Origin of the sequence: Pseudoxanthomonas sp. PXM01, from assembly GCF_014851815.1 — a bacterium.
Classification (GTDB): Bacteria; Pseudomonadota; Gammaproteobacteria; order Xanthomonadales; family Xanthomonadaceae; genus Pseudoxanthomonas_A.
Window position 1 is genome coordinate 1,877,058 of record NZ_JACVAJ010000001.1, and the last position, 56,502, is coordinate 1,933,559.

Here is a 56,502-nt window from a genome sequence, read left to right on the forward strand (position 1 = left end):
CGTCGGCAACTTCTGCTTCGCGCCGCTGCACGCCGACACGCGCACCGGTGAGCTGATCTATACACCGAGCTACTACTACATCGGCCACTTCTCCAAGTTCATCCGGCCGGAAGCTCGCCGCGTCAGCACCGCCACCAGCCGCAGCACGCTGCTGGCCACCGCCTTCGTCAATCCGGACGGCCGTCTGGCGACGGTGGTGATGAATCCGACCGACAAGGAGATCGCCTACAACTTCTACGTCGGCCAGGCCTCGGCGGTGGTGACGATCCCGGCACGCGCCATCCAGACGCTGGTGCAGTAGGCATGCGCGGCGCGCGGCGGTTCGCGCTGCTGGTACTGGCGACCGTCGCCGCGACGGCGCAGGCCGCCGAGCCGTTTCCGTGGCCCGGCGGCAGGAAGGCGGCCGTCAGCCTGGCGTACGACGATGCCGCGCCGTCGCAACTCGACAACGCGATTCCCGCGCTCGACCGCCATGGCCTGAAGGGCAGCTTCTACCTGACGCTGGCGGCCGACACCCTGCGCACGCGCCAGCGCGAATGGGCCGCTGCCGCGCGCAACGGCCACGAACTCGGCAACCACACGCTGTTCCATGCCTGCTCTTCATCGCTTCCCGACAGGCAATGGGTTCCTGCACATCGCGACCTGGATACCACGACCGTGGCGCAATTGCGCGACCAGGTGCTGCTGGCGAACGTGATGCTGACGGCGATCGACGGCAGACTCGAGCGGACAATGACGGTGCCCTGCGGCGATACCCAGGCGCGTGATGGCAACTACATCGATGCCATCGCCGGGGAATTCGTGGCCATCAAACTGGGCCAAGGCGGCGTGATCGCCGACATGGCCACGCTCGATCCCGCGGCCGTGCCGGTCGACGTGCCGGTGGACGTCACCGGCGAGCAGTTGATCGCACGCGTGGAAGAGGCCGCCCGCTGCGGCACACTGGTCAGCTTCACCTTCCACGGCATCGGCGGCGACCACCTTGCGGTGTCCAACGAGGCGCACGAACAGTTGCTGCGCCATCTCGCCGCGCATCCGGATGTCTACTGGGTGGCGCCCTTCATCGACATCATGCGGCACGTCGCCTCGCAACGCCCCGCAAAAGACTCGTTGACACCCTGACGCGCGTGCGCCTCAGCCGTCCGCCCACAGCCAGCGCAGGCCGACGGTGAACGTCCGGTCCGCGCCCGGCTCGTAGAAGCGTCCGTTGCCTTCGTTGACGATGACGGAACCGATGTGGAAGCGGTCCAACGCGTTGTCGATGCGCGCGAAGCCCTGCAGGCGCCCGCTGCTCGTCGACCAGTCGCGCACCACTTCCAGATTGAGCAGGCCATAGCCGGGCGCCCGCTCGCTGCCGGTATCGTTCACGGTGACATCGCTGACGCCCAGCAGCTGCGCCGCGGCGTTCCAGTGCTCGCCCTGCCAGCGCAGCCGCAGCGACGCCTGCTGCCGTGCGACACCGGGAATGCGCGTACCGGCCGCCACCTGCACGACCGGCGAGGTGCAGCCGCTCGCGGTGCAGATCGGAAAGCTGTCGCGGAAGGTCGCATCCAGCCAGGTATAGGCCGCCTGCAATTGCCAGGCGTCCGACAGCGGCAGGTCCGCCTGCATCTCCACGCCCTGCCGCCGTGCGGCGCCGACATTGCGGAAGCTGCTGCGGCCGCCGACATTGCGTGCGACCGCCAGTTCGTCATCGGTATCGGCGCGGAACAGCGCGGCTTCGATGCGCGCACCATGCTCACCGCGCCACTTCAAGCCCAGTTCGGCATTGCGTGTCGTCGCCGGTCGCAGGTCGAAAGCCAGGCCGGCGCCGCCGTCGGCGCGGTAACCGACTTCATTGAACGTCGGCGTCTCGAAGCCGCGTCCGACCGATGCATAGACGCGCCACGCGTCCGCCGGCGCAAAAACAACGCCGGCCACCGGCGTCGTGCGCTCGTAGACCACGCGGCCGCTGTCGTCGGGATTGCCGGTCGCGATGTAGTCGTCGTCCGAGCGGAAGCCGACCCGGCTGTGGCGCGCGCCCATCAGCAGCGACCAGCGTGGCGCGACACGCCACCATGCCTGCGCGTACTGGTCCACGTTCCAGACCTGGTTGCGCTCATCGCGACGCAGCGCACCGCGCACGCCCAACGTCGTGCCGACGAAGTTCTCGTAGCCGCGACGATGCTGGCGCTGGCGGTCCGCATTGGCGCCCGCACTGACTTCGAACGGCCGCCCGGCGACATCGCCGTTCCACGACCAGCGCAGGTCGGCGCCGCCGTAGTCGTTGTCGAGATCGATCACGCCACCGGAATTGAGCCGGTTGGCCTGCGCCGCGATCGGCAATGCCAGATACTGCTCCACCTCGCGTCGTCCGCCGTAGGCCATCGCACGCAGGCGATGACCTTGCGCGAACGGCCATTCGTAGACCGCACCCAGCTGGTCCTGGCGGACCGACTTGCGGGTGTCGTACTGGGTTGCGACCGGCGATGCCTGGCCCGGATCCTCCCAGGCCTGGGCCCGTGTCAGGCCCAACGGGTCCTTGGCATCGGGCGCATTGAAATGGTTGAGCAGCAGGTCGAGCGTGCCGGTGCCCGGACGGAACCGCAGCTTGGCGTTCAGCGACTCGCGCCGCGCCGCACTATGGTCGCGGTAGCCCTGCGTATCCAGCACGGAGGCCGCCACGCTGTAACCCAGCACGTCCCCTGCGCCTCGGAGGCGCGCGCCGATCACGGTGCTGTCGTGGCTGGCCACGCTGGCCTGCACGCGCGCTTCGTGTCCCTCGTCGGGGATATCGCTCCACACCTGGATCACGCCACCGGAGGAGTTGCCGTGCAGCGCGGAGAACGGACCCCGCAGCACTTCGACACGGTCCGCCGCGAGCATGGTGACGTGCGAGACCTGTCCCTGCCCGTCCGGCATGGTCGCGGGTACGCCGTCGGCGTACAGCCGCAGTCCGCGCACGCCGAAGGTCGAACGTGCGCCGAAGCCGCGGATCGACAGCTGCGTGTCCTGTGCAAGATTCTGTCGCTCGCGCGCCAGTACGCCGGGAATTCCGTCCAGCATTTCCGACAAGGCCGCCTGTGGACGCGCGCCGCCATCGCCGAGCGCGACCGCGCTGGTCGATGCCGGTGCGTCGAAGGCGGTAACGGTGTCCAGTCGGGTCGCGGTGACGACCACCCGATCGAGCGTTTCCATCGGCGCCGCCGGCTCGCCGGCAGGTGCCGCCATCGCAGCCGGTGCCAGCAACGCAGCACCCAGCAACGGCGATACTCGCGACCTCATGCGCATGCGTCGATCATCCGAACACCAACTTGCCTTTCATCATCATCCAGTGGCCCGGGACCGAGCAGAAGAACGTGTAGTCGCCGCCCTTGCGCAGCGCCGACGTGGAGAAGGTGAAGGTGGTCGACTGGCCACCGCCCACCACCTTGCTGGCCGCCAGTACGCGGGCGTCGCCCTTGGGCACGTGATCGCTGCTGGCGGGAAGCTTGCCGGCGGCGGTGGCGAGCGCCTCGAGGTTGGCGGTGGTCGTCAACACCCAGTTGTGGCCCATCACCTCGGCGGGAAGGGCGCCAGTATGCCGCAGCGTCAGTTTCACCTGCGTGCAGTCGGCGGCGATGCGGATTTCCTGCTTGTCGAACTGCATCGCATCGTTGCTGCCGATGGCGACGTTGCAGGTCTTGGCCGCTGCATGCAGCGGGACCAGGGCCAGCACAGAGAAGACGAGGCAGGGAAGTACGGATTTCGGTGACATGGGGGAGTTCCTGTGAATCGGGTGGTTGCCCTGCGCGACCCCGTCACCGGGGCCGCGCAGGCAAGGATCGACGGTTGCGCGGGTCAGTCGCCGAGTGCGAACACCCACACCGAGCCGCCTTCCGGCACCGCCTTCTCCCATCCCGCCAGGCCGTGCATCTTGCCCTGGATCCATTGCGCGTCCACGCCCCAGCCCGACACCACGGCGATGTACTGCTTGCCATCGACGGTAAAGGTGCTGGGCGGCGCGATGATGCCGGACGGCGTGGGGAACTCCCACAGCAGCTTGCCCGTCTTGGCGTCGTACGCACGGAACATGCGGTCGTTGGTGCCGCCCGCGAACAGCACGCCGCCGGCGGTGGTCATGATCGAGCCCCAGTTCCACGAGTGCGGGTACTTCTCGCGCCATACTTCCTTGCCGCCGTCCACGCTCCACGCCTGGATGCCGCCGATGTGGTCGAAGTCCTTCTTCAGCGACAGGTCGAGGCGGTTGATGTCCACGCCGGCCGACCACTGGCCGGGGATGCGTGGCTGGATCAGGCCGGTCAGCGTGAGGCAGTGGTTGTCGTTGTAAGGGATGTACAGCATGCCGGTCTTCGGGTTGTACGCCTCGTACGGCCAGTCCTTGCCGCCCCACAGGCTCGGGCAGTAGGTGCGCGTCTTGCCGGTCGCCGGCTTCGCTTCTTCGTTGTAGGTCGGGCGGCCGGTCCTCGGATCGATGCTGGTGAACACCGTGTTGTGCACGTACGGCTCGGACTTGTTGTAGGTGATCTGGCCCTTGGCGTCGCGGTCCAGCCAGTACAACCGGCCATTGCGCTGCGCACTGATCAGGCCGGACACCTTCTTTCCGTTGCGGTTGAACTCGACCAGCGTCGGTGCATTCATGCCCGCCCAGTCCCATGAATCGTTCCAGTGGTACTGGAAGTGGCTGACGATGTCGCCGCTCTCCGGATCGAGCGCGAGCACCGACGCGAGATACAGGTTGTCGCCCGGGCGCTGGTCGCCCAGCCACGGCGCGCCGTTGCCGACGCCCCAGTAGATGACGTTGTTGGCCGCGTCGTAGTTGCCCGGCATCCACATGGTGCCGCCGCCGTTCTTCCACGCGTCCTTCCACTCGCCGTCCTGCGGCCACGTCTCGAACCCTTTCTCGCCCGGCGCCGGCACGCTGTAGCGCGTCCATGCCAGCTTGCCGGTTTCGGCATCGAAGGCCTTGAGGAAGCCGCGTACACCGAACTCGCCGCCGGACGGCCCGATCAGCACCTTGCCCTTGACCACGAGCGGTGCGGACGTGATGTAGGCGCTGTCCTGCTCCCAGTCGCAGACCTGCGCTTCCCACACCAGCGTGCCGGTCTTGGCGTCCAGCGCGCTGAGCATGCAGTCGATGCTGCCGACGTACACCTTGTCGCCGTACAGCGACACGCCGCGGTTGGTGCGATGGAGCGCGCCCAGGCCTTCCGGTACTTCGCGCACGAACTTCCAGCGGACCTTGCCGGTGCGCGTGTCGTAGGCGATCACCTGGTTGTGCGGCGTGGCCACGAACATGTAGTCGCCATTGACGATGGCGGGCGCTTCATGGCCGGAGTTCACGCCGGTGGCCGCGGACCACACCGGCCGCAGCTTGGCGACGTTGGCGGTGGTGACCTGGTCCAGTTCGCTGTAGCTCCAGCCGGCATAGTTGCCCTTGGTCAGCAGCCAGTTCGCCGGCTCCTGCTTGGCCAGGCGCGCGTCGGTGACGGGTTGGTAATCGGCCGCGGCGAGCGGGGCCGAAGCGAGGGACGCGACGAGCGCGGCCGTGATCAGTTTCAGGTGCATGGGTCTCCTCCCGGATGAAGCGTTGGTGTGTGTGGTGAAAAGCAGAAAGTGGACGTGGACGTGTGCGCGGATCAGGTGGTCGGCGGACCGAGCGGTCCGTCGAACTTGCCGCTGACCACCAGCGCGCCGTCCTTGATCGTCACCGGCAGCATGGCGAGCCGGCGCGTGGCCGGCCCCGTCGTGACGGCGCCGCGGTTGGCCGCGTCGAACACCGAGCCATGGCAGTTGCAGACGATCTGCGTTTGGCTCGGGTGCAGCGTGGTGATGGGACAGCCGTAGTGCGTGCACAGCGACGAGAACGCGACGATGCCGTCGGCGGCGTTGCGGGCGCTGGTCGGTTTCAGGTCGGCCGGCTTCAGCCGCACCACCGTCAGCAGGTTGGCCTTCGAGATCAGCACCTTGCCGGTCGCCGGATCCATCGGGTACGCGAGCACCGGCGGCTTGCCGACTTCGATATCGGCAGGCTTCACTTCCTTGCCCGCCTTGGGCCCGATCATGAAAGCCAGCTTGTCGCCCGGCTCCGGCTTCTGGCTGCGCGTGGCAGCCGGCGCCGGTGCGGCCGCCTGTGCCTGCGCACCACCGCTGACCGCGGCCAACGGCGCCAGTGCGGCCAGCGCGAGTGCGCCGGTCAGCATGCTGCGTCGCCCGCTGTCCTCGGGATGTCCGGCGCATGCGCACGCGCAACCGCCCTGTTCTTTCGCTTCGCTCATCGTGGCTACTCTCTTCTTCAGGGCGTCTGCAGGTAGACCACGTGGGTCTCGGTGAACTCGAGCAGGCCGTGCTTGCCGTCGGCACCGCCGATGCCGGACTTGCGCCGGCCCGCGTGGAAGCCCTGCATGGCTTCGAAATGCTCGCGGTTGATGTAGGTCTCGCCGAAGCGCAGCTCGCGCGCCGCCTTCATCGCCGCGTTGATGTCGCGGGTGAAGATCGACGACGTCAGTCCGTACTCGGAATCGTTGGCCAGCGCGATCGCTTCGTCGAGGCTGTCGACCACCTGGATCGGCAGCACGGGCCCGAACGTCTCCTCGCGCATGATCGCCATGTCGGCACGCGCATCGACGATCAGCGTCGGCTCGTAATGGAAGCCCTTGCCCAGCTCGGCCGGCTTGCCGCCGGTGACGATGGTGGCGCCGTCGCGCTTGGCCTGCTCCACCGCCGCCGCCACCTTGTCCAGGCCCGCCTGGTTCACCAGCGGCCCCATCTGCAGGTCGTCGCGTTCGGACGGATCGCCGTACTTCGTATCGCGGAACAGCTTCACCAGCCGCTCGACCAGCGCTTCATGCGCACCGCGTTCGACGTAGACGCGCTCGGCGCAGTTGCAGACCTGTCCGGTGTTGATCACGCGCGAGTCGTAGATCGCCTTGGCCGCGAGGTCGAGGTCGGCATCGGCCAGCACGATGGCCGGCGCCTTGCCGCCCAGTTCCAGGTTCACGCGGGTCAGGTTGCGGCCCGCCGTTTGCATGATGCGGCTGCCGGTGGCCACGCTGCCGGTGAAGGTGATCAGGTCGACCTGCGGATGTTCGACCAGCGCCTGGCCGGTGCTGCGGCCGAGGCCGCCGACCAGGTTGAACACGCCCTTGGGCAGGTCGGTCTCGGCGACCAGCTTGGCGAATTCGTACGCGTTGATCGGCGTCTCTTCGCTCGGCTTGATCACGATGGTGTTGCCGGTGATCAGCGCGGGCGCCAGCTTGCGGGCGATCAGGAAGAACGGAAAGTTCCACGGCAGGATGCCGGCGACCACGCCGATCGGCTTGCGGAACAGGAAGATGTTCTCGTTGGCGCGGTCGCTGGTGAGGATCTCGCCTTCCAGGCGGCGCGCCCACTCGGCCATGTAGTCGATGTAGTCGGCGGTGAAGTCGACCTCGACCTGCGCCAGCTGCTGGATCTTGCCCTGCTCGCGGACGATCACGCCGGCGAGCTCCTTGCGGTGCTCGCGCAGCTTGGCGGAGATCTTGCGCAGGTAGCCGGCGCGTTCGATCGGCGCAAGCTTCTCCCACGCCGGTTGTGCGCGGCGCGCGGCGGACACGGCGGCGTCCACGGTCGCGGCATCGCTGTCGGGGATCCGCGCGAGCAATGCGCCGTCGGCGGGGTTGGTCACGTCGATGGTCGCGCCGCCGCCGGCGACGAACGCGCCATCGATGTAGTTCTGGTAGGTCTGTGTCATGGGGTTTCCTTTGCTTGTGTTGTCCTTGCAGGCGCGCCATCCATGGGGAACGGCGCACCACCGGCGGTGATCACCACACGTAGGCGTACTTCAGGTTGAGGCTGTCGTTGACGCTGTGGTTCTTGCCGTCGAGCGAAGTCGAGTAGCGCAACGTGATGGACTGGTTGTCGAAGGTATGGACCATCAGGCCCGCGCCGGCATCGACGGCCCAACCGGTCGGCAGGCCATCGTTCGATTCGGTGTGCTCGGCATCCAGCGCCAGGAACGGCTCGAGCCGCTGCGACGCGCGGTAGGCGAAGCGGTTGTTGGTGTGCAGCGTCAGGCCGGGCTGGATGCCGCTATCGCGCCGGCTCTGCCAGACGAAGCCGGCGTCGCCGGTCCAGCCGAACTTGTCGCCCATCCGCCAGTCCCAGAAGAAGCTCGAGAGGTTCTTCCAGTTGGTGTCGCTGACGCGCTCGGTGCCCACCGGCACCTGCACGAACGACTGGAAGCCGAGCGTGGCCTTCTCGCTGGGCTTGTACCAGATGGCGAAGCCCGTCATCGGGTCGCCGATGCCGCTGATGTGGCGGTCGCCTTCCGGAGCGCGCGTGTTGCGGATGGCAACCTCGGGCACGATCACTTCCCAGGCCACGCCGATCTTCTTGTTCGATTCGGGCGTCCAGAAGCGCACGTACTTGGACAGGCCGGTCAATGCCTTGCTGCCCGAGCCGTCGACGCGGTCGCCATCGGCATTGAAGATGCGTCCGTTGTCCTGGTACGTGGCGTACTGCACGAACACGTTGAACGGTTCGAAACCGACCGGCAGCTCGTACTCGCGCGGACCGATCACGTCGAACGTGGTCTGCGCGCTGGCCGTGCCCGCGATCGCCAGCAGCGGCAACAAGGCCAACGGCAACAGGCGCGGCAGCGACGGCATCGTCTCTCTCTTCATGGTGGTGCTTCCCTCCCGAGTGAATGGACCGGCCGGTCCACGGAACGTTGTCCGTGCGGCGGTGGTTCCGGGACTGCTGCGCACGCGCATCAGGTCCACGCAGGAGGTAGCGCAAGCCGCGTGCCACGTTGCAGTGCAACGGAGCCATCGACATGCCTTCCTGTCGAATCAATGACTTGTCGCCGGCTCCTTCGGTGAAAGCCATCAGATCCATGCGGCAGTGCAATGCACATGCGACACGTGCATGCGACCACCTGTCGCAGCTACCTGCGACAGGTGTCGCACCCTCTGGATACGGCGGCGCGATGGCGGCGCAAACGAAGACGGCCCGTCGCAAGGACGGGCCGTCGGGTCGCAGGGTCACGCCCTGCGCGCTGCAGGTGGACGGTGCTAGTCGGTCTGCGTCGGCGACACGATGTCCAGCCGCTTCATCCGCCGGTAGACAGTGGCGCGGCATGCGCCCAGATCGCGCGCGGCTTCGCTGATGTTCCAGCGGTTACGGCGCAGTACCTCCAGCAGCTCGCCGCGTTCATCGGTACCGGCCGCAGGTTCGCGCGGGAACGGGATGACCGTCGCCGTCGCGGGCACGGCGGAGCCGTCGGTCTCGAAGACCTCCTGGGGCAAATGGTCTACACGGACCGTGGCGCCATCGGCGATCGACAGGGCGTAGCACAGGGCATTGCGCAGCTCGCGGATGTTGCCGGGCCAGTCGTGGCGCAGCAGCACCGCCACGGCACCCGGGTCGATCTCGGCCCGCACGCCCATCGCCTGCGCCTCCATCTCCAGGATGCGCTCGATGAGGAATGCCTTGTCGCCGCGTTCGCGCAGCGCCGGCAACGCCAGCGTGGCGCCGCACAGCCGGTAGTACAGGTCTTCGCGGAACGTGCCCGCGACGATCTGGCGGCGCAGGTCGCGGTGGGAGGCGGCGACCACGTTGAGATCCACGCGCACCGGCTCGTCGGCACCCAACGGCAGCACCTCCCGCTCCGCCAGCACACGCAGCAGGCGCGTCTGCAGCGGCAGCGGCATGTCGCCGATCTCGTCGAGGAACAGCGTGCCACCGTCGGAGCGCTGGATCAGTCCCTTCATGCCCTTGCTGCGCGCACCAGTAAACGTGCCCGGCGCATAGCCGAACAGCTCGCTCTCGATCAGCGACTCCGGGATCGCCGCGCAGTTGACCGCCACGAACGGTCGCTCCGCACGACGGCTGGCATCGTGCAACGCGCGGGCCAGGACTTCCTTGCCGGTACCGGTCTCGCCCTGCAGGAAGATGCTGACCGGCTTGTCGACCAGGCGTGCCGCACGTTCCAACAGCTGGTCCATGCGCGGATCGCCACCGGACAGGCGCGACAGCACGCTGTCCTGCACGGGATTCCGCTGCGTCTCGCCCGCCTCCGGCACCTGCAGGCGCGGTGCGGTCTTCGGCGCGATCATCGACGCGTGGTAGCCCTGTCCGTCCCACGTGGTCACCACGCCGCGCGAATCGTGCGACGTTCCCTTGGTCAGCCGCCAGATGTCGTCGATGCGCGTGCCGAACACGCCGGTCAGGTGATGGCCGACCAGTTGCGCGCGCGCGGCGTCGCGCGTGTGCAGCGATTCCAGCAGGCGAAGCTGCTGGCGTGCGCCGCTGTTGGCGCCGACGATGCGGCCGTCGCGGTCCACCGCCAGCATCAGTTCGCCGCAGACATCGACCAGCGGTCCGACCGTACCGAGGCGCAGGATCCAGTGCGCGCGGAACTGGCGGATGAAGTTGGCGTCCTCGATCATCCGCGCATGCAGCACGGTCAGATGGCGCGCCAGGTGCAGGCTCTCGCGCCGGTCCGGCGACGACAGCGCGGACACGTCCAGCGCGCCCATGAAGGCGCCATCGGGATCGTACAGCGGCGTGCTGGTGCAGCTGAGGCCGATGTGGCCGATGTAGAAGTGGTCCTCGCGGTCGCAGATCACCGTCGACTGCTCGGCGATGCAGGTGCCGATGCCGTTGGTGCCGGCGTGGACCTCGTTCCAGTTCGCGCCCAGCGCCAGGCCCGCGCGGCGCAACGGCGCATCCCAGGTGTCGTTGCCGATGAAATCCAGAGTGACGCCTTCCGCATCGGTCAGCAGCAGCACGTAACCGAGATCGGAGACGTGCTTGTAGAGCTGCTCCATGCCGGCGCGCGCGACGTGCAAGTGTTCTTCCACCTGCTGCCGGCATTCGCGCAGGCGCGAGTGGGTTTCGATGCGCACGTCCGGGCGCATCGCCGGATCGAGGGCGTGCTCGTTGGCGCAACGGCGCCACGAGCGGTGGATCAGATCGGTATTGGCGTTGCTTCCGGTGCTGGGCGATCCCGAATGGATCACCCGCAACACCGTTTCGACGTGTTGTTGGACAGTTGCCATGCCACCCCTCCCAAGGCCGGCCGAAGACATTCCCGCTTGCGTGCCGTTCGTGTGTATGGACTGCGGATGCTCCCGGTCCGCGGTCGTTTCCAGCGTGTTCCCTACGTCTCCTGCGTGCTGCGCGTATCGGTGGTGATGCGGGTGCGCGACGTCCGCCATCGCTCGCGCAGCGAGCGCGGCGCTGGCGTCAGCGGCGTACGGGATCGGGTCCAACCGCCCTGGTGCGCAGGCGTGAGGCCGCGCAGCCGGGAAGCGATCCAGGTGAACAGGCGATACCGCACTCCACTGGAATACAGCAGTCGCCACGCCTTCCAGGCGAGGACCTCCGGGATGCTACGCACTGCTCCCTGCCCCTTCAATGCGTCGCGCTGCTGCAGTGCGGGACGATGGTGCCGTCCTGCCTCGCGCAGATGCATCAGCAGCTCGGGGATGGGAATGCCGACCGGGCAGACATCGCCGCAGGCGCCGCACAGGCTGGAAGCGGTCGGCAGGTCGCGGGTCGATTCCAGCCCCAGCAGATGTGGCGAGATGATCGCGCCGATCGGTCCCGGGTAGGTCGTGCCGTACGACAGGCCGCCGATGCGCGCGTAGACGGGACAGTGGTTCATGCATGCGCCGCAGCGGATGCATTGCAGCGTCGCGCGGAAGCGTTCCTCGGCGAAGGCCTGGCTGCGGCCGTTGTCCAGCAGCACCAGATGTACTTCGCGCGGCCCGTCCTTCTCGCCCTCGCGGCGCGGACCGCTGATGACGTTGAGGTAGGTGGTCACCGCCTGGCCGGTGGCCGAGCGCGTCAGCAGGGTGAACAGCGGCGGCACGTGCTCGAGCTTCTCGATGACCTTCTCGATACCGGTGATGGCGATGTGCACGTCCGGCACCGTGGTCGAGAGCCGTCCGTTGCCTTCGTTCTCCACCAGCACCAGCGAACCGGTCTCGGCGACCATGAAGTTGACGCCCGATACCCCGATCTTCGCCTGGCGGAACTTGTCGCGCAGCGCCACGCGGCCGATCGCGATCAGTTCGTCCACGTCCTCGGTGTAGCCGGCGCCGGGGATGTGCTCGGCGAAGATCTTCGCCACGTCCTCTTTGGTCTTGTGGATCGCCGGCATGATGATGTGGCTGGGCCGGTCGTGGTCGAGCTGCAGGATGTACTCGCCCATGTCGGTCTCGACACAGGCGATGCCGTGCTCCTGCATGCGATGGTTCAGTTCGATCTCCTCGCTGACCATTGACTTGCCCTTGACCATCATGCGGGCGTCGTGGCGCGCGGCGATCTCCTGGAAGATCCGGTTCGCATCGGCCGCGTCCTCGGCCCAGTGCACCTGCACGCCGCGTGCGTGCAGCGCGTGCTCCAGCTGTTCCAGCAGGTCCGGCAGCCGCGACAGCGCGCGCTTGCGCAGGTGTTCGCCCAGCGTGCGCAGCCGTTCGAACGCATCCTGTTCGGGGAACTGCGCGGCGCGCTTGTCGGCCAGGTAGTCCATCGCACCGCGGAACCCTCGACGCAATACCGGATCGGCCAGCACGAGGCGCGCGTTGTCCTTGAACGCGACCGGATCGGCGGTGGGCCGTACCGCGCTCATGCCGTGGCCTCGGCGCGCAGCAGCAGGATGACGAGTTCGCGCGGACCGTGCGCGCCGTAGACCAGCAGGCGTTGGATGTCGGCGGTCTTGGACGGTCCGGTGACCAGTAGCGCGTTGGTGGGCAGGCCTGCCGCCCATTGCCGATGCCGCATGGCCGCGTACAGCGTGGGCTGCAGGTCGGTTTCACGCAGCACCGCGATATGCAGCGGCGGCAACAGCGACAGCGTGCGCGGCTCGCGCGCATCCGGCCACAGGATCAGGCTGCCGGTTTCCGCGATGCCACCCAGCGTGGTGGTGATGCCGGCATCGACGGTGTCGAACAGCACCGGCTTGAGCGTTTCGATGGGCGCGTCGTACCAGTCCAGCGTCACTGCCTTCGTGGCGGCGTAAAGGCCCTCGACCAGCACCGTGTCGCGACCGGCCATCAGCCGGCGCACGCCCTTGTCCGCCAGCACCGCGGCGAGCGCGCTCGGCCATGTGGCGTCGTCGGTCTCGATCACCTCGGCACGCCAGCCGCGCGCCTGCACGATGAAGCGCTCGCGCATCGCGGCGACGGATGGCATGCCGGCGTCGGCGTAGTACGCAGCCACGTCGGGTACCGGCAGTTCGACCGGAGCGGCCGCACGCAGCCGCGACAGGATCGCCGAGCGCGCGCGGGTGGAGGCGGCGGGCAGGCTCATGCGCTTGCATCCGGTGCGGGCAGGCCCCAGCGCTCGCGCAGGAAGCTGGCGATATGCCGGCCCTGCAGCGGCGCCTCGCGACGCGCCAGCGTGCCGTTGAGGTTGAGCAGGCAGCCGCAGTCGCCGCTGACGAAGGCAGCGCAGCCGCTTTCCTGCAGGGCATCGGCCTTGTCGCCCGCCATCGCGGCGGAGATCTCGGGCTGCTTGACCGCGAAGGTGCCGCCGAAGCCGCAGCATTCGGATTCGTAGGCCTGGATCTTCAGCTCGACGCCGGGCAGCGCCTCCAGCAGTCGGCGCCCGCTGGCCAGTGCGCCGGTCTCGCGGCGTGCACTGCACGAGGTGTGCAGGCAGATGGACACCGGATCGGCGGTGGCGGGCACGGGCATCGGCAGGTCGGTCGCCGCGAGGAAGTCGGAGAACTCGACCACCCGCGCGCCGATGTCGCGCACGCGTGCCAGCAGCACGGGATCGTCCGCGAACAGCCGCGGCCAGTGGTGCCGCATCATCCCCGCGCAGGAGCCCGATGGCACCACGATCGGCCAACGCTGCGGGAACAGGTCCAGCTGTGCGCTCGCGACCTTGCGCGACTCCTCGGGAAAGCCGCTGGTGTAGGCCGGCTGTCCACAGCAGGTCTGCGCCTCGGGCAGGTGCACGCGGCAACCGATCCGTTCCAGCACGGCGATCGCGTCCAGGCCGGCGTCGGGCATGAACAGGTCCACCACGCAGGTGGCGAACACGTACACGTCCCGAAGGGGGGAGGAGCCGGCAGGATCTGGCGAGCGCATGGCGGGCGGGTCTGTCTTGTCCGGCACCGAGTCTGTGACGCCTTCCCGAGGGCGGTATATTGGTCCGACCAATCCGAGTGCAGGCCGTCATGTCCTCCCAGGTCTCCCAGGTCACCCGCCACCTCGAACAGGCCATCGCCGACGGGCGCTACGTCGCCGGCCGCCGACTACCCGCCGAACGCACGCTCGCCGAGCGCCTGCAGGTCTCGCGAGCGACGGCGCGCGAGGCGATCGGCCTGCTGGTCGCGCGAGGCGTGCTGGAGCGCCGTCAGGGCGACGGTACCTATGTGGTCGCGGCCACCGAGCGCGGGATGGCGGAGATCTGGCAGGACATGGCGCGCAACCATCCGATGCTGCAGGCCGACCTGGTGGAGTTCCGCGCGATGCTGGAAGGCCGCACCGCGGAACTGGCGGCGCTGCGGCACGACGACCGGGATCGCGAGCGACTCCGTTCGGCGCACGTCGCGGTCGATGCGGCCTACAACGGCAGCGACCGGCAGGCGCAGATCCGCAGCGACGTGGCCTTCCACCGCGCCATCGCCGATGCGACGCACAATCCGGTGTTCTCGTATCTCATCGCCTCCCTGCTGGCGCTGCTGCACGACCACGTGCAGGTCAGCCTCGCCGGCCTGTCGCCGCAATCGCCGGTCTCGCAGCAGTTGCGCCGGCAGCACGACGCCCTGCTCGCCGCGATCCTGCAGCGCGACCCCGACCGTGCACGCCTCGCCGCCGGCGGCCACATGGACTACGTCGCCGTCCAGCTCAACGCCCTGCCGCGCGTCTCGCGAACGGCGGAGGCGTCTGCGTAGCCCGCGACCTTCGTCCGCGTCGGCTCAGGGAGAGGCGACACGCGACGGAGATCCGGTATCGGTCAGGCACAGCGCGATGAGGCCTCGCCATCGTCCGCGCGCGGTCACAACGGGTGCGCAGCCTTCCCCGCACCAACGCGGACCCGCCCCCAGCCGGAAGCGGGCACTGTTTCCACGTCGGCTGATCGCGGTACGAAAGGCAGTGGCGTGAGCCAACGGTAGGCTACCGTCGCGCCACCTGCCGCCACGCAGCCGTTTGACCACTACTCCCGGGAAACGGCTTCTCCCGGCTCTCGCTTGACCTTGGAGGCATGTGTCGACAACACCATGCCGTACACCGCGCTCGGCAGCGCCACGAAGGCGAGTACCTGAATCGTCATGGCGTTGTGAACCACGAAATGACCATGTGCCAGCAGCCATTGCGTGGCGACCATGAGCGCAGCATGGAAACCGATGGGCCAGCCGAGATTTCCACCCATCAGCCGCAAGCCACCCAGGATCAGCGCGAAGCCTGGCAAGAACGACCACTGCCCGGGTGCGGCCGTCGCGCCTATCGCCCACGCAAACAACAGGAAGAACGCGGCCTGCGCAACCACGGCCAGCCAAGGCGACAGCCACCGCGCCGCCGAGCCCTGCACGTAGCCCCGGAAGACCAGTTCTTCCGGGATCGCCTCGATCAGCAGCACGACGGGAATCAGGATGGCCAGCGTCGCCAAAGCGGCAAACCCGTCACCGATCATCCGGACTTCCGCAACACCAAGCCATAGCAACAAGGCAGTCACCGGCGCCGCGGTCAGCAGCCACAGCACCGCTCCGCCAAGCACGCCGCGAAGCACGTCGCGCATGCGTGCGAGCCCGAGTACGGAGGGATCAAGTCGATCCCGGCGCAGCGCCAGGACAACCAGAACCAGGGCAAGGGCAGAGATCACGCAGCCCGCCAGGAGTCGCTGCGCCGGCGACGTCGCATCTGGCACCAGCGACAAGCCAGCCTTCCAGATGCCCATGCACGCCAATGTCGCGACACTGCATCGGAGCAGCAGCCCCAAGGCGAATGAACGCCTTGGCACACGGATTCGGGTCACGGTCAGACGGCCTCTCAACTTTCAGGAGCCGGCAGGCCGAGCTCCTTCTGGCCTTACCTGCACCCATGATGGCTTGCCGCAACGACGAATTCAAAGTTGCTGAGGCCGGCTTGAGCCGGCAGGCGCGCATTCGTCGTGACCAACGTAGCGCACATAGAAGTGCCACCTTGGGTAATGACCGGCACACGGTCCGTGATGTTCGCTTGCGGCCAGAAGCGGACATCAGAAAAGTCAGATAAAAACGCTCGAAGCCTTGCGCTGACTAGCCTTGCAAGTGAATCGTCGCCTGTAAACCTCCGCCTTCACGATTCGCCAGGCGTAGTACTCCGCCCAACGCTGAGGTCAACTGCTGGGCAATAGCCAAGCCGAGCCCCGTTCCGCCCGTGGATCGGCAGCGTGAGGGCTCCAAGCGCTGGAAGGGCTTCATGACGGCTTCCAGTTGGTCAGGCGGAATACCGGGGCCACGATCCAACACATCAATGCAGGCGCGCCCAGCATCATCTATACGCAGCCGAGTTTCGACATTCCCCGCATAGTTAAGCGCGTTGTCGATCAGGTTCTGTAGGATCCTGCGCAACACTTGGGGATGGGTGTCCCGGGACGCAGCTGCACTGGAAGCGAGCTCTACGGCTCGTCCCGCGTCCTGATAGTCAGCCACGACACTTTCCAGAAATGCCGCCATATCCAGTCGAACCGCCGGGCCCAATGTGACTGACGCGCTGCGGGCGTAGCTCAGGCCTTCGCGCACCAACAGGCTGAGTTGGTCGATATCGCCGAGCATTCTCTCCTGCTCGGCGGTGGCGTCCAGCGCCTCTGCCCGCAGCCTCAGCCGAGTGATGGGTGTCTGCAGATCATGCGAAATGGCGGCAAGAATCTGGGTCCGCTCGGCAACATGGGTCGCGACGCGCGTCTGGAGTAGATTGAGTGCGCTCGCTGCCTGAGCAACCTCCCATGGGCCATCCTGGGGCAGTGGCGCACCATTGCCGGCGGGGTCCATGCGCTCGGCCGCCTTCGCGAGCTGAGCCAGAGGGCGCGTAGCCAGTCGAACGGCAACGCCCACGCAGATCAAGAGCAATGCGCCCTGCGCGGCCAGCACCCATGGCAACCAGCGTGCCAGGGGCATCAGTGAGGGCGTCACCTCGATGGTCAGAAGCTGGCCGTCGTGGAGCGTCAGCTCTACCTCGTAGCGTTCCGGCTCGGTGGACACCGCTCGTGGCCGTAGCGCGTACTCATGCCCGAGCGCGTCATCGATCAATCCTGTGACTTGGCGTGAGCGTGACGTGGACAACGGCGTACCGGCCTGCGCTGGCCGCAGGAGATAGCGATACGTCCGGCGCTCAAGGCGGGGAATCCACTCGCTCCGTTGATCCGCGTGCAGGTTCTCCAATAGCGCGACGCTGACAGGAATGTCCTCATAGAGGTTCCTGAGCATCATCGAACGAGTTGCATCCGCCCGTTCCTCGAACAGCAGCGCGAAGGACAGCGCGTGCGCGAGCAGCAAGCCCGCTCCTAAGATCAGTAGTAGGCGCGCCCTAAGCGTTCTGGGCAGCCATCGGGTGAAGGCACGGCGCTGCAGGTTCACGGCTCTTCGCCTTCCAGAACGACGGTCTGGCTGAACACGTAGCCCTCGCTTCGAACGGTCTTGATGTACGTCTGCTCACGTGCACCGTCGCCGAGGCGCTGTCGAAGCCTGCTGACAAGAAGATCGATCGAGCGATCGAAAACTTCCGCATCGCGTCCCTGCGTCAGGTTGAGCAGCTGATCGCGGCTCAGGACGCGTCGCGGATGGTCGATGAATACCCGCAGCAGGCGGAACTCGGCTCCACTCAAAGGGTACGCCGTCCCGGCCTTGTCCATCAGATGGCGGGCGGTGGTGTCCAGGCGCCAGTCCCCGAACCCGATCCACCGGCTGGCCTCGGAGACCTGCAGGTTCGGAGGAAGCATGCGCGCTCGACGTATCACGGCGTTGATGCGTGCCAGCAGCTCCCGCGATGAAAAGGGTTTGCTGACGTAGTCGTCAGCGCCCATCTCCAATCCAATGATCCGGTCGGTCTCGTCATCGCGGGCGGTGAGCAGGACCACTGGTACCGCGCGGTGCTTGCCTGCACGGAGATTCCTGCAGAGTGACAGGCCGTCTTCACCGGGCATCATCACATCGAGCACGACCAGATCCACGTCACTGGTATCCAGGACGCCACGCATCTCGCGCCCGTCGGCTGCCAAGCTTACGCGCAGACCATTCCGCTTCAGGTAGTCGCCCACCATTTGACGGATGTCGCGGTCATCGTCGACGACGAGGATGTGATCGGTGTGGGACGACATGTGTCGGAGCTCCGGAAGTGCGGCCACGCGTGGCCATGGATCTTTCGCAGGGGATGGTAGCGCCAGTGGACCGCCCGCCAAGCGGGCGGATGTCGCTTGTTTGTATCAGAACGTATCCACGGGCCGGTTTCGGGAAAAGGGCGACAAATCTCCCTTCATCCAGACACGTCCCGGATACCGGGCGAGCGCGGAATGTGTCCATCGCCGCGGAGCCCCCGTCGGCCACACCCGAAGGAAACGACCATGAACACCTCTGAATCCCCCTCCCCCAAGGCTGCCCTGGTTTTCGGCGGTTCCCGCGGCATCGGTGCGGCCATTGCACGCCGCCTGGCTCGTGAGGGTTACGCCGTTGCCCTGACCTACGCATCGCGCGCCGACAAGGCGGCCGAAGTGGTCGCCGCTATCCAGGCGGATGGCGGCCAAGCCATTGCCCTGCAAGCCGACGCAGCTGATCAGCATGCCATCACGGCAGCTGTCGCCGACGCCACCGCCAGCTTGGGCACTCTGCACGTCGCCGTCGTCAATGCCGGCGTCTATCAAGGCGGTCCTTTGGAGCAGTTTCCGGTGGACACGCTTGATCTGATGCTGTCGGTCAACGTTCGCGGCGTCTTCCTGGCAATCCAGGCTGCAGCCGCCAAGATGGCCGAGGGCGGTCGAATCATCACGATCGGCAGCAACACCGCACAGCGTAGTGGATCGGTCGGTGGCAGCGTCTACGTCATGACAAAGGCCGCCGTCGCCGCGCTGGTGCGTGAACTGGCGCTGGATCTGGCGCCGCGCAAGATCACGATCAACAACATCCAGCCGGGTCCGATCGAGACCGACATCACCGCAGGCTTCCTCGACCATCTTGCTGAGCGCAGCCCGTTGCAGCGCGTGGGACGCCCGGAAGAGGTCGCGTCGCTGGCGGCCTATCTGGTCAGTGCCGAGGCGAGCTACATGACAGGCGCCAGCCTGACGATGGATGGCGGCTACTCCATCTGAATAGACCGCGGCGCGTACACGCGCGCCGTGCCTCCCGATCCATCCCTTCATCCACCCTGCTGGAGGATCCACCATGTTCGCGATCTTTGCCTCGAACCCCCGCCGCCCGCGCACCCTGTCATGGCTGGCGGGCACCTTCCTGATGTTCAGCGGAACCGCATTCGCGCAGTCAGCGACGGAGGTAGTATCTCCAACGCTGCCCCCCGAGCTGGTAGCCGACAAGCATGTCGACGCAGGAGACCTGCGTATCGGCTACGCCGACCTCGGCCCTGCCAAGGGTGAAGTCATCATTCTGCTGCATGGCTGGCCGTACGACATCAACAGCTACGCGCAAGTCGCTCCGCAGTTGGCCGCTCGCGGATACCGCGTGATCGTTCCGCATCTGCGGGGCTATGGCACCACCACGTTCCTCTCCGCGGACACGCCACGGAATGGGCAGCCGGCAGCGCTCGCGTCGGATGTCATCGCATTGATGGACGCCCTCAAGATCCGTCGCGCTACGCTGGCCGGCTACGACTGGGGTGCGCGCTCGGCAGATATCGTGGCGGCCGTATGGCCGGAACGGGTCAAGGCACTGGTGTCGGTGAGTGGCTACCTGATCGGCAGCCAAGAGGCCAGCCGCAAGCCTCTCCCACCGTCGAGCGAGCTGCAGTGGTGGTACCAGTTCTACTTCGCTACCGATCGCGGCCAAGCGGGGTACACGCAGTACACCCACGACTTCGCGAAGAAGATCTGGGAACTGGCATCTCCGCAGTGGAAGTTCGATGACGCCACGTTCCATCGCAGCGCCGCCGCATTGGACAACCCGGACCATGTGGCCATCGTCATCCACAACTATCGCTGGCGGCTGAGCCTGGCCGAAGGCGAGCGGAAGTATGACGCGCTGGAACAGCGCTTGGCACAGGCGCCGGTCATCAAGGTGCCGACCATCACCATCGAAGGTGATGCCAATGGCGCCCCGCATCCGAAACCCGAGGTGTACGCGACCAAGTTCGTCGGAAAGTACGAACATCGCGCCTTCACCGGCGGCATCGGCCACAACCCCCCACAGGAGTCGCCCACCGAATTCGTCCAGGCGGTTGTCGACGCTACTCGCCTTTAAGCCATAGGAGGAGACGCCATGAAAACTGCCTTCAAGTTCCTACTTGCTTCGCTGGCTGTCGGTATGGCCCTGGGCTTGGTGAGTGCAGTACAGGCGTACGACAGCTCACGCCCTGCCGCGCCGATCTATGGTGTGCAACTTCCCGAGGGCTATCGCGACTGGCCCTTCATCGCACCGGCACAGGAGGCCGCGCCGCTGGACGAGTTGCGAGTCGTGGTCGGGAATCCCAAAGCGATGCGCGCGTATCGCGAGAACCAGCGCCCGTTTCCCGACGGAACAGTGCTGGTGAAGTTGGCCTGGAAGCATGAGCAGTCGCCCGACTTCGCCCCCGCATCCATTCCCGGTGCCGCCACCACGGTGCAGGTGATGGTCAAGGACTCAAGCAAGTACGCCGGTACCGGTGGGTGGGGATACGGACGCTTCATCGATGGGAAGCCCGTCGATGAAGCCCAGCACAAGACCTGCCATGCATGCCACGCAGCCCGCGTGAAAGACCGCGACTACGTCTTTACACAGTACGCCCGCTAGCTGTTTCGCTTTTCAACTTCCTCTCACTGGAGATATCCCATGAACGCAATCGATACCGTGCTGTACACCGGCAAGACTCATACCGTCGGCGGGCGTGAAGGCCACACCCGAAGCGACGATGGTCAGCTCGACGTTGATCTCTCGCCTCCCGGTAGCCGTCGTCCCGGCACCAACCCGGAACAGTTGTTTGCGGCAGGCTGGTCGGCCTGCTTCGAAGGCGCGATGGGCATCGCGGCCCGCAAGCTTCGCGTTGCCTTGCCGGCTGAAACCGCCATTGATGCGGAAGTCGACCTTGGGAAGGTGGGTGAGGAGTATCAGCTCCAGGCTCGCCTGGCTATCTCATTGCCTGGAATCGCACCGGAACAGGCTCAGGCCATCATCGACGAAGCGCATCGCACCTGCCCTTACTCCAAGCTCTCGCGCGGCAACATCGACGTGCAGATTCGCTTGGTCTGATGTAACAGCGTGTGTCCCGAGGCACTCTAAGACGATCCGGATACAAACATCCGGGTCGGCGGACACAAGGCGCTGACACAGTCGCGATGCAATGGATACCTCCACCGCGCCGAGTGTTCTCCCATGATCCAATACGTACTGGCTGCCCTTGCAGGCATGGCCACCATCCTCTCTCCCTGCATCCTGCCCATCCTTCCCATCATCCTGGCGACAGGTATCGGAAAGGATCGGGGAACGCCCTTGTGGATCATTGCTGGCTTCGTCGGCAGTTTTGGGGCAAGCGGCATCCTCCTGGGCGCCCTTGCGGCTTCGTCCGGAGAGCTTCAAGCCAGCATTCGTACTAGCTCGATCGTGGTGCTGATGCTGGCCGGCCTGGCTTGCTTCTGGCCAGCTCCCTTCGAGCGATCGGTGGCCTGGGTGCAGTCGCAATGGAATCAGGTGAGGCCGGCCGGCCCTGGCTTGCTACAAGCCAGCGGCAGGTCTGGTGCCCTGCTTGTTGGCGCCTCGCTTGGACTGGCGTGGACCCCATGTGCCGGCCCCGTGCTGGCTTCCGTACTCGCGCTGGCTGCAAGCTCGCAGTCACCCGCGAAAGCCAGCGGGATGCTTGGACTCTATGCAGTCGGCGCCGGCATTCCGATGTTGCTGATTGCCTACGGCGGACGCTGGATCAATTCACGCCTCTCGTTCTTTCAGAAGCATGCCGATCTGCTGAGGAAGGTCTTCGGTCTGATCGCCATAGGCGTCGCCATTCTTCAGCTGCTCCAGTACGACGTATTCGTGTCCGCTTGGGCCACTCAGTGGCTTCCCCCCCTCTCCCAAGGACTCTGATCTCATGAAAAAACTCTCTTCTCTCGCGACCATGCTGGCCGCATGCGTATTCGCTGCCGCGTGCTCCCCTAACGTCCAGGCGGACCCTGTTCATCCCACCCAGACCAGGCCTGCACCGATGGCGCCTGAGTTCAAGGGCATCGACAACTGGATTAACTCCTCACCCCAGAGTATCCAGGACCTTCGTGGGAAGGTCGTTCTGGTCGAGTTCTGGACCTACTCGTGCATCAACTGTGTTCGTGTCATGCCTCACGTCAAGCAATGGCACGCGAAGTACAAGGATCAGGGTCTCGTCGTCATCGGCGTGCACACTCCCGAGTACGGGTATGAGAAGAAGCTGAGCAACGTCCGGGCTGCCGTGCAGCGCTTTGGGATCACCTATCCGGTCGCCCAGGACAATGGCTATGAGACCTGGAATGCCTATGGCAACCGCTACTGGCCTGCCATGTACCTGATCGACCAACAGGGGCGAATCGTGTACCAGCACTTCGGTGAAGGGCAGTATCAAGAAACCGAAGCCAAGATCCGCGCCCTGCTAAGCATGGATCAGAAGGCCCAGTAGTGCAGTGACGGCAACGCAGGATTGAGCTGACATTAGCTAGTCCTGCGTGGCCGTTCTTGTGAATACTTATGTCCGCTTTGGGTCGAAAGCGGCCGGTCTAAGGCCGCTTTCGGAGGCGCGCTACGCCTCGGTCTGCTCTGCTAGCGAGATGGCATCATCCACCTCAACCCCCAAGTAGCGGACGGTGCTCTCAATCTTGGTGTGTCCCAGCAGCAGCTGGACGGCTCGCAGATTCTTGGTCCGTTGATAGATTAGAGATGCCTTGGTGCGACGCATGGAATGCGTCCCGTAGCTCACTGGATCCAGGCCGATGCTAAGCACCCAAGCCTTCACCAAGCGGGCGTATTGGCGTGTAGAAAGGTGGGAAGAGCCTCCTCGCCTGCCGGGAAAGAGGTGATCGTCGAGGCCAAGCTTCTGACTATCGATCCAAGCGACCAACGCATCTCTAGTCTGCGGCGTGATCTCGAACTGCACAGGACGCTTCGTCTTGCGTTGGATGACGCATCCTCGTGAGCCAATATGCGCGCCATGTGCAACATCACGGACTCGCAGCCCGACCCGATCGCATGCCCGCAACTTGCTGTCGATTGCGAGGTCAAAGAGCGCCAACTGCCGGCTATCGCCCTTGAGCTGAAGCCTGACTCGAATCGACCAGATTTCCTTGAGCTTTAGGGGCGCCTTCTGCCCGACCAGCTTACCGAGATTCCAGGCAGGGCGTGCCGCTGAGCGGCCTGAACTTCGCTTCATAGCTTTCTCCAATCCCGAGATGGGATGGAGAGGCTCTAGTTGCCTCCGTGTCGCCCTAGTTAAAAGATGCTAGGCCGCCAGCTTGTCCGCTTTCGACCCAAAGCGGACATCCGCGTTCGGCAATCCACATTAGGCAAATGCGGAACCATGGCTCCATTTCGCGCAGCGCGGCCGTCCGAGTTTGCGCCGGATTGCCTGCCGGACAGTCGCAGCCTAAACTCGCAAAGAAGTTTCGATCTGCGGGCGGCTGCCGAAATACCAATCAGAACTATAGGCGGGCAGATCTGTCCGTATATTCGGTAGTTTGGCGCCATGGTCCACCCATCTCAACTCGCCTGCTTCTGCCATCGGAAACGAGGATCACGTGGAGCCTGAGTGCACGGAGCCAAACTGGAAGACCATTCTGACTCATGAGGCAGGTCATGCTGTTGCTGCGTTGGCTTTGCATGCCGAAGTTGCCGACATAAAGTTGCGGAGTTCAGTTCCAAGAGGCCCTGCGAGTCGTGCGTCGTACAGCCTTCCAGATGTTGAGAGCGGATACGCTCCAAACCCTCGACCACCAATAGAACGAGTCATCGTCTACGCTGCTGGAGCGAAGGCTGAGGAAGTATTGCTAGGAACTACTAACTCCAATGGATTTGGGTCCGACCTGAGAAAGATCGAGCGGGTCCGCGATAGGTTGATGAGAGACGCCGATGTAGGCCATCTGCGAAGCCTTGGACTTCCTAGCGAAAGCCTGAGGACAGCTATTGCGAATGTGCCACAAGCCAAAGCCAATCTCGCAGCCGTAGAGTTAGAGATCGGCTCAAATTATCCAAGAACCAGGGAGATACTTAGCCGCCACCGGAACGCAGTCGAACTGATTGCAAAGGCAGCTCTTGAACGCCTCCAAGAGGTGGAACTTGTAGATGAAATCATCTTGCTGCCTGCCAATCAGGTGCAGTCGCTGTGGGATGAATGTCAGCGGGTATTGCAAGAGTGACGCCTTACCGCTCGTTCAAGCTGACCCGCTACGGCAGGCGCTGGTCTGGCGAAACATCGAATGTCCGCTTCTGGCCGATAGCCGCCATCCTGAGGATGACGTCCGCTTCCGGCCAGGAGCGGACATGCTGGACTGGGACAGGAAGCGCAACTTCGATGTGGCGGCCGCCCGACTGCTAACGTCGGCTGCCTATGAAGGGATGTGGCTGGCCACCAACAGGCTCACCTACCCATACCTGCATTTCCAACGTCTGCAGCCACCCGTAGTTGGTCAGGAACGCGACGTCGGCAGCGTCGCGGCCGTAGGCGACCACGATCCGACCGCCACGGGGCGCAGATTGCGTCGGGTCGAAGGTATACCAGCGGCCGTCCAGGTAGGCCTCGAACCAGGCATGCAGATCCATGGGTTCCAGTCCGTACAGATATCCCACCACCATGCGGGCGGGAATGCGCAAACTCCTGCATAGCGTGATGCCGACATGAGCATAGTCGCGACAGACGCCGGCACGCGTTTCCATCGTGCCGAGCGCATCCGTGGTGGCATCGCTCGCGCCATACCGGTACACGATATGCGAGCGAATCCACTCCACGATCGCGCCTACCTGGCCATTGCGAGGGTCGGCCTCGTTCACGATGGCCTGCGCTTGGTCGAAAGCACGATCGCTGGGACAGAAGCGACTCGGCAGCAGATACTGGAGTGTGTGATCGGGAAGGAGAGCGGCCGGCACCGGCGCGACCCAAGGTGCGATGGCAATATCACGCTCGGTCTCGACCTCCAACTCGGCCCGGATTCTCATACGACCGCGTTGCACCACGAAGCGCTGGCAAAGATTGCCGAATACGTCGACGAACTCGGTCGGCCGAACGTGGGGGTGGAATGCGTACGTTTCGCTGATCAGCCACTGCGCTTCGCCACTGCGTGGTCGCAGCATGGCGACCACCGCACAGTCCTCGATCGATTCCACGACCATTTCGCATCCGGCTAGCAGGCGCATGCTCGCCCCGATGGGGGTGGAGTTACAGACCAAGCGTACCGTTGCTTAGAGGTGCTACTGATACCTCGTCGAGAGTTCTCGCGCATTTCGTGTAGATCTCGCGTTATGCGTCAAAGAACGACCAAGGCTGGGGGCAACGCATACCCGCCAGTGTTGCCGAAAGGATCCGCTGTGATCCGGCCTACCACTGGCCTCCTGAAGATAGGCCGCCGACCAGATGCCGATCATGTCGCGCAGCCTGCGTGACCGCGCTCCCAAGCAAGATTACGCGCTTTCGCAAACCAGGACGCCCGGAGCAGCACTGGAGTTCATCCCGGAGATGCCTGCTCATGCGCGAAGCGACACGCGACGCGACACAAGTCTGCGCTACCGCCGGCAGCCGCTCTGACGGCTCATCCGGAATGGGCCAGCCTTCGTTCTCGGCGCACTGCACGGCTTGGTCCTCAAGGCGATTGGCGATGCCCTGGAAGGGTGGCTGCTTCGAGACGATGCGATGTCGCGTGATGCGCATGAGGCGGCTCCAGCGATTGTGCGGGCCGGCACACTGCGGGCGCGGAAGCTAACCGACATCGGAATTCCGCGTCCCACGACGCTACCACGTAACGCACCACCGCAATCGACAATCGGAAAGGCGGGCGTCACGCCACACTAACAGCGCAACGCGCACCGTTGAGTGGTTACGGTGCAACACCGCATCGGCTGCTCAGCCGCGCAAGACTTCCCCCATCCTACGCATTGAGCCGAACTTGGCACCCGCCAAGTCGCGGCTGCGGCCGTTCATTCGACCTCCCGCAGGTCCTTCGCAGGAACACCCATGGAAATGCAGCACAAGGAAATTCCCGCGCAACGAAACCTGCTTGGCACGCTGAGGAGCAACAGCACGTTCGGCACGTTCATCAATGCGATCGACAAGGCCGGTCTCGCGGCCTCCTTGACGGGTACGGAGCAGTACACACTGTTCGCTCCGACCGATGAAGCGTTCGCGGCACTGCCGGCCGGTACGCTGGAGCGACTGCTTGAGCCAGCCAACAAGGATGAACTGGCCTCGCTGATCAACTATCACCTCGTCAGCGGCCACAGGACCACAAAGGATGTTGGCCAGTGGAAGGCAGCGCGTACCCTGCAAGGACAGCATGCACCGGTTGAAGTCGCCGAAGGGACGCTGAGTATCGGCGGCGCACAGATCACGGAGTCGGACATCATGGCCAAGAACGGCGTGATCCATGTCATCGACAAGGTGAACATACCCGAAGCCAGGCCTCAGTGAGAGAGCTGCAACGGAATGCAAGCGGCGGAGAGCCATCCCGCCATTCTTGTGCGCACTCAGCCCTAGTCGACGCGGCCCTCGTCGACCATGCCTGCCCCTATACGACACGGATACGCCACCATGGATAGTCTGAGTGCGGCCAGCGCCCTTATGGCAAGAATTTCCCACCAACTGAGACCTCCCGCTACAACGACGATGTCTCCCTGCAGTCGTTGCTGCAGACCCAGCCCTGGCGGCCAGCCCTGCGCACGTTGCTTGACCGACGAGCTGGGAGGGTCGATCAAGAACCAAGGAGCAGCGCTGAGGTGGCTCGAATCGACAAAGCAGGTGATCCAGGACGAACAGACGGTGCTGCGCTACGCCGCTCAGGCCTAGCGAGCATTCGCGATCCGGCTGCGTCCGTGCCGTTACCTTTGTGGGCGATCCTGACTCGCTGTGCCTGCGAGTACGACCTCGGTGACACCGGCCATGAGCGCATCCGTCGCGATGAGGCACCTACCACTGGCGTAGCAGAGCCATGACTGACGCGAAGGGGCGCTACCCACTCGACGATACGTCACCTCACGTCATTGCCACTGTTGGAGCAACGGCGTATACGTATCGTTGCTGACGGGTAGTTTCCTCCGCCCCCTACGGGCCGACCGCTCTCCCTCTCGGCTTACTTCGCGATCACCCGCGTGCCGACGAGGTTCGAATGCTAAAGCAGCAGCAAACCCAGGTTTTCATCCTGCATCTTGGCGCACAGCAGTCCATCGGGCCCACCGATCTGCGTACCATGTGGGCCACGGCGTGCTCCTCATTGGACATCGCGGTATCGCGTCGTGTCAGCGGTGTTCGCACTCAGGGGCGGCCGTGTTACACGCTTTGGGCCGGACGGGACTTCCATCGAGCGGCTGCGGAGCAACGCCTGCGAGCGCTTCTGGAGGCGCGAGGGTATCGCTTCACGCTTACCTGCACGGCTCTCTAGCGCCAGCATACGACTGTAGTCCTATGCCGGGTTATCCCGTCCTGCATGGCGATCCAGGTCACCGCTCCCCCGCGCACATCGTGCACATCACTAAAGAATCCCCGGTTCTCGAGCGCTGTGGATCGTCACGCCAACGGCACATCCAGCATGAGATCGTGCCTCGCATCCTCTGGGGTACGTCATGGGCATACGCACCACTGCACTTCCCGAAGGATTCAGATGGCAAGCCGATGCGCAGCGAAGGACGCTGCTATGTCGAGGCCACCCCATCATCGAGATCGGTCCGGAACGCCGCGGCTGGATCGCAAGGATCCTCGTTACGGGCAAGGGAGCCGGCCTTGAGGAGATCGCCGTGCGATCCCTCGACTCTGGCGAGGGCTGGGCTACGCGTTGGGCGCTGGAACGACAAACAGCGCTGCTGCGCGCCGTCGCCGCCATGACCGATTCATCCGGATAGAGCGCCCTGCTCCGCATCTCTGGATCCACTTCTTCGCCTGAAGAACAACGCCCGGCGCTTTCGGCATCTGGCTACTGCAAGGAACACGCAATGCCATCGCGCCCGCAGGTTCTATTCGTCGACGATGCCCTGCTCCTCAGCGAGCTGATGGTGGAGATTCTCGAGGACGAGGGCTTCGCGGTGACCTATGCCGCAAACGGCCCAGAGGCTTTGAGAATTCTGAGGTCAGGCACCTCGTTCAACTGTGTCATCTCCGATTTCTCCCTGCCTGGCTGCTCTGGATCGGAGGTGATCACCGCGACGGTAAGCGTCCTCCCTAACGCATGCGTCATCTTGGCGTCCGCGCATCCTCGCAGCGAGGTCGGGCGCATACCGGACAAGGTTCACTACATGAGCAAGCCGTATCGCATGGAGGACCTGCTCGCGCTGATGAGGCGGTGAACCAACGCCAGACAGCTCGGTGCCGCAACCATTTTTCTCAGTCTTGGCGTTCACGTTCGTCACTAACATCCGATGCTGGCGAAGCACCCTCCTGACTCGCGCTTCGCCGCGCCAGCGTCGTACCAAGCACTTCGATAACGCCACCACTTAGCCGAAAATTCGCCAGATCCTCCGCGAGGCTATCGTGGGTCACCATGGCTCGATCACCGATTTTCCGTCGTGCGAATGTTCGACTTGCCGTGTCCCGAGGATGGGAGGGCGATGCCCCCTTGGACTCTGGGAGCTTGCGTGTACGTTCCATGCTCATCTCCTCTCATCAGAGCGCCAGCGGATGCAGCGCCCAGTGCGGTCTACATAGTCCTCGCGCATGTCGCGGCAGCAGGATCCTGCCAGTACGAAGCGGCGACATACCTCGGGGCGCGCCTCGTGGATGAAACAGCACATGAGAGCGACGTGGATCTCCACGCGCCAGCCTCCGGTGTCGCGCGCCATAACCGTCAAGCCTGCTTTCGTCTGCTCGTTCGGGCGCTGTGGAATCCGGGCCTCCGGCTGCACCGCTAACGTCAACGGCAACACGCGGCATCACCGTTCGCGCACAAGGGCACAGCAACAAGAGGGAGGCCGCTCATACCGACATCCCCCGGCGGTAGTGCAGCAACCGCCCGCGATGGGGTGGCAAGTCTCGGTCATCCATCGGACAAGGGGTCGAATCCACGGCGAAACCCTGCATCGCGAGCAGGCGGCTGAAGCGCGCACTGTTGCCACGCCCGGGATCGGTGATCAGCACCTCGGCACGGACTTCCGCGTGACGTTCGATCACTGCGCTGAGCACGTCCGCGCTGTCGCATTCGTAGAGAACGTCGCTGGCCACGATCGCGTCGAAGCGACCCAGCGACAGCAACGGGATGTCCCAGCGCAGCTGACGATAATGTAAGGCCGGCAATCCGTTGAGAGCGGCGTTGTAGGCGAGGAACACTTCCGCCAGCGGATGGACATCGGAAGCGACCACGTGGGCGCCGCGCTTTTGCAAGACGAGGCTGGCCAGGCCGATCCCGCACCCGATTTCCAGGATGCGCTTGCCGAAGATGTCGAAGCGCTGCATCGCTTGGGCCAGCAAGCGTCCGGCAGGCCACACCTGCCCGAAAAGGCTCCATTGCGCAGGCGATATCCCGATGCGTGCGCCATGGCCGTCGGGGTCGGCGAACTGCTGCTTGTCGCTCAACACGCGTAGGCGATAAACGTACCCACCAACAGCGTGGCGGGTCTCGCGGACCTGATAGCCCGTCATGGGCGCTCCCGGGAATGTGTCGACCGACGCAGCGGGACACGTGAAGGAAAGCGCAGCGAGCGACGGTGTCGGCGGTCGGACGGGACGCGAGAGTGCTACGGCGTCATCCTACGCGATAACTCCTCAGTTTGGGCGGCGGGGCTCCTGCTCCTCTGACAGAGCCGCGAAGCTCCGTCGAACTGACGCCGCATTGATGTCCCCTCGGGTCGGAAGCGGACATAGCTGAATGCCCCTCCATCGCCAGCCGCCGTCGCACAGGGGCCGTACTTCAGCCGTCGCTGCGCGGCCTCGCACGCGGCGCGACGCCCCCTTTGGAGCTGGCCTTCGTCCCCGCACGTACCGGATACACCCGCGATGGCAAGGGCGAACTCATGACGCGGGGACGCGGACCAACCCGCACGATGAATCCGTTCGCGGTCTCTTCCAACACTTCCACCCAGTGCTGCCCCTCCGGCAGGGTCCAGCGCTCACCCGGCTTCAGCATCGAACCCTCGTTGGACGCATGATCGGCAGGCGGCACATCGGCATCCAAGCTGTAGGCGATGCCGTAGTCGTTCACCCGATGGATGATGACCGCGTCGCCTGCGAGCCTGGACTCGTAGCTGCCCGTCCGCCTGCGCGCCTCGACGGTGTAGACGACGGTAGCGAAGGGGTCCGGTTGCGAAGGCATCGCCAGAACGAGCAACTGCACACCTGCCGCATCATGCAGGCTGGCGGCATCCAGCACGACGTCGTAGGTACCCATGTCCTCTGCCGGGATGGTCAGCGCGCGCGCCGCCGTCACCCAGCCCAACCGCCTCCTCTGATACATGTTGATGTGCTTGGGTAGCAGACCATAGGTCGCATCGCTATTGGCCATGCGCCACGCGTCGCTCATCAAGTCCCAGGGATTGTCGAAGGTATCGCCGTCGCCATCGCTGTTGTTGGAGTGCGGCAGGCCGTAGCCATGTCCCATCTCGTGCGCCATCGCGGAGAGATTGGAGAAGGACCACGGCGGGTTCCATGTCGAGCGTGGACAGACGTACACCCCATCCAAGGTCGCGCAGGCGCCCCCGCCCCATGCATATCCATCCAGTTCGCCATTGAACATGAGGTTGATGCCATGTGTGCCGGAGAAGTCGACATCGGGATCCGCCTGTGCCGTGCAGTCGGCGAACAGCAGCGACAGATCGACCTTCGGCTTGCCGCCCGTGGTATCCACGTAGGCAGACCTCGGCCTCGGCAGCGTGTACCAGCCGTGCGCGTCGCTTCCAGCGAGGTCGATGTTGCCGTACGAGACCTCCCACCAGAAATGACCCAACTGGCCCGGCGCATTGCCGTACTGGGACTGGAAGAACTCGCGCGGCTTCTGCTCTGCGTCGATGTCGGCGAACTTGCACATCAGGGTGATCCATCGCGTATTGCCGTGCAGCGGCAAGGACAGCACTGCCCCGCCGTCCACACCTATTGCTGGCATGCGCGACAAGAGGCGGTCGGCAGGCACGATCGCATCGATCCTCCTGGCAGCGCGCTCGATGCGTCCTTCCCGGTGCTGCGCAACGCCTGGCCCCGGCGCGTAGGACACCGCGACGCGGCGATTGGCCAGGGCATAGAGATCGCCCGCTGCGCGCCTGGCCTGGTCCACGTCCAACCGGTAGCGCTGTCTGGGCCCTGCATCCAGCCAGACCTCCAGTTGGGGCGGCAAAGACGCTCTCCCCGCTATCGCAGGTCCTGCATCGCCCCAGCGAAGTTGCAGTACACCCTGGCGTATCTCACGCGCAGACACCTGCCAAGGCGCGAGGAAAAGCACCATGAGCAACACGGAAGCAGCGCAAACCCATGCACGCCGATGACGGCGCACGTCGCTATTCGGGAACATGTGAAATCCTCCGCCTGTCTTTCCTGACGTTGCGAGAGAAATCTGCAGCTTCGAAAGAGCGCGCCCCCGTATCGGTGGGCGCACGACATGATCAACTCATCCTGTCACGGGACAGACTCTGCCCGGCACGTTCCAATGCCTGCAGACCTCATGCGCCGCGGCATACCATCAGTCAGTGGCGCATCGCGTTGTCTTGCGCCTGGCGCAATCGACATCCGCATCGCCGCATTGCGAACAGTCTGCGCTCATACACGCGTGTCGCGGCGAAATCCGGTGCCCCGCTGGTCGGATACATCCATGAACCAAGCGAACGCGCGATGAAATCAACAACCTTGGATGAGGGCGGAAGTCGTTCTTCCCTGCATGTCTGACAGCCGCACTAACGCCAGCATGCGAATGGTCGGCTCCTGGAGCCGACATCGATCATTCCCTTCTCGCCGCCTAGTAGACGACCGCTCCCGGATCCGGTTCTCCGTCCATGACATCCAAGACAAGAAGGCTTCTTTGCAATGGCTGGCCCTCGGCGGCGCGCTCCGTGAAGTAGGCTCCCACGACCTTGAGCTTTTGCCCCATCTCGAATGTGCAGATGTCCTTGCCATGAGGGGTCATGCAGCTGTCGCCCAGGACCCGAAGACTGCTTGAATTCTTGTCGGGTTCTGCGCTTACCGTGAGCGACTTTCCGTCGCGCTGGATGTAGCCAAGGACCTCGATCATTTCTGCCGGCTTTACGGCATACACAAGATCCTCGATCTTCCTCCTGCAGATCAGGCTATGGCTGTTCATGCCTCCCCGGCAGTTCTTCGTGCGATCCAGGCATTGCTCGCGCTCCATCCCGTAGAAGTGCGGGTTGGCGCACTCGTAGGCATGCACTGAATCCATATCCTTGTCGCCTGTATCCACCCGTGTTGGCGCTGCCGCAGCCGGCGGTTCGACGTCAGCACGGGAGTGATTCGAGCAAGCGCCTGCCACAAGGAACGCCAGGAGAGCGCCGGCGAAGCTTCGGAAGTCGAATTTCATGTTGGCCGCCCTCACGGGTTGAGCGTAGTTGTTGTGATAGCTGCATCAATGCCTTGCGCCCGTGGATCTTAAGGTTGCCCAGTTCGGCCAACAACCGACGGATAGCCGGACCCAGTAGCTCGACCACGAAGCTTCTTATGTCCGTAAGCGGACATGCGATGGGTACCCCGGTGGATGCACCCGGGTTACGTGGGCTCTCAAGCACGCTTGCGCGACGTCGATCTTGAAGGAACCAGGAGCTCGACATCGGTCCCGCCTCCCGGACTGCTGGAGATCCGCAGCTCCGCGCCGATGTCGATGGCCCGTTCGCGCATGCCACGCAAGCCCCAATGGCCGTCGCGACCGCCGGAACGCAGAACGTCTTCGGTGACGCCCCTTCCGTCATCGCGGAAACGGAACCGGATGTTGCCGTTCGCCATGGATACCGCGACACCGATCCTGCCGGCCTCCGAGTGCCGGAAAGCGTTGCTGAGTGCTTCGCGCCCGATCCAGTAGATTTCGTCCCGCATGACAGCTTCCAACGGCGGCAGTTCGCCTTCCGATACCACGTTGAAGTCGACAGCATCCTCGTGATTCAGTTCGCGGCCGATGCTGGCGAAGGCTTGCGGCAGGTCTTCGGGCACGGAAGCCTCCGCCAGTCGCAGGGACTGCACGCGCTCGCGACCCTCGACGATGGCCTGCTCGCCGCGGTCCATGACCTGCTCCAGCGATGCACGGACGGGATCCTCCCTGGCCAGCAGGTTGGCGACGGCCTGGAATCTCAGGAGCAGGCCATGAAAACTCTGCAGCAGGGTGTCGTGCAGCTCTCTTGCGATGCGCTCCCTTTCGCGATGCCGTTCTTCGAACCGCATGCGCATGCGCCGGGAAATGCGCCTCAGCCGCAGCTTGTGGATGAAGTACATGAAGGCCGCAGCCGCCGTCGTGCAAAGACCGAAGAACCACCCTGTCTGGGTGAAGCGTGGCGCGATGGAAAACGCCATTGAGGCATTCCCGGCACTCCATACGCCGCTTTCATTGGCCGCCTGGACACGGAAAACGTACTTCCCCGGCCCAAGATTGGTGTAGTAGGCGACCCGACGATGTCCCGCATCCTGCCAATCCGCATCCAGGCCCTCCAGGCGGTAACGGAAACGCACTCGCTCGGGGTAGGCGAGACTGCTCGCCGCATAGCGGATGCGCATGTCGCGGGTGCCGGCCTGGAACTCCTTCCCATCGACCCGCCCGTACTCGACCTCACCCACCGCAAGCCCGCGGATGCTGACCGTCGGCACGACGGGATTGTGGAGGGGCCTTGCCGGATCGATCATCGCCAAGCCCTGGTTGGTCGAAAACCAGAGCCGTCCCGCACCATCGGTGACGATCGTCGACATCAGCGTCGATTGCTGGGCGATTCCGGGCATGCCATCGGCCGTGTCATAGAGACGACCGTCCAGGCTTCCGCGTTCGAGGCCCTTCCCGAGTTCCTCGACCGAAACGTGGAAGACGCCATTGACGCCATTCATCCAGAGGTCGCCACCCGGCCTCCGATGGAGCCCCGTGATGCCGCTCAAGCGATTCCGATCCGCGCTACGCAAGGGCCGGACCTGCCCATTGCGAAGCAGGGCGACACCGCTCTCGCCACCTGCCAGCACACCCTCACCCACTTTTTCCAGGGCGGACACAGTGCCGATGTCGAGCCCCTCCTTCGACCCGAAGATCCGGGCTTCACCGCTGCGCCAGTGGACGATTCGACTGCCGTTGTAGCCAATCCACACGGACCCGTCGGGATCGCGGAGAAGCGAGGTCGCACCATGCGGAGGAATGGCGCCCATCCCGATGTGTGTCCAAGTCTGCCCGTCATACTGGAACAACCCTTGCCCTTCGCGCATGACAAGAAAGCCGCCGGTGCCGTCGCTCGCTACGGCACCCAGCGTGCCTGTGCCGGGCATGTCCAGCGGGAGCAGTCCCCTGGCGGAGTACTCGTAGGCGCCGTCCCATGCGAAGACGTACGTCCTGGGACCCGCGGCATGTATCGCATAGATGCCCCTGCCGACCGAGCTGGCCAGCAACGTCAGGTCGTTGTCGTCAACGCGATACAGCTGCCGGCCACTTGAGACCAGCAGTCCATGGGATGGAGAGAACGCCATGCCATAGACGCCGCTCTGGCTCAGCCGTTCGTCCTGCAACACCTGCATGCTGCTCGGCCGAAAGCGGTGCAGGCCCATGTTGGTGCCTACCCAGACGTTGCCCTCGCGGTCGGTCAATACGGGGACGGCCCGATCCGACGCCAGACCGTTGCGCCGCTGGATGGTCTCCGCCACGTCTCTTTCGCTGAGCGCATACCCCGCGGGCAGCCGATCCAGACCGGCGATGCGGGCAAGGCCACCTCGACGACGGTCGGTTCCCCACAACGCACCGTTCCTGTCCAGGCTCATGCTTGCGAAATGACCAAAGCCTAATGCCCTGGGCGCCGACGGCATGGACCGCGTGCCGTAGGTGCCGTCGGAGATCCAGAGGGTTCCGTCGGGCGCTTCCAGAAGCGAGGTGTATGCGCCGGTCGCGACATGAGTCGGTTCGAACCGGGATGCGCCGGAGGGCAGCTTCAGCAGCGTATCGCCTGCGGCGACCCACAAGGTGCCTTTCGAGTCCAGCAGGACGTCATCCGCATACCTATAGGGAAACCCCATCTCAGGACCGACCCGCGCCCAGCGCTTGCCGTCGAAGCGGTAGAGCCCGGTGAACGACGGCACCCAGATGTGGCCCGCCGCGTCCTCGGTGATCCGCATCACCAGGCCTGTCGGCAGCACGGGCGAAGGCGGATAATGCTTCAGCCTGCCCGCCTCCAGCACACTGATGCCGCCCGGGTAGAAACCGATCCACAGCCGGCCGCGCGAGTCGGTCAACAGCGCCGTGATGTTGCTGGACGCAAAGCCGTTGCCTTGTGGCGCGTTGTAACGCTCGAAACCGATGCCATCAAAGCGATACAGGCCGATGCCCGTGCCCAGCCACAGCGCGCCGCCGGGATCCTGCGCCAGGGCCCATATGTCCGGTGGTGCGCCATCCCGCTGGCTCCAGGTACTGCGGTGGTATTCCGCCATGCCGAACGGGGTGGCGATTGCCGGCTCCGTACGGACCAGCAGCACACAGCATGTCAGCCACGACAGCGTGGCCCATCGTCGCGCAATGGCAATAAGGCTGGACACGCACCCCTCCCGCCCGGACAGGAGGGTATCCATGCAGCAAAAGAGTCGGCTTCGCCTCACCCAATTTGGGGATCGGAGACGGAAACCTCCCGCGCCGCACTCAGCTCCTGCGCATGAGGATCATCTTTTCCTGCGTCATGTCGCGCATGGTGTAGGGAATGCCGCCGGTGCCGTAGCCGGATTCCCGGCGTCCCGCAAACGGCATCCAGTCGGTGCGGAACGCGGTGGGGTCGTTGATCATCACGGCGGATGCATCGAGGCGGTCCGCGGCGCGCATGGCGACGCCGATATCCTGGGCGAAGATGCTCGCCTGGAACGCCGTGGGCAGGGCATTGGCGCGGGCGATGGCCTCGTCGAGGTCCTCATAGCGATAGACCGCGAGCGCCGGACCGAACACCTCCTGCGTCGATATCCTCGCATCGGCCGGCGGATCGAGCAGCACCGTCGGCTGCAGTGTCGTTTCGGAAAGACGCTTTCCACCGGTCGCGAGCGTCGCGCCGCCCTTGACGGCCTCCTCGATCCATTCTGCGACCCGGTCCGCTTCACGCGGCAGGATCAGGGGTCCGACCTCGGTGTCCTGCAGCGTGGGATCGCCCGTACGCAGTGTCTCGACACGGGCGATCAGTTGCCGGGTGAAGTCATCGGCGATGTCCTGATGCACGAACACACGCTGCGTGGACACGCAGACCTGGCCTGCGTGGTAATAGCCGCCTTTGACGATCGGTTCGATGATCCGGGCGAGATCGGCGCTGCGGTCGACGATCGCCGGCGCGACGCCCCCGTGCTCCAGCGCGGAACGTGCGCCGTGGGCGAGCTTGGCGTGCAGCGACCAGCCGACCCGGGCCGAGCCGATGAAGCTGAGGAAGGCGATACGGCGGTCGGTAGCCAGCTTTTCCGCAAGTTCATTGCCGTCCGGCAGGAAGGTCTGGCACCAGGGTTCCGGCAGACCGGCTTCATGCAGCAGCGCCACGAACGCCAGGCAGGACAGCGGGGTCGCAGCCGCCGGCTTGATGATGACGGGACAGCCGACCGCGACGGCCGGCGCCACCTGGTGGACGATCAGGTTCAGCGGATGATTGAACGCCGAGATCGCCGCCACGATGCCGATCGGCTCCTTGGTCGTGAATGCCCAGCGGTTCTCGGCCGCGGCCGACAGTCCCATCGGGATTTCGCGGCCTGCGAAATTTCGCAACTCGTCGGCCGCGTTGTGGACACCATCGATGGCGCGGTTGGTTTCGACGATGGCGTCGGCCAGCGGCTTGCCGCCCTCGCGCGCGATCTGCAGGGCGAGATGGTCGCGCCTGGCCTCCATCAGGGCTGCCAGCTTGCGCAGGATCGCCACACGCTGGTGCGGCTTGAGCCAGCCGTCGCGGTGCCTGAATGCCTGCTCCGCGGCATGCAGCTTGCGCTCGAGCGCTGCCGCATCGTCGGTGGCGAGCTCCGCGATCGGTGCGCGGTCGAAGGCTTGTACGACCGTCAGCATGAGGACGCTCTCCGTTTCATTTGCAGTCCAGGTCGGGCGTGCGATTGCGCAGCTCATCGACCAGCACGCGGGTGTTCTCGGAATAGTCGATCGGCACGTCGACCAGGTGGACGCCGCCACCGGCGAAGGCGGCTTCCAGTGTCGGCACGAGATCGTCGACCGACGCCACCCGCGATCCCTTCGCACCGTAGGCCTGGGCATACTGCACGAAATCGGGATTGCCGAAGCGCATCCCGAAATCCTCGAACCCATCCACCGCCTGCTTCCATCGGATCATGCCGTAGGCGCTGTCGTTGAGGATGACCACGACGAGGTTGAGCCCCAGTCGCACGGCCGTCTCCATTTCCTGCGAATTCATCATGAAGCCACCGTCGCCGCAGACCGCCATGACGCGGCGCTGCGGATACAGCATTGCCGCCATCATCGCCGACGGCAGGCCGGCGCCCATCGTGGCGAGCGCATTGTCCAGCAGCAACGTGTTGGCGACATGCGTGCGGTAGTTGCGCGCGAACCATATCTTGTACATGCCGTTGTCGAGACAGACGATGCCGTCATCGGGCATGACCTCACGCACATCGTGGACGATGCGCTGGGGCGTGATCGGAAAGCGGTCTTCCCCGGCGCGGTCGTTGAGGCGGGCCAGGATCTTCTGGCGCAATTCCAGCATGCCCGCGTCGGCGGAGAGACGGCCTTCGAGCCGCCCGGCGAGCGCCTCGACCGAGACGCCGATATCGCCGATCACCTCGATGTCCGGGTGGTAGACCTGTTCGACGGTGGCGGACTGGAAACCGACATGGATAACCTTTGGCCCGCCTGCATGCTTCATCAGGAAGGGCGGCTTCTCCACGGTGTCGTGGCCGATGGCGACAATCAGGTCGGCACGTGCGACCGCTTCGTGCACGTAGTCGCCCTCCGACAGCGCCGCGGTGCCCATGTAGAGATTGGAGCCGCCGGTGACGGCGCCCTTGCCCATCTGCGTGTTGAAGAAGGGCAGCCCGGTGCGCGACACGAAATCCGACAGGGCGTCGGCCAGCCAGGGACGGCTGCCGGCCGCGCCGATCATCACCAGCGGCCGCTTGGCCGCGAGCACCGCCTGCGCAGCCCTGTCGAGCGCAGCGTCAGGCGCGATGGCGCGCTCGATCGGATGGATCGGGATGACCGGTGCGTCCTCGACCTCCTCGGCGGCGATGTCTTCCGGCAGTTCCAGGTGCACCGGGCCCGGCCGCTCGTCCATCGCCACACGGAACGCATCGCGTACGGTCGCGGGGATCGCCGCAGCGCTGACGATCTGGCGGGTCATCTTGGTCAGCGGCTTCATCGACGCGACGATGTCGACGATCTGGAAGCGCGCCTGTTTGGCGCTCATCACCGCCTTCTGGCCGGTGATGAGGATCATCGGCATGGCGCCGAGATGGGCATAGGCGGCACCCGTCGAGAAATTCAGCGCGCCGGGACCCAGCGTGGCCAGGCACACGCCGGGCCTGCCGGTGAGGCGTCCATGCGTGGCGGCCATGAACGCCGCTGCCTGTTCGTGGCGCGTCAGCACCAGTTCGATGCGCGAGGTACGAAGCGATTCGAGGAAGTCCAGGTTCTCTTCGCCCGGCACGCCGAAGATGCGGTCCACGCCTTCGTTCTCCAGCGCTTCGACCAATAGTTGCGATCCCTTACGCATCGTTTCGCTCCTGACGGGAGAAGGCCGCCCGGATGGTGCATCGCCAGAGCGGATGCTTTGACGTTGCCATCGTTCCGACCATGACAGAACGACTATACCCTCCGCTCGCGTCACGTGCCGTTACGCGCAAGGATGTCGCGATACATACATGGAATGGAGCGTTCGACAATCCTCTACAAGCGAACGACCCGATTCTGTGCTGGGCCCATCCTTTCGGATGCGTGGATGCATGAGTATCGAGGACACGGGAGCGGATCCTGTCGGCGGATCAGCCCGCCTGAGCGGATGCGAACAGCGCCGCCAGCAGTGCGTGCTCTGCCTCATCGAGATCGCACGACGCGCCGTCGATGAAGGCTAACCGCTGCCTGCAGTCGACGCCGACTTCCACCACGGGCCTGCGCTGATTGCCCGGGTACTTGCGCAGGACGAGATCGACCCGTGTTTCCGACACCCACAAGGCCCTTTCCAGCGACCAGTGCCGGTCGATTGGCGACCACACCAGCGTGCCGTCCGCCGTCCTGACCGACGGGTGATAGACCCACTGGGACGCGAGGACTTCCCACGCGTCCGCACGGACGACGTACCCGCCCGCAGGCGACTCGAACACCTCCACGCCTGTCGCCTCTGAAGCTGCCGCCGTCATCCGTATCCCTCGCCGGTCATGAGCAGGATGACGGCATCACCCCTGTCGTCTTCGATCCCGACATCATCGACCATGCCGGCCATCGTGGCCCTGCTCGCCACGCGCCGTTTCCCGCATGCCGGATCCGGTGGTTGCCGGCGTGAACGCATCGTACGCCTTCACCACGATCCGCCAGCCATCGGGGAATTTCACCAGACTCATGTGGTCGTGCGCGCGCATGTCCGGATAGTCCAGCTCGATGACGGCCGTCGCCACCTGTCCGGTCACCGTGACCGAATGGATCCAGCGCCGACGAAGGGCCTCATCGGTGGGAACGCGCCCGCTGGACGAGGCCTTGATGTAGTCCTGTGCGGAGCGCTGACCGTAGCGCCCATCCTTGGTGCCCACGAGCATGCCGTCCGGCGCGAAGGCGCGACGGAAGTGCCGCTCCTCGCCGGTCGCGTGCCCATCGAGATAGGCCTGCAATGGCACCATGACGTCCTCGATGTCGCCGGCATGGACGAACGGCGGGACGAACAGGCCGGCGACCAGCAGCGCCCTGGCCAGGCGCCTGCGCATATCGCGCCCATGCAGCGTCGGGCTCATGGCGTCACCTCCGCGACGACGTCGAGCACGACCTTGCCCCGGGTGCGACCCTCGCGGTTGAACTGCTGCGCGGCGGCCGCTTCGTTCAATGGGTAGCGCCGGTGGATGTTGACCTTGAGTTTCCCCGCCGCAATCAGTGGCTCGACGTAACGCATTCCCTTGCGCACGTCCCAGTCCGCCGTCGCCGGGCATCGGATGCGCCGGCACATCGCCGGCGTGGTCCGGCCCGCCATCGACACCAGTCGGCCGCCCTCGCGCAGCACGGCAGGCGAGCGCTGCAATGTCTCGCCTCCCACCGTATCCACCACGACATCGACATCCTTCACAGCGTCTTCGAAGCGGACGGCCTGGTAGTCGACGACGTCATCCGCGCCGATCCGGCGCAGGTAGTCATGGTTGCGTGCCGAGGCCGTCGCAATCACGTGGGCGCCGCGCGCCTTCGCAAGCTGTACCACCAGCGATCCCACGCCCCCGGCGCCGCCGTGGACGAGCACGCGCTCACCCGGCTGCACCGCTGCCGTCGCGACCAGAAAGCGCCAGGCCGCGACGGCGGTGGTGGGATACGCTGCGGCCTCCGCGAAGGAAAAATTGGCCGGCTTGGGCACCACCTGGTCTGCGGGAACACTCACGTACTCGGCGTAGCTCCCGCTGCGGGATTGCTGGTAGACGATGCCGGCCACCGCCGTGCCACATGCGAGCCCGTCGACGGCGGCACCGCGCGCAACCACGTTGCCAGAGAAGTCACCGCCCGGCACGCCCTGGCTCGCCAGGCGGCCGGCGGCCTGCAACTTCCAGTCCACCGGATTGACGCTGGCGTTGCGGACGCGCACCAGTACATCGCCGGGACCGACGGCAGGCAACGGCACTCGCCGGATATCCAGCGCGGCGGGATCGCCGTTGCCTTTCGCGGTCGCGGCCAGCATGTCGCGGGGGAGCGCCGGGCAGGCCGTCGATGTTTCCGCGCGCGCTGGCAGAGCAAGCAGCAGCACGCAGAACGCCAGCGCGCCACAGAAGGGAATTCTTTGAACCACGGGAAATCTCCAGTACAGGAAGGATCGAAGGAAACCTTCGATGGATGAATGTCTGCGTCAGGCGACGCGTTTCAGCTGCCGATGCCCAGGGCCGGCGCCGGCCTCCGACGCGACGCCGAGCGAGCGCGCCATCGCGCCGATGCGGCGCGACACCATGGGACCCAGGAAGCGCGGAGCACGCCTGTAGGTCTGTTCCCACAGGCCGGCGATGAAGTAATGCGGGTTGCCGATGTCCGCCCTGCCCCTCACGAGGTTCTCCGCATCGGCGAGCCGTTCTTCTATCCGTTCGGGACACAGCGCGCGAGCGGAAATTTCCATCGACGTGATGGAAGATGAGTGCCGGGCCACACCGGCAAGATCCATTCGAACGTAGACCTCTCGTACTTCGTTCATGTCGTTCCTACCTGCGGGGTGAGGGAAAGGTGTCCGTCGCGCCATGGCGGGCGGCTCGTAATCTGCTGGGCCGCATCTCATGCCGCCCGCCTCAGGCCTTCCCAGTTGTGCTGGGAGGCCAGTTGCAGCGAGGTGGGCAGGGTCCAGCCATGGCGATGCCATGCGAGAACGCTGGAGTGGGGCAGGTCCCGATAGGCGTTGATGTCGATCACCTGGTGCGGGTGGCTGCGCCGCTCCATCCGCCCATCGTGAGTCCGCGCATGTGCGCATCGCTCGACCAGTTGGCAGTCGTGCACCAGCGATTCGATCCACCGCCGCGTACGCTCCAGCGCATCGAGATACTGCAGGCAGCCCTGCCATGCGGTGCGTGCGGTGGCAGAAAGCATTCCCGATGCATCGAACAAGGGCATCGAGGTTGTGCCCGGCACCGGCCCGACCACGACCCGATGGCTGGCGGTATCGATGCCGAGCTCCCATCGTCCGTCCGCAGCCTGCATCGGCACGAACGGATAGCGCTGCAACCAACCGGGTACGTAGGCATCCCGCCGCCAACGCCCGTCTCGACCCACGTGCCGGTTTAGGCCGCCGGGCGTTCCCAGCACCGCCACCGGATACGACGGACAGCCGGAAGGGAACACGATGGGGTAGTGCCTTGCGGCCGGCATGATCTCTTCCACGGTGATCGGCACCATGACCGTGGTCACCGCGAAACCGTAGTAGCCGCCTGCCGGCAGGATCGCCACGCGCGCGTGGTCGTTCGCATCCAGACGAACCGGATGACGGACGAACCCGGGAAGGCCCGGATCGTCCTGATGTTCCGCCGGCAGGCAGGCGGCAAGGTTGCCGCGCGTCATGACCCTCGTTCCCGCCCGCTGCCATCGAACGCATCGCAGGACATCGACGCGATGTCCCGCGCCACCATGCAGGGAAGGAGCGACAGCGAACGGAGGCGCCATTCTTCTGCGATGCGGTACGTCATTGCCTGTTCCATCGTTGAGGGTATTTCCCGACATCCATGACCGATGCACGGAACCGGGCGGTCGATGCCGGGTCACGTCGTCCGCCTCGACGTCGCATTGTCTTGATCGTCGAGCACGGTGCTTTGCGCTTTACGCACTTCGACCATGCAGTACGCGAACTTTTTTTCCTGCCGGACAGCGTTGCGATGAAACGAGGCCAAATGCCGTCGAAACGTTGGCATTCCGGGCACTGGGTGAACGCGACATAGGCGTTTTGCGAACGTCGTTGACAGCATGGTTTCGACCTGCAAATCTCTGCGCCATCGACACGGCGAGCCTCCCTTGGCGAGGGCTGGATCCGATGCTGGAACTCCTCCCACCTCGCGCGTTCGAAACCACGTTCCGGCCGCATGCACGCTCCCGTTCCGCGGCCGCCCATCCCTCGCGTTCTCCGTCCTTGGGAAGTGCCTGAGACATGACGGACCTGGTTGCCGCTCCCGTACCGCTGATCCGCTTCTCTTCCGAGGACCTGCCGGAAGAGACCCGGATGGAGTACCTGCGCGACTTCTATTCGCGTACGCGCATCGGTGCGGAGATCACGCCGATGATCGAGGACGAGAAGTTCCGGCTGGATCTGGCGGTACAGCCTTTGCTGGGCGACACCTGGGTCGGGCGCGGCCTGATGACGCCCCATCGCGCGACACGCACGGCCGTCCTGGCGTCGGCCACCAACAATGACGGCGTGCTGCTGACCCGTTGCACCGGCAGATTCATCTTCAGCGACCGCCACACGGGCGAGATGCCGATCGAAACCCATGACGTGCTCATGGCCAACTTCAATCAGACCTGCGAGTACGTGTACCTGGCGCGCGACACGGTGCAGACGCTCGCCATCGATCGCACCCAGCTGCTGACCCGGTTGCCCGGGTTCGAGCCCGAGGTCAGCACCCGGTTCGACGGGCGCAGCCCCGCGCTTTCCCTCCTGTTCGCGTATGCGGAGGCGATATCGCGCGAAAGCGTCGGCAGTACCATGCTCGGCCAGGTGGCCGCCATGCATCTGGCGGACCTGGCCGCACTGGCGCTCGGTGTGCGCGGCGACCATGCCGAAGCCGCCCGCGAGAGCGGACAGAAGGCCGCCCGCTTCGCGCTCATCAAGGCCGATCTCGAACAGGATTTCCAGAATGCCGAGTTGAGCGCGGCGGCCGTGGCGCACCGGCATGGCATCAGCGTCCGCTACCTGCACGTGCTGTTCGAGCAATCGGGGCAGACCTTCGGCGATTTCGTCCTGGAGCGGCGCCTGCGATTCGCGATGTCGCGACTGACCGATCCGCGCTGCCGTCATTTGCGCGTGGCGGATATCGCCTTCGATTCGGGATTCGCCGACCTGACGACCTTCAACCGCGCGTTCCGTCGCCGCTTCGGCGCTACGCCTTCGTCCGTCAGGCCGTAAGCGTCGGGTCCGATTGCGGACCTATTCCGCGTAGTACGTCCGGATACGCAGCAGGCGGATCAGTGGCCCGAGCAGGATGGCCGATCCCCGTTGCAGCCAGACCGGAAACGACGCGACGTAGGTGCAGTCGTAGGCTGCGAACAGGCTGACGGCCTGCAACCAGGTCCGCGCGCCGCGCCTGGAATGCCCCAGGCCGGACCGGTCGACCTGCACCAGGAACATGTCGAGCGCGCTGGCAGGCGTCGCCTCGACCTGCGCCGACATGGGCTCGTCGCCCGCATTGAAGTAGCGGTAAGGCGTGCGCGGCGCGATGACGATGCCTTCACCCGGCCCCAGCCGTCTTCGCTTGCCGTCCACCCATAGCGTCAGACAGCCTCTCGCCACCGTGATGCTCACGGTCGAACGCGGATGGATGCAGGCCACCGGGCCCGAACTGTAGGCGTCGAGACCCAGCATCGCGACGAACAGCTGCCCACCGGTCTGGTCGCGCGTGGCCGTGTACAGGAATGTCTGCCCAAAAGCGGTGTGGTTCACCTGCATGCCACCCTGCAGCCGCTCGCGCTGACCGCGCTCGTCCGACGCACGGCGATGCTGGTGCCAGGCGAGAAGGACGTAGGCGACAAGGGCCAGGCCCGACAGCAACGCGAACGCCATCCGATGTCCAGGTTCCAGGAAGTTCCGGGGCCTGCACCGGAACGGCGCGCCCACCGACCGGAAGTGTAGGAACGCCGCGTCCGCCAGGCTCGGTAATGCGTGCACAAGGATCAGGCACCCAGTGAACTGGACGCATCGCGATCCGCTCCGGACGGGTTCGCATAGTGCATACACGCAGTGCATGAAGTGCAGAGACACCTCATGGCAGAACCGCAGAATGGAGGCCGTCACGCCATTCGGCGACGGAGCTCCGGCATGCATCGCACACACGCGGCAGAAAGATCGACGGGCACGCGCCCGTGAAGACCATGATCATGGCGTCCTGGGGATGGATCGGCCTGGGCATGCTGTCGGCATGCCTGGTGGCGTCGGGCGTGGCGCATTCGGCCGCGAGCCGTCCGGAGAAGGGATTCCAGCTGGATATCGGTGCCCTCACCGTCGTGGCAAAGCGCGACCGGATCTCCGCGCCGGGCTTTCCCGATTCCACCATGAACCCCTTCCGCAAGATGGACATCCATCGCTTCTCGCTGCGGCATGAGGGCCGCCCGGTGAGCCTGTCGCTCCCCGGACGGCCCGGCGATGCGATCTCGTCGTTCAACATGGTGTACGTGCTGGAGGATGCACCGAGACCGGCACTGCTGGTGCCCTCGGGGGTGGGTGTCCATCTGGTCGAGCACAGCGACCATGGCTTGCAGGTAAGCGCATTGCCTGTGATGGATCGGCCCGTCGCACAGCTGCAGTGGCTCGATGCCGAGGCGGGGCAACCGGTTGCCGAGCAGAGCCCGCGCCTTGCCGAGCACGCACCCGCATCGCTGACGCTGCAGGGCGGACGCTGGCTGCTGGTGAACCGCTCGGTGGTGCTCGACGTCAGGACGCTGCAGTACCACGCGGTTCGCCCGTGGATACCGCAGGGCAGCGACCAGCCGATGGCGGGCCTGAATGCGTCGACGGAGCCGGCCCTGGCCCTCTCGCCGCAGGGCAGCCAGTACGCGGCGCTGGCCAGCGGCGCCGGGACGGGCGATGGCTGGGACCGCGCGCTGCTGGTGGTCGATATGCCCACCGGCAATCCGTACGGCGTTCCCATTCCGCTCCAGCACCGCGCGGACGTGGATGCCGGCCTGGTCGACGGCGCCTGGATCCTGAGGCACTTCGCTTGGCGGAACCGGAGCGGTGTCGAACAGCTCGTCCACATCGACGACGTGCAAGCTCCCCACACACCCGGGATCTGAGATGGAACCGACCGCGCCCGTGCGCACGCCATGCCGCACCGCACTCCGTATCGCCACGATGTCGATCGCATTACTGACCGGGCTCCCCGCGCTCGCGGCAGATGATGGCCATGCCTGGCGGCAACGCCTGGAACAGGATGCCCGGCGCTTCCACGCCGCCATCCGGGAAAGCCACCCAGGCACCGTCGACCCGGCAAATCCCGGTTTCAACGCCGTGCTCGGGAAAGCGCTGGACACCACGCTGGCCCGCGTCCAGCACACCCGCGATGCCGGCGGTTACTGGTGGGCCCTGCGCGAGTTCCAGGCCTTCTTCGACGATGGTCATGTCCAGATGGTGGCGACCCGCAACTGGACGCCCCTGCCGAAGCGCTGGCCAGGTTTCCTGACCCGTTTCGACGGCGACCGGCAGGTGGTGGCCGTGAGTGAAGACGCCGCAGCGCCCCGCGTCGGCGCGGTGCTGGTGTCCTGCGACGGCCTGCCCGCCGACATGCTGGCGCGCGAGCGACTGGGGCGCTTCAGCGGACGCTGGATGCTGGAAGCACAGCGTGCCGATCTTGGGCCGCGACTGTTCATCGACGAGCGCAATCCCTGGCTCGCGCCGCTACGCGAGTGCGTCTTCGAAACACGGGGACAGCGCCACCGCATCACGCTCCAGTGGCGCGACATGGACGACGCAACCTTCGAAGCGCTGCGTGCACGGGTCCAGCCCATGCTGCGTGCGCCTGTTGGGCTGCAGTCGTGGCCGGGCCTCAGCTGGCTGTCACTGGGTACGTTCGACGGCAATCCACAGTCGGATGACTACGGCGCGCTCGTCTCGTTGGTCGCCGACGTGCAGGCGCAGGCGGAATCACTGCGCGAAGGCGTGATCGTGCTGGACGTGCGCGGCAACACGGGGGGTTCGTCGCACTGGAGCCGCAGGATCGCCGAAAGCCTGTGGGGACCGGCTGCCGTGCAACGTGCAACGCAGAAATCGGACGGCGTCGACTGGCGCGTCTCCGCCACGAACATCCAGCACATCCGCACCCTGCGCGATCGCGTAGCCGCCGCGCCCTCACCCGATGTCGAGCAAGTCGCCTGGCTGAGTGCGGTACTCGCGGGGCTGGAGCAGGCCCAGCAGCAGGGTCTGGCCCTGTGGCGCCAGGCCGACGACGAAACGGGCGATCCGGAGCCGGCCACCCCCGCAGGCAGCGGAAGCGTGGAGCGCGCGCCCCGCGTCTACGTCGTGACCGATTCCGCCTGCGCATCCGCGTGCCTGGATGCGATGGACCTCTGGAAGGCGCTGGGCGTCATCCAGGTCGGGCGGGAGACATCCGCCGACACCCTGTACATGGAAGTGCGCGCCGAACGGCTGCCCAGCGATCTGGTCTGGGCCGTGGTGCCGACGAAGGTCTACCGCGGCAGGCTGCGTGGCGACAACGAAGCGTATCGCCCCGACCATGTCTACAACGGCGACATGTCGGACACGGAAGCGCTGCAGGCCTGGATTCTTGAACGAGTAGCCGCGACGCGAAAGTAGGCGTGCCCGGATGAATGCCGTGGGGACTAGACCGTCGCGACGGCGATGGGCTGCGGACGATGCGCCGGCTCTAGGTCGGCGATGCGATACCCGGCGCTCTGCACGGTATGGAGCAGCGGCGTGTCGAAGCCACGGTCGACGACCTTGCGCAGGTTGTACAGATGGCTGCGCAGCGTGTCCGAATCGGGTTGATCGTCGCCCCATATCTCGCGCTCGATCTCGCGGCGGGACACGACGCGGGGCGACTCCCGCATCAGGATGGTCAGCAACTTCGTGGACACCGGAGACAACTCGATCTCGCGGTCACCTCGCCGCACACGGTGGCAGGTGGGATCGAACGAAAGATCGCCGACCTGAAGCACCTTCCTGCCGACCTCCTTGCGGTTGCGACGGATAACCGCATGCAGGCGGGCTTCCAGTTCCTGTGTCGCGAAAGGCTTGGTCAGGTAGTCGTCCACGCCCTCCTCCAGGCCCGCGAGCTTGTCGTCCAGCGTGTCGCGCGCGGTCGCCATGATGATCGGGGTCGAGATGCGCGCTTCTCCCCGCAGCTTCCTCACCACGTCCATACCGTCCATGCGCGGCAGATTTCCGTCGAGGATGATGGCGTCGTACCGGTTCTCCACCGCCAGCCGGTAGCCCTCCGCGCCATCGGCCGCGTAATCGACCTCCATGCCGCGGCTCTCCAGATAGAGGCCCACGGCTTCGGCAAGGCTCCGGTTGTCTTCGATGATGAGGACGACAGCGGAGATCGACATGGCGGTTCCCGTTGGAATTCAGTTTGGTGAACCTGCACGACGACGTGTCGAGCCGGTGTGAAGGCGACGCCAATCACGCGATACCCACGTACGACGTCGCGATGATGGCGGCTCCCGTAAGGAGGGCGCGCCATGACACCGAAGAAGAAAGCGGCGAAACAGCCGGATACGCAGACAAAGGGCGCGAAGACGACGGTGGCCCGACAGCGGAAGCTGCAGGCGGACATCGACAGAAAGGACGCCGCCACGCCTTCGAAACCACCGAAGAAGGCCACGCAGGCGGGGGTCAGGAAGCAACCGGTGCGGATGCCCGCCCAACATCTCGACAAGCCTGGTGAGGAAGCGGAGCTGATCCTCGCTCCGGCCTTCGAAGCCGCCGGCTATCGCGGCAGCGGCAAGCTGGAGGGCATGACCGCCATCGTCACCGGTGCCGACTCGGGCATCGGCAGAGCGGTGGCCGTATTGTTCGCGCGCGAGGGCGCCGATGTCGCCGTGCTCTATCTCGATGAGCACGAGGACGCGAAGGAGACGGCGCGCTGGATCGAGAAGGAAGGCCGAACCGCCATGCTGTTTCCCGGCGATGTGCGCGACTCCGGCTTCTGCAACCGGGTGGCTGGCAAGGTCGCAGAACGGTTCGGCAGGATCAACGTGCTGGTCAACAACGCGGGCTTCCAGTTGCACGCCAAGCGCCTGGAGGACCTGACCGACGCGCATCTGCAGGAGACGCTGCAGACGAACGTGGCCGGCTACATCCACATGGCACGCGCCTGCCTGCCCCACATGGAGCGCGGGGCGTCGATCGTGAACTGCGGCTCGGTCACCGGCCTGTTCGGCAGCCCCAGCCTGATCGACTACTCCGCCACCAAGGGTGCCGTACACGCATTCACCAAGGCGCTCGCCGCCAACCTGCTGGAGCGCGGCATCCGCGTCAATGCCGTGGCGCCGGGACCGGTGTGGACGCCGTTCAACCCGGCGGACAAACCCGCGGAGGAGGTCGCAGAGTTCGGCAAGGACAGCGCGATGGGCCGTCCTGCGCAGCCGGAAGAACTGTCGCCGGCATTCGTCTTCCTCGCCTCACCGCTGATGTCGTCCTACGTCAACGGCATCGTGCTGCCGGTCATGGGCGGCCCCAAGGGCTGATCGCCGCCGCACTAGCGTGGTCCGCGCTCCTCGCGCGACCGCGCACGATGGTCGCTGAGCAGCGAGCTGGCGATGATGCCTCCCCCCAGTGCCACGCCCAGCAGGAACAGCACCAGGGCCACCACGGGATAGCCCCACAGCGTGTGCGACGACGGCACGCGCATCATCATCGCCGAGGCGAGGATCAGCGCGGCGGTGATGACGCCCACGGAGATGCGGTTGGCGATCTTCTGCAGGTTCTCCATCAGCCTGGATTCTTCCAGGCCGGTGACCCGCATCTGGAACCGGTTCTCGGCGACCAGCGAGAGGATGTCCGACAGCTTGCGCGGTCCATCGCGCAGCAGCGCCTGGACCTCCATCATCTCGCTGGCCAGGTTCGGCGAAGACAGCGACTTGCGCAGGCGCGCACGCATCACGTGCTGGAGCTGGTCCTCCACCACGCGCTTGGTATCGAGTTCGGGCGCCAACAGGTGGCAGACGGTATCCAGGTTGAGCAGCGTCTTGCCGAGCAGGCTGAGCTCCGGGGGTGGCCGCAGGCCGCACTGGGCGGCGATGCGCACCAGGTCCAGCACCACCCTGCCCTCGGACATCGACGACTGATGGGCGCCGTATCGGGCGATCAGCTGGCCCACTTCGCGCAGGAAGCGCGGCTCGTCGTAGTCCTCCAGCCGGATGCCCAGGGCGATGCACTCTTCCGCGACCTGCTCGCCGCGACCATCGACGGCGGCGAACAGGAGCTTGAGCAGGCGGTCGCGTTGGCGGGGCGGGACGTTGGCGACCATGCCAAGGTCGAAGATCGCCAGGCGTCCGTCGTCCGTCACCCGCAGGTTGCCCGGGTGCGGGTCGGCATGGATCTCGCCATGCACGAACACCTGGTCCAGGTAGCCGCGCAGCAGGTCTTCCGCCAGCGGCGTCATGCCCTGCTCGGTACGGCGCAAGCCGGAAATCTGGTCCACACGCCGGCCATCGGCCAGTTCCATCGTCAGCACGCGCTTGGTGGTGTAGTCCCACACCGGCGCAGGCACCCACAACTGCCGGAACGGCGCCAGGTGCTCACGGAAGCGCTCCAGATTCTCCGCTTCCGCCACGTAGTCCAGTTCGGCGGTGAGCGAGCGCGCGAACTCGCCCAGCCATTCCGAGAAGCGCACATGGCGTCCCACGTCGGTGAAGCGGTCGGCAGTGCTGGTGATCCCGCGCAGCAGGTCGAGGTCGGCCATCAGCTGCTGCGCCACGCCGGGCCGCTGCACCTTGACCGCCACCTCGCGGCCGTCGCGCAGCGTCGCGCGGTGGACCTGCGCCAGCGACGCGCAGCCGAGCGGGGTCTCGTCGAAGCTGGCGTAGGCCTTGCTGATGCGCACGCCGAGCGCGTCTTCGACCTGTTCGCGGATCACGTCAAAGGACACGGGCGTGACCTTCTCCTGCATGCGTTCCAGCGCCGTCGCATAGGCGGCGGGCACCAGATCGGGCCGTGTCGACAGCATCTGTCCCAGCTTGACGAAGGTGGGACCCAGCGCTTCAAGCTCGTCGGCGAACTTGTCCGGGCTGCCGTCGTCGGCGAGGTCCTCGTCCAGCATCGCCGGCTCCAACGAAAGGCCGTTGAACACGCCGGTTTTCCGGTAACGGAACAGAAAGCGCAGGATGGCGGCGCGGCGCGTCAGCCGGCTCTCACTGGATGGTATGGAAGGGATCGCGTGAGCAGCTTGATCGGTCATGACGCCGTTGTCGCGCGCCTTCGGTGAGGGCCGGGTGAACACCGGTTGCCCCGGCTCACGCGCCACTCACCATTCGGGGTTTGAAATCGATACCCGCGCCTAACAGGGAGTGCAGACCCATGAGCCAGCCGCAAACCCACAAGCCCAATCCGCACGCGGATGGCGAAAAGGCCAACACGCCCGACAAGCATCGCAACGACAACGCGCGCTGGAAGGATCATGACCAGCCCGACGCGCCTCGCACGGATCGCCCCGACCCGGAACGGGACTATCCCGACGCACACGACAGTGTTCCGCGATAACGGAGAGTGGGATATCAGAGCGGCGGTACGACGGGCCGTTCGCGCACCACCGTACCCGGCGCGACCGTATAGCTGTCGGCGACGATCTGCTGACGCTGCGCGACGGTGGCCAGCAACTCGTTGGTCCTGCGCTGTTCCTCGATCTGCCGCCGCAGCAGTCCTTTGATGCCGAACACCGCGAACGGCACCAGGATCCACAGGATCGAGAGCACCAGCCCGAGCGCGAGCAGGAAGAAGCCGAGGAAGGTATAGCCGGCGGTCAGGTTGTCCATGTGGGTCTCCTTGTCGGTGGTATCGGGTGAACGGTCTGCGCGACGCGGCGGTCAGGCCAGCGTGCGGACCTTCTTCTCGCGGTTCCATTGGCGCGTTCGTGCAGCGGAGAGGAAGGCCTCGGTAAGGTCGGCATCGACCACGCCGGCATCACGCCCGACGCCTGCCGCCTTCAACAGGGCCTGTGCGCCCGTGTCGACGCCGATCGCCTTCAGATGGCCGAACGCATCGCGCACGAAATCCACGGCGGCGGCCTCCTTGGCCAGGCGTTTGCCGGCATCGGCATCCAGTACCAGGGCCACGGCATCGAACAGCACCGAGGGCGTGCCGGCCAGTTGGCCGTCGGCCGGCAGCCGCATGCCGTCGTCGAGGGTGGCACCGCCAAGGCGAGGTGCGACAACCTTCACCGTGGCGCCTTCGCGTTCGATCGCCTTGCGCAGCGCCTTGATCAGTTTCGCATCGGAGCCATCGTCGACCAGGATGCCGACCACGCGTCCTTCCAGCGTGTCGCGCATCCGGTCGATGATGCGCAGCGCAGGCGATGGGGCCATGTCCTTCGGTGCGACGGCCGCGTCGGGCGCCGCTGGCATGCTGTCCATGCCCAGGCCCTTGGCCACGCGCTCGGCCAGTGCCTGGTCGATGTGGCGCAGATGGCCGACGACCGCCCCACGGACATGCGAAGTTTCGACCTTCGACAGCTCGAACACCAGGGCGAATGCCAGGTGCGCCTGCTCGTGCGCACTCTGGCTGCGGAAGAACAGGCGTGCTTGCGTGTAGTGGTCGGCGAACGATTCGGGGCGCAGCCGCTGCTTGCCGCCCGACTCCACTGGCGTGGCATGGCTGCGGAACCCTGCCGGCGTCTCGCGCGGTGAATCGGCCTGCAGCGAGCTGGGCTCGTAATTGACGCGTCCCTTCGGGACCGCCATCTGCATGTGTCCGTCGCGCTGAAGATTGGCGAACGGACACTTGGGTGCGTTGACCGGGATCTGGTGGAAATTGGGGCCACCCAGCCGGGACAGCTGGGTATCGAGATAGGAGAACAGCCGTCCCTGCAGCAGCGGATCGTCGCTGAAGTCGATGCCGGGCACGATGTTCGCGGGACAGTACGCCACCTGCTCGGTTTCGGCGAAGAAGTTGTCCGGCCAGCGGTCCAGCACCATCCGCCCGATGACGGTCAGCGGGATGGTTTCCTCGGGGATCAGCTTGGTCGGATCGAGATGGTCGAACGGGAATTCCGCGGCCTGCTCCTCGGTGAACAGCTGCACCGCGAGGTCCCAGGCCGGATAGGAGCCGGCCTGGATCGCCTCGAACAGGTCGCGCCGATGGAAGTCGTTGTCGGCCGCCTGCAGCTTCACGGCTTCGTCCCATACCGTCGACTGGATGCCGAGCAGGGGTCGCCAATGGAACTTCACGAAGGTCGAGCGGCCCTGCGCATCCAACAACCGGAAGCTGTGCACGCCGAAGCCTTCGATGGTCCGCAGCGAACGCGGGATCGTGCGGTCGCTCATCGCCCACATGATCATATGCATGGTCTCGGGCGTCAGCGACACGAAGTCCCAGAACGTGTCGTGGGCACTGCCCGCCTGCGGAAAGCCCCGGTCGGGCTCCATCTTCACCGAGTGCACCACGTCCGGAAACTTCATCGCGTCCTGGATGAAGAACACCGGGATGTTGTTTCCCACCAGGTCCCAATTGCCCTCGCTGGTATAGAACTTGACCGCGAATCCGCGCACGTCGCGCGGCGTGTCGACCGAGCCCGCGCCGCCGGCGACCGTCGAGAACCGGGTGAACACCGGCGTGCGTACGCCCACGTCGGTCAGCACCTTGGCGGTGGTGAACTTCGCGAGCGACTTCTTGAGTTCGAAGTAGCCGTGCGCCGCGGTGCCGCGCGCATGGACGATCCGTTCCGGTATGCGTTCGTGGTCGAAGTGGGTGATCTTCTCGCGGAGGATGAAGTCTTCCAGCAACGTGGGGCCGCGGGGCCCTGCGCGCAGCGAGTTCTGGTTGTCGGCGACCGGGATGCCTTGGTTGGTCGTCAGACGGGGATGCTGTCCGCCGGCGCTGTCGTGGCGTTCGTCGCCTGCGCCCCGCGCGGCGGGTCGTGGCGTCCTGGGGGACTTGGCGGGCTTCTTCTGGCTGGCCATCGGGATTCCAGGGGTAGGGCGACAAGACGTGTGCATGCGGTCGACGCGGCGCAACACCGACGCGTCTTCGCCATGCGCTGCGTGCATCGGATCTTCCACGCGGCGCGTGACCACGATGTGCACCGCAGGTCATGTTGGTGAACACCATGTCGGTGGCCGTCGCGCGCCGAGGTGCATCGGTCTTTCCTCGCTCGGCGCGGCCGTCGACGTTGACGCGGCATCGACGTCGCATGCGTACCGTTGGGCATCCCACGCGCCGCACCAGGGAAAACGACATGTCCCACGCAAAGCTATCGCCCGACTATGTGTGGCGACAGGAAAACGACCAGCACACCTTGCACCTCGGCGATCATCCCCTGATCCGCATCCTTCCCGTCGGTGCCGGCTGGATCGTGCGCACCCTGCTGCATGTCCCCGGCATCGCACCGCAGCAGTTCGCGGTGCGTTCGGTACAGAGCGGAAAGGGCTGGGCGACACGCTGGACACTGGACCGCCAACGCCTGATTGCCCGCGCCTGCGGCAGGGAGGATCTGGCACCGGACGTCATCCACGCGCCGCCGCGCCGCTCTTACGCCTGGCAGCATGCGAGCTGGACGCGGTCCGCCGGATAGCGCGAATGACCCGGCGCGCGGTGCCGGACGGCGGCCAGGACGGCGGCCAGGACGGCCTTGCGCCGTGTCGCGTCGTTTCGGGCCTGCACCACGGGAGTGTCGACGGTGACCGACATCATTGGCTGGACGGCCTCCGCGATCCTGTTGGCGACGCTCGTGCGGCAGATCGCCAAGCAGTCGGCAAGCAAGGACCGGGAAGCCGTATCGACCTGGCTGTTCCTCGGCCAGGCCAGCGCATCCCTCTTGTTCGTCGTCTATTCCGTCCTGCTGGAGAACTGGGTGTTCACGGTCACCAACAGCTGCCTGCTGATCACCGCCATCGTCGGCCAGATACTGACGCGACGGAAAACCTGAAGGCCCCGATCAAAGCACTGCGCGGCAACCGGAAGAACAGGCAGCGCCACCACAGAACAGGAGGTACGCATGAAACCCGTGAACGAAGAGATCTTCGTCGTGGACGAGTTGGGACAGCAGGTGTCGTTGATCCGCGTGATGCCCGACAGTGAAGACAACCTCCACGCGGGCGATGGGAAGACCGGCGCCGCGGCCGAGTTCCGCACCGCCGACGGCCTCCGTGTCATCGCGCTGGATGACGGCACATTCCAGGTCGAAGCGACCGGGACGCGATTCAGGCCCGCACAGTGACGCCCCACGCGCGTACCAGCGCCCTTTCCGCAATGCATTCGCGCCCCTGCACGTGCGCAACGGATCCAAGGTCCGGATCGGCATGCTTCCGACTGAGCCACGTCTCACGCCTAGCAACTTCCGGATGAATGCGCCTCGTTCCGCGTCACGTCCGCATAACCCGCTTCGCCGTGGAATCCTGATCGATGGGAGTCCATGACTGCGACATCATCCAGCTCCGTCCCGAGGGGATGTACTGCCCCGCGGGTGACTTCTACATCGACCCCTGGCGTCCCGTCGCTACCGCCGTCATCACGCATGGCCATGGCGACCACGCACGGATCGGCATGGGGTGTTACCACGCGGCCCGCGCATGCATGCCGGTGTTGCGCTGGCGGCTCGGTGAGCAGGAATTCCATCCGCACGACTACGGCGAGTCCTTCAGGTTGGGATCGGCGCGCGTGTCGCTGCACTCTGCCGGCCATGTGCTGGGCTCGGCGCAGGTGCGCATCGAGGTGGACGGCGAGGTCTGGGTCGCCGCCGGCGACTACAAGCGGCAAGCGGACCCGACCTGCGCACCGTTCGAGACCGTACCCTGCGACGTCTTCATCACCGAAGCCACCTTCGCCCTGCCCGTCTATCGCTGGCCGGACACCCATGACGAGGTCGGCCGCATCGTCGCGTGGCGGCGTGCCTGCGCGGCGCGCGGACGCACGGCGGTGCTGTATGCCTATGCGCTCGGCAAGGCGCAGCGGATCCTCGCCGAACTCGTGCGCTTCGACGAACCTCCGGTCTTCCTGCATGGTGCGGTCGACACCGGCGTGCAGGTATATCGCCAGGCCGGCATCGATCTGATCGCGACCGAGCCCGTCGGCGAGCAACCCAAGGGCAAGGACTTTGCGGGCAGGCTGGTCATCGCGCCTCCCTCTGCCGCCGGGTCGACCTGGACGCGCCGCTTCCGCGATGCGGAGCATGGCTTCGCCTCCGGCTGGATGCGCCTGCGTGGTAACCGCCGGCGCCGGAACTACGACCGCGGCTTCGTGCTGTCCGACCACGCGGACTGGCCGGCGTTGCTCGACACCATCGAGCAGACCGGCGCACGGCGCGTGATCGCCACCCATGGCAGCACGGACGCGCTGATCCGCTACCTGCGGGAGCGCGGACACGATGCGCAGGCGTTCTCCACCGGCTTCGGTGCCGAGGAATGAAGGCGTTCGCCACGCTTTACCAGACGCTGGAGCACAGCACCGGCACGCTGGACAAGCGGGCCGCGATCGCCGGGTACGTGCGGAACACGCCGCGCGCCGATGCCGCGTGGGGGCTGTGGTTGCTGGCCGGCAACAAGCTGCGGCGGATCGCCGGCAGTGGTGAACTGCGCGCCTGGTGCGGCGAC

Annotated in this window: 56 protein-coding genes (2 of these 56 running past the window's edge); 25 read left to right on the forward strand and 31 right to left on the reverse strand. The window is 65.5% G+C overall.

What is annotated here, in order from left to right:
* On the forward strand, positions 1–301 hold the 3' portion of the coding sequence (locus tag IB230_RS08620) for a glycoside hydrolase family 30 protein (protein WP_225589466.1). Its footprint begins 1,091 nt before the window's first position; only the last 301 of its 1,392 coding nucleotides appear in the window; its start codon lies off the left edge, out of view; the stop codon is at positions 299–301.
* Between the two features lie 2 nt (positions 302–303).
* On the forward strand, positions 304–1,122 hold the full coding sequence (locus tag IB230_RS08625; RefSeq protein WP_192270950.1) for a polysaccharide deacetylase family protein: 819 nt from the start codon (positions 304–306) through the stop codon (positions 1,120–1,122).
* A 12-nt stretch (positions 1,123–1,134) separates the two neighbouring features.
* Here the strand turns inward: IB230_RS08625 and IB230_RS08630 are convergent, their stop codons facing one another.
* The 10 genes from IB230_RS08630 to IB230_RS08675 all read right to left on the reverse strand — a co-directional run bounded on the left by IB230_RS08630 (position 1,135) and on the right by IB230_RS08675 (position 14,015).
* Positions 1,135–3,210, reverse strand: a complete 2,076-nt coding sequence (locus IB230_RS08630; protein ID WP_225589467.1) for a TonB-dependent receptor — start codon at positions 3,208–3,210, stop codon at positions 1,135–1,137.
* Positions 3,211–3,277: 67 nt separating this feature from the next.
* On the reverse strand, positions 3,278–3,736 hold the full coding sequence (azu, locus tag IB230_RS08635) for an azurin (RefSeq protein WP_192270954.1): 459 nt from the start codon (positions 3,734–3,736) through the stop codon (positions 3,278–3,280).
* Between the two features lie 83 nt (positions 3,737–3,819).
* On the reverse strand, positions 3,820–5,547 hold the full coding sequence (locus IB230_RS08640) for a PQQ-dependent dehydrogenase, methanol/ethanol family (protein WP_192270956.1): 1,728 nt from the start codon (positions 5,545–5,547) through the stop codon (positions 3,820–3,822).
* Between the two features lie 71 nt (positions 5,548–5,618).
* The gene (locus IB230_RS08645) at positions 5,619–6,257 is read right to left on the reverse strand and encodes a Rieske (2Fe-2S) protein (protein ID WP_192270958.1); all 639 of its coding nucleotides are present in this window, start codon (positions 6,255–6,257) and stop codon (positions 5,619–5,621) included.
* 17 nt (positions 6,258–6,274) lie between these two features.
* The gene (gene aldA, locus IB230_RS08650; protein WP_192270960.1) at positions 6,275–7,711 is read right to left on the reverse strand and encodes an aldehyde dehydrogenase; all 1,437 of its coding nucleotides are present in this window, start codon (positions 7,709–7,711) and stop codon (positions 6,275–6,277) included.
* A 70-nt stretch (positions 7,712–7,781) separates the two neighbouring features.
* Positions 7,782–8,642 carry a transporter gene (locus tag IB230_RS08655; RefSeq protein WP_225589317.1) on the reverse strand — a complete coding sequence of 287 codons (861 nt, stop codon included), beginning with the start codon at positions 8,640–8,642 and terminating at the stop codon, positions 7,782–7,784.
* Between the two features lie 390 nt (positions 8,643–9,032).
* The gene (locus IB230_RS08660; RefSeq protein WP_192270962.1) at positions 9,033–11,021 is read right to left on the reverse strand and encodes a sigma-54-dependent Fis family transcriptional regulator; all 1,989 of its coding nucleotides are present in this window, start codon (positions 11,019–11,021) and stop codon (positions 9,033–9,035) included.
* Between the two features lie 101 nt (positions 11,022–11,122).
* Positions 11,123–12,598 (reverse strand): LutB/LldF family L-lactate oxidation iron-sulfur protein, encoded by a 1,476-nt coding sequence (locus IB230_RS08665; protein WP_192270964.1) that lies wholly within the window; start codon positions 12,596–12,598, stop codon positions 11,123–11,125.
* The gene (locus IB230_RS08670) at positions 12,595–13,278 is read right to left on the reverse strand and encodes a lactate utilization protein C (RefSeq protein ID WP_192270966.1); all 684 of its coding nucleotides are present in this window, start codon (positions 13,276–13,278) and stop codon (positions 12,595–12,597) included. The genes IB230_RS08665 and IB230_RS08670 overlap by 4 nt, the downstream gene beginning before the upstream one ends.
* A complete protein-coding gene (locus tag IB230_RS08675; RefSeq protein ID WP_343227275.1) occupies positions 13,275–14,015 on the reverse strand; it encodes a (Fe-S)-binding protein in 741 nt (246 codons plus the stop codon). The genes IB230_RS08670 and IB230_RS08675 overlap by 4 nt, the downstream gene beginning before the upstream one ends.
* 137 nt (positions 14,016–14,152) lie before the next feature.
* Between IB230_RS08675 and IB230_RS08680 the strand changes: the two genes are divergently transcribed.
* Positions 14,153–14,872 (forward strand): FCD domain-containing protein, encoded by a 720-nt coding sequence (locus tag IB230_RS08680; RefSeq protein WP_192270970.1) that lies wholly within the window; start codon positions 14,153–14,155, stop codon positions 14,870–14,872.
* Between the two features lie 263 nt (positions 14,873–15,135).
* Here the strand turns inward: IB230_RS08680 and IB230_RS08685 are convergent, their stop codons facing one another.
* The 3 genes from IB230_RS08685 to IB230_RS08695 form a co-directional block, all read right to left on the reverse strand.
* Positions 15,136–15,876, reverse strand: a complete 741-nt coding sequence (locus IB230_RS08685; RefSeq protein WP_192270972.1) for a CPBP family intramembrane glutamic endopeptidase — start codon at positions 15,874–15,876, stop codon at positions 15,136–15,138.
* 340 nt (positions 15,877–16,216) lie between these two features.
* Positions 16,217–17,455 (reverse strand): HAMP domain-containing sensor histidine kinase, encoded by a 1,239-nt coding sequence (locus IB230_RS08690; RefSeq protein ID WP_225589321.1) that lies wholly within the window; start codon positions 17,453–17,455, stop codon positions 16,217–16,219.
* A gap of 77 nt (positions 17,456–17,532) precedes the next feature.
* Positions 17,533–18,276, reverse strand: a complete 744-nt coding sequence (locus tag IB230_RS08695) for a response regulator (RefSeq protein WP_192270974.1) — start codon at positions 18,274–18,276, stop codon at positions 17,533–17,535.
* 243 nt (positions 18,277–18,519) lie between these two features.
* Between IB230_RS08695 and IB230_RS08700 the strand changes: the two genes are divergently transcribed.
* The 6 genes from IB230_RS08700 to IB230_RS08725 all read left to right on the forward strand — a co-directional run bounded on the left by IB230_RS08700 (position 18,520) and on the right by IB230_RS08725 (position 22,736).
* Complete coding sequence (locus IB230_RS08700) at positions 18,520–19,260, forward strand: SDR family oxidoreductase (RefSeq protein WP_192270976.1); 741 nt, start codon at positions 18,520–18,522, stop codon at positions 19,258–19,260.
* Between the two features lie 73 nt (positions 19,261–19,333).
* Positions 19,334–20,362 (forward strand): alpha/beta hydrolase, encoded by a 1,029-nt coding sequence (locus IB230_RS08705; RefSeq protein WP_192270978.1) that lies wholly within the window; start codon positions 19,334–19,336, stop codon positions 20,360–20,362.
* Positions 20,363–20,380: 18 nt separating this feature from the next.
* Positions 20,381–20,890 (forward strand): cytochrome P460 family protein, encoded by a 510-nt coding sequence (locus IB230_RS08710; RefSeq protein WP_192270980.1) that lies wholly within the window; start codon positions 20,381–20,383, stop codon positions 20,888–20,890.
* 39 nt (positions 20,891–20,929) lie between these two features.
* Positions 20,930–21,346 (forward strand): organic hydroperoxide resistance protein, encoded by a 417-nt coding sequence (locus tag IB230_RS08715; RefSeq protein ID WP_192270982.1) that lies wholly within the window; start codon positions 20,930–20,932, stop codon positions 21,344–21,346.
* 123 nt (positions 21,347–21,469) lie between these two features.
* On the forward strand, positions 21,470–22,174 hold the full coding sequence (locus IB230_RS08720) for a cytochrome c biogenesis CcdA family protein (protein ID WP_192270984.1): 705 nt from the start codon (positions 21,470–21,472) through the stop codon (positions 22,172–22,174).
* A 4-nt stretch (positions 22,175–22,178) separates the two neighbouring features.
* A complete protein-coding gene (locus IB230_RS08725; protein ID WP_192270986.1) occupies positions 22,179–22,736 on the forward strand; it encodes a thioredoxin family protein in 558 nt (185 codons plus the stop codon).
* 120 nt (positions 22,737–22,856) lie between these two features.
* On the opposite strand, the gene IB230_RS08730 is transcribed toward IB230_RS08725, so the two are convergent.
* Positions 22,857–23,483 carry a tyrosine-type recombinase/integrase gene (locus IB230_RS08730; RefSeq protein WP_192270988.1) on the reverse strand — a complete coding sequence of 209 codons (627 nt, stop codon included), beginning with the start codon at positions 23,481–23,483 and terminating at the stop codon, positions 22,857–22,859.
* A gap of 364 nt (positions 23,484–23,847) precedes the next feature.
* Here IB230_RS08730 and IB230_RS08735 point away from each other — a divergent pair, with 364 nt between their 5' ends.
* Complete coding sequence (locus tag IB230_RS08735; RefSeq protein WP_192270990.1) at positions 23,848–24,465, forward strand: hypothetical protein; 618 nt, start codon at positions 23,848–23,850, stop codon at positions 24,463–24,465.
* Positions 24,466–24,640: 175 nt separating this feature from the next.
* Here the strand turns inward: IB230_RS08735 and IB230_RS08740 are convergent, their stop codons facing one another.
* Positions 24,641–25,459, reverse strand: coding sequence for a transglutaminase family protein (locus IB230_RS08740; protein ID WP_192270992.1), 819 nt, complete (start codon positions 25,457–25,459; stop codon positions 24,641–24,643).
* A gap of 814 nt (positions 25,460–26,273) precedes the next feature.
* Here IB230_RS08740 and IB230_RS08745 point away from each other — a divergent pair.
* The 3 genes from IB230_RS08745 (at position 26,274) to IB230_RS08755 (ending at position 28,591) form a co-directional block, all read left to right on the forward strand.
* Positions 26,274–26,726 carry a fasciclin domain-containing protein gene (locus IB230_RS08745; RefSeq protein WP_192270994.1) on the forward strand — a complete coding sequence of 151 codons (453 nt, stop codon included), beginning with the start codon at positions 26,274–26,276 and terminating at the stop codon, positions 26,724–26,726.
* A gap of 1,148 nt (positions 26,727–27,874) precedes the next feature.
* Entirely contained in the window at positions 27,875–28,150 is a 276-nt protein-coding gene (locus IB230_RS08750; protein WP_192270996.1) for a hypothetical protein, read from the forward strand.
* A 90-nt stretch (positions 28,151–28,240) separates the two neighbouring features.
* The gene (locus tag IB230_RS08755) at positions 28,241–28,591 is read left to right on the forward strand and encodes a response regulator (RefSeq protein ID WP_192270998.1); all 351 of its coding nucleotides are present in this window, start codon (positions 28,241–28,243) and stop codon (positions 28,589–28,591) included.
* A gap of 625 nt (positions 28,592–29,216) precedes the next feature.
* Here the strand turns inward: IB230_RS08755 and IB230_RS08760 are convergent.
* Complete coding sequence (locus IB230_RS08760; RefSeq protein WP_192271000.1) at positions 29,217–29,879, reverse strand: methyltransferase domain-containing protein; 663 nt, start codon at positions 29,877–29,879, stop codon at positions 29,217–29,219.
* Positions 29,880–30,147: 268 nt separating this feature from the next.
* Positions 30,148–31,563 carry a hypothetical protein gene (locus IB230_RS08765; RefSeq protein WP_192271002.1) on the reverse strand — a complete coding sequence of 472 codons (1,416 nt, stop codon included), beginning with the start codon at positions 31,561–31,563 and terminating at the stop codon, positions 30,148–30,150.
* 134 nt (positions 31,564–31,697) lie between these two features.
* Between IB230_RS08765 and IB230_RS08770 the strand changes: the two genes are divergently transcribed.
* Entirely contained in the window at positions 31,698–32,108 is a 411-nt protein-coding gene (locus IB230_RS08770) for a hypothetical protein (protein ID WP_192271004.1), read from the forward strand.
* 70 nt (positions 32,109–32,178) lie between these two features.
* On the opposite strand, the gene IB230_RS08775 is transcribed toward IB230_RS08770, so the two are convergent.
* The 9 genes from IB230_RS08775 to IB230_RS08815 all read right to left on the reverse strand — a co-directional run bounded on the left by IB230_RS08775 (position 32,179) and on the right by IB230_RS08815 (position 42,486).
* A complete protein-coding gene (locus tag IB230_RS08775) occupies positions 32,179–32,754 on the reverse strand; it encodes a hypothetical protein (protein ID WP_192271006.1) in 576 nt (191 codons plus the stop codon).
* A gap of 197 nt (positions 32,755–32,951) precedes the next feature.
* A complete protein-coding gene (locus tag IB230_RS08780) occupies positions 32,952–35,969 on the reverse strand; it encodes a sensor histidine kinase (protein ID WP_192271008.1) in 3,018 nt (1,005 codons plus the stop codon).
* A 67-nt stretch (positions 35,970–36,036) separates the two neighbouring features.
* Positions 36,037–37,539, reverse strand: a complete 1,503-nt coding sequence (locus IB230_RS08785) for an aldehyde dehydrogenase family protein (protein WP_343227277.1) — start codon at positions 37,537–37,539, stop codon at positions 36,037–36,039.
* Positions 37,436–39,091 carry an acetolactate synthase large subunit gene (locus IB230_RS08790; RefSeq protein WP_192271010.1) on the reverse strand — a complete coding sequence of 552 codons (1,656 nt, stop codon included), beginning with the start codon at positions 39,089–39,091 and terminating at the stop codon, positions 37,436–37,438. The genes IB230_RS08785 and IB230_RS08790 overlap by 104 nt, the downstream gene beginning before the upstream one ends.
* A 268-nt stretch (positions 39,092–39,359) precedes the next feature.
* A complete protein-coding gene (locus IB230_RS08795; protein ID WP_192271012.1) occupies positions 39,360–39,704 on the reverse strand; it encodes a hypothetical protein in 345 nt (114 codons plus the stop codon).
* A 93-nt stretch (positions 39,705–39,797) separates the two neighbouring features.
* The gene (locus IB230_RS08800; protein ID WP_192271014.1) at positions 39,798–40,319 is read right to left on the reverse strand and encodes a nuclear transport factor 2 family protein; all 522 of its coding nucleotides are present in this window, start codon (positions 40,317–40,319) and stop codon (positions 39,798–39,800) included.
* Positions 40,316–41,242 (reverse strand): NADP-dependent oxidoreductase, encoded by a 927-nt coding sequence (locus IB230_RS08805; RefSeq protein ID WP_192271016.1) that lies wholly within the window; start codon positions 41,240–41,242, stop codon positions 40,316–40,318. Before IB230_RS08805 ends, IB230_RS08800 begins: the two co-directional genes overlap by 4 nt.
* A 165-nt stretch (positions 41,243–41,407) precedes the next feature.
* Positions 41,408–41,713, reverse strand: coding sequence for a hypothetical protein (locus IB230_RS08810; RefSeq protein WP_192271018.1), 306 nt, complete (start codon positions 41,711–41,713; stop codon positions 41,408–41,410).
* A gap of 107 nt (positions 41,714–41,820) precedes the next feature.
* The gene (locus IB230_RS08815; RefSeq protein WP_192271020.1) at positions 41,821–42,486 is read right to left on the reverse strand and encodes a SapC family protein; all 666 of its coding nucleotides are present in this window, start codon (positions 42,484–42,486) and stop codon (positions 41,821–41,823) included.
* A 6-nt stretch (positions 42,487–42,492) separates the two neighbouring features.
* Between IB230_RS08815 and IB230_RS08820 the strand changes: the two genes are divergently transcribed.
* Both IB230_RS08820 and IB230_RS08825 read left to right on the forward strand, forming a co-directional pair.
* Positions 42,493–42,762, forward strand: a complete 270-nt coding sequence (locus IB230_RS08820; protein WP_192271022.1) for a hypothetical protein — start codon at positions 42,493–42,495, stop codon at positions 42,760–42,762.
* Between the two features lie 415 nt (positions 42,763–43,177).
* Positions 43,178–44,152: a helix-turn-helix transcriptional regulator gene (locus IB230_RS08825; protein WP_192271024.1), complete on the forward strand. Its 975-nt coding sequence runs from the start codon at positions 43,178–43,180 to the stop codon at positions 44,150–44,152.
* Between the two features lie 21 nt (positions 44,153–44,173).
* On the opposite strand, the gene IB230_RS08830 is transcribed toward IB230_RS08825, so the two are convergent.
* On the reverse strand, positions 44,174–44,806 hold the full coding sequence (locus IB230_RS08830; RefSeq protein WP_192271026.1) for a cupin domain-containing protein: 633 nt from the start codon (positions 44,804–44,806) through the stop codon (positions 44,174–44,176).
* Positions 44,807–45,105: 299 nt separating this feature from the next.
* Here IB230_RS08830 and IB230_RS08835 point away from each other — a divergent pair, with 299 nt between their 5' ends.
* Both IB230_RS08835 and IB230_RS08840 read left to right on the forward strand, forming a co-directional pair.
* Positions 45,106–46,035 (forward strand): hypothetical protein, encoded by a 930-nt coding sequence (locus tag IB230_RS08835; protein ID WP_192271028.1) that lies wholly within the window; start codon positions 45,106–45,108, stop codon positions 46,033–46,035.
* A gap of 1 nt (position 46,036) precedes the next feature.
* Complete coding sequence (locus IB230_RS08840; RefSeq protein WP_192271030.1) at positions 46,037–47,551, forward strand: peptidase S41; 1,515 nt, start codon at positions 46,037–46,039, stop codon at positions 47,549–47,551.
* Positions 47,552–47,577: 26 nt separating this feature from the next.
* On the opposite strand, the gene IB230_RS08845 is transcribed toward IB230_RS08840, so the two are convergent.
* On the reverse strand, positions 47,578–48,306 hold the full coding sequence (locus IB230_RS08845; protein ID WP_192271031.1) for a response regulator transcription factor: 729 nt from the start codon (positions 48,304–48,306) through the stop codon (positions 47,578–47,580).
* Positions 48,307–48,438: 132 nt separating this feature from the next.
* On the opposite strand from IB230_RS08845, the gene IB230_RS08850 reads away from it, so the two are divergent.
* Positions 48,439–49,446, forward strand: coding sequence for an SDR family oxidoreductase (locus IB230_RS08850; RefSeq protein ID WP_192271033.1), 1,008 nt, complete (start codon positions 48,439–48,441; stop codon positions 49,444–49,446).
* 11 nt (positions 49,447–49,457) lie between these two features.
* On the opposite strand, the gene IB230_RS08855 is transcribed toward IB230_RS08850, so the two are convergent.
* Positions 49,458–51,158: an AarF/UbiB family protein gene (locus IB230_RS08855; RefSeq protein ID WP_192271035.1), complete on the reverse strand. Its 1,701-nt coding sequence runs from the start codon at positions 51,156–51,158 to the stop codon at positions 49,458–49,460.
* Between the two features lie 119 nt (positions 51,159–51,277).
* Between IB230_RS08855 and IB230_RS08860 the strand changes: the two genes are divergently transcribed.
* Entirely contained in the window at positions 51,278–51,460 is a 183-nt protein-coding gene (locus IB230_RS08860) for a hypothetical protein (protein ID WP_192271037.1), read from the forward strand.
* Positions 51,461–51,474: 14 nt separating this feature from the next.
* On the opposite strand, the gene IB230_RS08865 is transcribed toward IB230_RS08860, so the two are convergent.
* Entirely contained in the window at positions 51,475–51,732 is a 258-nt protein-coding gene (locus IB230_RS08865; protein WP_192271438.1) for a hypothetical protein, read from the reverse strand.
* A 51-nt stretch (positions 51,733–51,783) separates the two neighbouring features.
* Positions 51,784–53,874 carry a catalase gene (locus IB230_RS08870; protein WP_192271039.1) on the reverse strand — a complete coding sequence of 697 codons (2,091 nt, stop codon included), beginning with the start codon at positions 53,872–53,874 and terminating at the stop codon, positions 51,784–51,786.
* A gap of 275 nt (positions 53,875–54,149) precedes the next feature.
* Between IB230_RS08870 and IB230_RS08875 the strand changes: the two genes are divergently transcribed.
* From IB230_RS08875 to IB230_RS08895, 5 genes are all read left to right on the forward strand, one after another.
* Positions 54,150–54,485 carry a hypothetical protein gene (locus IB230_RS08875; protein ID WP_192271041.1) on the forward strand — a complete coding sequence of 112 codons (336 nt, stop codon included), beginning with the start codon at positions 54,150–54,152 and terminating at the stop codon, positions 54,483–54,485.
* 105 nt (positions 54,486–54,590) lie between these two features.
* The gene (locus IB230_RS08880; protein WP_192271043.1) at positions 54,591–54,839 is read left to right on the forward strand and encodes a hypothetical protein; all 249 of its coding nucleotides are present in this window, start codon (positions 54,591–54,593) and stop codon (positions 54,837–54,839) included.
* A 69-nt stretch (positions 54,840–54,908) separates the two neighbouring features.
* On the forward strand, positions 54,909–55,130 hold the full coding sequence (locus IB230_RS08885; RefSeq protein WP_192271044.1) for a hypothetical protein: 222 nt from the start codon (positions 54,909–54,911) through the stop codon (positions 55,128–55,130).
* A 185-nt stretch (positions 55,131–55,315) separates the two neighbouring features.
* Positions 55,316–56,317 (forward strand): ligase-associated DNA damage response exonuclease, encoded by a 1,002-nt coding sequence (locus IB230_RS08890; protein WP_192271047.1) that lies wholly within the window; start codon positions 55,316–55,318, stop codon positions 56,315–56,317.
* A protein-coding gene (locus IB230_RS08895) for an ATP-dependent DNA ligase (protein ID WP_192271049.1) crosses the window boundary here: on the forward strand, positions 56,314–56,502 show its 5' portion. It continues 1,404 nt past the right edge of the window; the window shows 189 of its 1,593 coding nt (coding positions 1–189); the start codon lies at positions 56,314–56,316; the stop codon falls past the right edge of the window. The genes IB230_RS08890 and IB230_RS08895 overlap by 4 nt, the downstream gene beginning before the upstream one ends.

Coding starts and splice junctions, on each gene's coding strand:
- IB230_RS08625 (WP_192270950.1), top strand. CDS start 304: ATGCGCGGCGCGCGGCGGTTCGCGCTGCTGGTACTGGCGACCGTCGCC.
- IB230_RS08630 (WP_225589467.1), bottom strand. CDS start 3,210: ATGGCGGCACCTGCCGGCGAGCCGGCGGCGCCGATGGAAACGCTCGAT.
- azu (WP_192270954.1), bottom strand. CDS start 3,736: ATGTCACCGAAATCCGTACTTCCCTGCCTCGTCTTCTCTGTGCTGGCC.
- IB230_RS08640 (WP_192270956.1), bottom strand. CDS start 5,547: ATGCACCTGAAACTGATCACGGCCGCGCTCGTCGCGTCCCTCGCTTCG.
- IB230_RS08645 (WP_192270958.1), bottom strand. CDS start 6,257: ATGAGCGAAGCGAAAGAACAGGGCGGTTGCGCGTGCGCATGCGCCGGA.
- aldA (WP_192270960.1), bottom strand. CDS start 7,711: ATGACACAGACCTACCAGAACTACATCGATGGCGCGTTCGTCGCCGGC.
- IB230_RS08655 (WP_225589317.1), bottom strand. CDS start 8,642: ATGAAGAGAGAGACGATGCCGTCGCTGCCGCGCCTGTTGCCGTTGGCC.
- IB230_RS08660 (WP_192270962.1), bottom strand. CDS start 11,021: ATGGCAACTGTCCAACAACACGTCGAAACGGTGTTGCGGGTGATCCAT.
- IB230_RS08665 (WP_192270964.1), bottom strand. CDS start 12,598: ATGAGCGCGGTACGGCCCACCGCCGATCCGGTCGCGTTCAAGGACAAC.
- IB230_RS08670 (WP_192270966.1), bottom strand. CDS start 13,278: ATGAGCCTGCCCGCCGCCTCCACCCGCGCGCGCTCGGCGATCCTGTCG.
- IB230_RS08680 (WP_192270970.1), top strand. CDS start 14,153: ATGTCCTCCCAGGTCTCCCAGGTCACCCGCCACCTCGAACAGGCCATC.
- IB230_RS08685 (WP_192270972.1), bottom strand. CDS start 15,876: ATGGGCATCTGGAAGGCTGGCTTGTCGCTGGTGCCAGATGCGACGTCG.
- IB230_RS08695 (WP_192270974.1), bottom strand. CDS start 18,276: ATGTCGTCCCACACCGATCACATCCTCGTCGTCGACGATGACCGCGAC.
- IB230_RS08700 (WP_192270976.1), top strand. CDS start 18,520: ATGAACACCTCTGAATCCCCCTCCCCCAAGGCTGCCCTGGTTTTCGGC.
- IB230_RS08705 (WP_192270978.1), top strand. CDS start 19,334: ATGTTCGCGATCTTTGCCTCGAACCCCCGCCGCCCGCGCACCCTGTCA.
- IB230_RS08710 (WP_192270980.1), top strand. CDS start 20,381: ATGAAAACTGCCTTCAAGTTCCTACTTGCTTCGCTGGCTGTCGGTATG.
- IB230_RS08715 (WP_192270982.1), top strand. CDS start 20,930: ATGAACGCAATCGATACCGTGCTGTACACCGGCAAGACTCATACCGTC.
- IB230_RS08720 (WP_192270984.1), top strand. CDS start 21,470: ATGATCCAATACGTACTGGCTGCCCTTGCAGGCATGGCCACCATCCTC.
- IB230_RS08725 (WP_192270986.1), top strand. CDS start 22,179: ATGAAAAAACTCTCTTCTCTCGCGACCATGCTGGCCGCATGCGTATTC.
- IB230_RS08730 (WP_192270988.1), bottom strand. CDS start 23,483: ATGAAGCGAAGTTCAGGCCGCTCAGCGGCACGCCCTGCCTGGAATCTC.
- IB230_RS08740 (WP_192270992.1), bottom strand. CDS start 25,459: ATGCGCCTGCTAGCCGGATGCGAAATGGTCGTGGAATCGATCGAGGAC.
- IB230_RS08745 (WP_192270994.1), top strand. CDS start 26,274: ATGGAAATGCAGCACAAGGAAATTCCCGCGCAACGAAACCTGCTTGGC.
- IB230_RS08750 (WP_192270996.1), top strand. CDS start 27,875: ATGGGCATACGCACCACTGCACTTCCCGAAGGATTCAGATGGCAAGCC.
- IB230_RS08755 (WP_192270998.1), top strand. CDS start 28,241: ATGCCATCGCGCCCGCAGGTTCTATTCGTCGACGATGCCCTGCTCCTC.
- IB230_RS08760 (WP_192271000.1), bottom strand. CDS start 29,879: ATGACGGGCTATCAGGTCCGCGAGACCCGCCACGCTGTTGGTGGGTAC.
- IB230_RS08770 (WP_192271004.1), top strand. CDS start 31,698: ATGCACGCCGATGACGGCGCACGTCGCTATTCGGGAACATGTGAAATC.
- IB230_RS08775 (WP_192271006.1), bottom strand. CDS start 32,754: ATGAAATTCGACTTCCGAAGCTTCGCCGGCGCTCTCCTGGCGTTCCTT.
- IB230_RS08780 (WP_192271008.1), bottom strand. CDS start 35,969: ATGGATACCCTCCTGTCCGGGCGGGAGGGGTGCGTGTCCAGCCTTATT.
- IB230_RS08790 (WP_192271010.1), bottom strand. CDS start 39,091: ATGCGTAAGGGATCGCAACTATTGGTCGAAGCGCTGGAGAACGAAGGC.
- IB230_RS08800 (WP_192271014.1), bottom strand. CDS start 40,319: ATGAGCCCGACGCTGCATGGGCGCGATATGCGCAGGCGCCTGGCCAGG.
- IB230_RS08805 (WP_192271016.1), bottom strand. CDS start 41,242: ATGCTGGCCGCGACCGCGAAAGGCAACGGCGATCCCGCCGCGCTGGAT.
- IB230_RS08810 (WP_192271018.1), bottom strand. CDS start 41,713: ATGGATCTTGCCGGTGTGGCCCGGCACTCATCTTCCATCACGTCGATG.
- IB230_RS08825 (WP_192271024.1), top strand. CDS start 43,178: ATGACGGACCTGGTTGCCGCTCCCGTACCGCTGATCCGCTTCTCTTCC.
- IB230_RS08830 (WP_192271026.1), bottom strand. CDS start 44,806: ATGGCGTTCGCGTTGCTGTCGGGCCTGGCCCTTGTCGCCTACGTCCTT.
- IB230_RS08840 (WP_192271030.1), top strand. CDS start 46,037: ATGGAACCGACCGCGCCCGTGCGCACGCCATGCCGCACCGCACTCCGT.
- IB230_RS08845 (WP_192271031.1), bottom strand. CDS start 48,306: ATGTCGATCTCCGCTGTCGTCCTCATCATCGAAGACAACCGGAGCCTT.
- IB230_RS08850 (WP_192271033.1), top strand. CDS start 48,439: ATGACACCGAAGAAGAAAGCGGCGAAACAGCCGGATACGCAGACAAAG.
- IB230_RS08855 (WP_192271035.1), bottom strand. CDS start 51,158: ATGACCGATCAAGCTGCTCACGCGATCCCTTCCATACCATCCAGTGAG.
- IB230_RS08860 (WP_192271037.1), top strand. CDS start 51,278: ATGAGCCAGCCGCAAACCCACAAGCCCAATCCGCACGCGGATGGCGAA.
- IB230_RS08865 (WP_192271438.1), bottom strand. CDS start 51,732: ATGGACAACCTGACCGCCGGCTATACCTTCCTCGGCTTCTTCCTGCTC.
- IB230_RS08870 (WP_192271039.1), bottom strand. CDS start 53,874: ATGGCCAGCCAGAAGAAGCCCGCCAAGTCCCCCAGGACGCCACGACCC.
- IB230_RS08875 (WP_192271041.1), top strand. CDS start 54,150: ATGTCCCACGCAAAGCTATCGCCCGACTATGTGTGGCGACAGGAAAAC.
- IB230_RS08885 (WP_192271044.1), top strand. CDS start 54,909: ATGAAACCCGTGAACGAAGAGATCTTCGTCGTGGACGAGTTGGGACAG.
- IB230_RS08890 (WP_192271047.1), top strand. CDS start 55,316: ATGGGAGTCCATGACTGCGACATCATCCAGCTCCGTCCCGAGGGGATG.